Source organism: uncultured Oceanisphaera sp. (assembly GCF_947495715.1).
In the GTDB taxonomy this organism is placed as follows: Bacteria; Pseudomonadota; Gammaproteobacteria; order Enterobacterales; family Aeromonadaceae; genus Oceanimonas; species Oceanimonas sediminis.
In genome coordinates this window covers 166,937-212,500 of the sequence record NZ_CANLZU010000003.1, presented here as the reverse complement: position 1 = coordinate 212,500, position 45,564 = coordinate 166,937, and the positions used below count along the sequence as shown (strand labels likewise).

The 45,564-nt window shown below is 59.2% G+C and carries 44 protein-coding genes, 2 rRNA genes and 1 riboswitch (1 of these 47 running past the window's edge); of the genes, 28 read left to right on the top strand and 18 right to left on the bottom strand.

Annotated elements, in window-relative coordinates:
* Nucleotides 1-192: ribosomal RNA gene (locus Q0753_RS03435) — 23S ribosomal RNA — on the top strand; its annotated part reaches 1,117 nt to the left of the window's first position; the annotation flags it as partial.
* A gap of 107 nt (nt 193-299) precedes the next feature.
* Nucleotides 300-414, top strand: a 5S ribosomal RNA gene (gene rrf / locus Q0753_RS03430).
* Nucleotides 415-563: 149 nt separating this feature from the next.
* Here the strand turns inward: rrf and Q0753_RS03425 are convergent.
* Nucleotides 564-3,248 (bottom strand): bifunctional acetate--CoA ligase family protein/GNAT family N-acetyltransferase, encoded by a 2,685-nt coding sequence (locus tag Q0753_RS03425; RefSeq protein WP_298717251.1) that lies wholly within the window; start codon nt 3,246-3,248, stop codon nt 564-566.
* 140 nt (nt 3,249-3,388) lie between these two features.
* Between Q0753_RS03425 and Q0753_RS03420 the strand changes: the two genes are divergently transcribed.
* Both Q0753_RS03420 and cysM read left to right on the top strand, forming a co-directional pair.
* Complete coding sequence (locus tag Q0753_RS03420) at nt 3,389-4,006, top strand: LysE family translocator (RefSeq protein ID WP_298717248.1); 618 nt, start codon at nt 3,389-3,391, stop codon at nt 4,004-4,006.
* A gap of 90 nt (nt 4,007-4,096) precedes the next feature.
* The gene (cysM, locus tag Q0753_RS03415) at nt 4,097-4,996 is read left to right on the top strand and encodes a cysteine synthase CysM (RefSeq protein WP_298717245.1); all 900 of its coding nucleotides are present in this window, start codon (nt 4,097-4,099) and stop codon (nt 4,994-4,996) included.
* A 56-nt stretch (nt 4,997-5,052) separates the two neighbouring features.
* Here the strand turns inward: cysM and cysA are convergent, their stop codons facing one another.
* From cysA to Q0753_RS03390, 5 genes are all read right to left on the bottom strand, one after another.
* Nucleotides 5,053-6,144 carry a sulfate/thiosulfate ABC transporter ATP-binding protein CysA gene (gene cysA / locus Q0753_RS03410; protein ID WP_298717242.1) on the bottom strand — a complete coding sequence of 364 codons (1,092 nt, stop codon included), beginning with the start codon at nt 6,142-6,144 and terminating at the stop codon, nt 5,053-5,055.
* Between the two features lie 5 nt (nt 6,145-6,149).
* Nucleotides 6,150-6,989 (bottom strand): sulfate/thiosulfate ABC transporter permease CysW, encoded by an 840-nt coding sequence (gene cysW, locus Q0753_RS03405; protein WP_298717239.1) that lies wholly within the window; start codon nt 6,987-6,989, stop codon nt 6,150-6,152.
* Nucleotides 6,989-7,831, bottom strand: a complete 843-nt coding sequence (gene cysT, locus Q0753_RS03400; RefSeq protein WP_298717236.1) for a sulfate/thiosulfate ABC transporter permease CysT — start codon at nt 7,829-7,831, stop codon at nt 6,989-6,991. The genes cysW and cysT overlap by 1 nt, the downstream gene beginning before the upstream one ends.
* Before the next feature lie 3 nt (nt 7,832-7,834).
* Nucleotides 7,835-8,839, bottom strand: coding sequence for a thiosulfate ABC transporter substrate-binding protein CysP (cysP, locus tag Q0753_RS03395; protein ID WP_298717233.1), 1,005 nt, complete (start codon nt 8,837-8,839; stop codon nt 7,835-7,837).
* A 177-nt stretch (nt 8,840-9,016) separates the two neighbouring features.
* The gene (locus tag Q0753_RS03390) at nt 9,017-10,984 is read right to left on the bottom strand and encodes an exoribonuclease II (RefSeq protein WP_298717230.1); all 1,968 of its coding nucleotides are present in this window, start codon (nt 10,982-10,984) and stop codon (nt 9,017-9,019) included.
* A gap of 249 nt (nt 10,985-11,233) precedes the next feature.
* On the opposite strand from Q0753_RS03390, the gene menA reads away from it, so the two are divergent.
* From menA to Q0753_RS03335, 11 genes are all read left to right on the top strand, one after another.
* Complete coding sequence (gene menA / locus Q0753_RS03385; protein ID WP_298717227.1) at nt 11,234-12,115, top strand: 1,4-dihydroxy-2-naphthoate octaprenyltransferase; 882 nt, start codon at nt 11,234-11,236, stop codon at nt 12,113-12,115.
* A 108-nt stretch (nt 12,116-12,223) separates the two neighbouring features.
* Nucleotides 12,224-12,327: riboswitch (TPP riboswitch) on the top strand.
* A gap of 62 nt (nt 12,328-12,389) precedes the next feature.
* Nucleotides 12,390-14,348: a phosphomethylpyrimidine synthase ThiC gene (gene thiC / locus Q0753_RS03380; RefSeq protein WP_298717270.1), complete on the top strand. Its 1,959-nt coding sequence runs from the start codon at nt 12,390-12,392 to the stop codon at nt 14,346-14,348.
* Between the two features lie 5 nt (nt 14,349-14,353).
* Nucleotides 14,354-15,862, top strand: coding sequence for a thiamine phosphate synthase (thiE, locus tag Q0753_RS03375; protein ID WP_298717224.1), 1,509 nt, complete (start codon nt 14,354-14,356; stop codon nt 15,860-15,862).
* A 1-nt stretch (nt 15,863) separates the two neighbouring features.
* Nucleotides 15,864-16,631 (top strand): molybdopterin-synthase adenylyltransferase MoeB, encoded by a 768-nt coding sequence (locus Q0753_RS03370; protein ID WP_298717222.1) that lies wholly within the window; start codon nt 15,864-15,866, stop codon nt 16,629-16,631.
* Nucleotides 16,622-16,822 carry a sulfur carrier protein ThiS gene (thiS, locus tag Q0753_RS03365; RefSeq protein ID WP_298717219.1) on the top strand — a complete coding sequence of 67 codons (201 nt, stop codon included), beginning with the start codon at nt 16,622-16,624 and terminating at the stop codon, nt 16,820-16,822. The genes Q0753_RS03370 and thiS overlap by 10 nt, the downstream gene beginning before the upstream one ends.
* Nucleotide 16,823: 1 nt before the next feature.
* Nucleotides 16,824-17,594: a thiazole synthase gene (locus Q0753_RS03360; RefSeq protein ID WP_298717216.1), complete on the top strand. Its 771-nt coding sequence runs from the start codon at nt 16,824-16,826 to the stop codon at nt 17,592-17,594.
* A complete protein-coding gene (gene thiH / locus Q0753_RS03355) occupies nt 17,591-18,712 on the top strand; it encodes a 2-iminoacetate synthase ThiH (protein WP_298717213.1) in 1,122 nt (373 codons plus the stop codon). Before Q0753_RS03360 ends, thiH begins: the two co-directional genes overlap by 4 nt.
* Nucleotides 18,713-19,180: 468 nt before the next feature.
* Nucleotides 19,181-19,582: a TM2 domain-containing protein gene (locus Q0753_RS03350; protein WP_298717210.1), complete on the top strand. Its 402-nt coding sequence runs from the start codon at nt 19,181-19,183 to the stop codon at nt 19,580-19,582.
* A gap of 321 nt (nt 19,583-19,903) precedes the next feature.
* Entirely contained in the window at nt 19,904-20,710 is an 807-nt protein-coding gene (gene thiM, locus Q0753_RS03345; RefSeq protein ID WP_298717207.1) for a hydroxyethylthiazole kinase, read from the top strand.
* A gap of 712 nt (nt 20,711-21,422) precedes the next feature.
* Entirely contained in the window at nt 21,423-22,037 is a 615-nt protein-coding gene (gene thiE / locus Q0753_RS03340) for a thiamine phosphate synthase (RefSeq protein WP_298717204.1), read from the top strand.
* Between the two features lie 132 nt (nt 22,038-22,169).
* Nucleotides 22,170-23,585 (top strand): NAD(P)/FAD-dependent oxidoreductase, encoded by a 1,416-nt coding sequence (locus Q0753_RS03335; protein ID WP_298717201.1) that lies wholly within the window; start codon nt 22,170-22,172, stop codon nt 23,583-23,585.
* 127 nt (nt 23,586-23,712) lie between these two features.
* Here the strand turns inward: Q0753_RS03335 and Q0753_RS03330 are convergent, their stop codons facing one another.
* The 3 genes from Q0753_RS03330 to Q0753_RS03320 are packed head-to-tail and all read right to left on the bottom strand — an operon-like array spanning nt 23,713 to nt 26,099.
* Nucleotides 23,713-24,639: a biotin-dependent carboxyltransferase family protein gene (locus tag Q0753_RS03330; protein WP_298717199.1), complete on the bottom strand. Its 927-nt coding sequence runs from the start codon at nt 24,637-24,639 to the stop codon at nt 23,713-23,715.
* On the bottom strand, nt 24,640-25,350 hold the full coding sequence (gene pxpB / locus Q0753_RS03325) for a 5-oxoprolinase subunit PxpB (protein ID WP_298717196.1): 711 nt from the start codon (nt 25,348-25,350) through the stop codon (nt 24,640-24,642). It lies immediately after the preceding gene.
* 2 nt (nt 25,351-25,352) lie between these two features.
* Complete coding sequence (locus Q0753_RS03320; RefSeq protein WP_298717193.1) at nt 25,353-26,099, bottom strand: 5-oxoprolinase subunit PxpA; 747 nt, start codon at nt 26,097-26,099, stop codon at nt 25,353-25,355.
* A gap of 371 nt (nt 26,100-26,470) precedes the next feature.
* Here Q0753_RS03320 and Q0753_RS03315 point away from each other — a divergent pair, with 371 nt between their 5' ends.
* Complete coding sequence (locus Q0753_RS03315) at nt 26,471-28,009, top strand: TerC family protein (RefSeq protein WP_298717190.1); 1,539 nt, start codon at nt 26,471-26,473, stop codon at nt 28,007-28,009.
* 60 nt (nt 28,010-28,069) lie between these two features.
* On the opposite strand, the gene Q0753_RS03310 is transcribed toward Q0753_RS03315, so the two are convergent.
* Entirely contained in the window at nt 28,070-28,609 is a 540-nt protein-coding gene (locus tag Q0753_RS03310) for a glutathione peroxidase (RefSeq protein WP_298717187.1), read from the bottom strand.
* Between the two features lie 92 nt (nt 28,610-28,701).
* On the bottom strand, nt 28,702-29,667 hold the full coding sequence (zntB, locus tag Q0753_RS03305) for a zinc transporter ZntB (protein ID WP_298717182.1): 966 nt from the start codon (nt 29,665-29,667) through the stop codon (nt 28,702-28,704).
* 256 nt (nt 29,668-29,923) lie between these two features.
* Between zntB and Q0753_RS03300 the strand changes: the two genes are divergently transcribed.
* The 6 genes from Q0753_RS03300 (at nt 29,924) to Q0753_RS03275 (ending at nt 34,635) form a co-directional block, all read left to right on the top strand.
* Nucleotides 29,924-30,232: a hypothetical protein gene (locus Q0753_RS03300; RefSeq protein WP_298717179.1), complete on the top strand. Its 309-nt coding sequence runs from the start codon at nt 29,924-29,926 to the stop codon at nt 30,230-30,232.
* A gap of 152 nt (nt 30,233-30,384) precedes the next feature.
* Nucleotides 30,385-32,184: an ABC transporter ATP-binding protein/permease gene (locus Q0753_RS03295; protein WP_298717177.1), complete on the top strand. Its 1,800-nt coding sequence runs from the start codon at nt 30,385-30,387 to the stop codon at nt 32,182-32,184.
* Nucleotides 32,181-32,465: a DUF1294 domain-containing protein gene (locus Q0753_RS03290; RefSeq protein ID WP_298717174.1), complete on the top strand. Its 285-nt coding sequence runs from the start codon at nt 32,181-32,183 to the stop codon at nt 32,463-32,465. The genes Q0753_RS03295 and Q0753_RS03290 overlap by 4 nt, the downstream gene beginning before the upstream one ends.
* A 46-nt stretch (nt 32,466-32,511) precedes the next feature.
* Nucleotides 32,512-33,150, top strand: a complete 639-nt coding sequence (locus Q0753_RS03285) for a DUF3047 domain-containing protein (RefSeq protein ID WP_298717171.1) — start codon at nt 32,512-32,514, stop codon at nt 33,148-33,150.
* A gap of 30 nt (nt 33,151-33,180) precedes the next feature.
* On the top strand, nt 33,181-33,612 hold the full coding sequence (locus tag Q0753_RS03280; RefSeq protein ID WP_298717168.1) for a DUF3465 domain-containing protein: 432 nt from the start codon (nt 33,181-33,183) through the stop codon (nt 33,610-33,612).
* A gap of 450 nt (nt 33,613-34,062) precedes the next feature.
* Nucleotides 34,063-34,635: a DUF1415 domain-containing protein gene (locus Q0753_RS03275; RefSeq protein ID WP_298717165.1), complete on the top strand. Its 573-nt coding sequence runs from the start codon at nt 34,063-34,065 to the stop codon at nt 34,633-34,635.
* 86 nt (nt 34,636-34,721) lie between these two features.
* Here the strand turns inward: Q0753_RS03275 and Q0753_RS03270 are convergent, their stop codons facing one another.
* Nucleotides 34,722-35,138 carry a universal stress protein gene (locus Q0753_RS03270; RefSeq protein WP_298717162.1) on the bottom strand — a complete coding sequence of 139 codons (417 nt, stop codon included), beginning with the start codon at nt 35,136-35,138 and terminating at the stop codon, nt 34,722-34,724.
* A 283-nt stretch (nt 35,139-35,421) separates the two neighbouring features.
* Between Q0753_RS03270 and Q0753_RS03265 the strand changes: the two genes are divergently transcribed.
* The gene (locus Q0753_RS03265; RefSeq protein ID WP_298717160.1) at nt 35,422-35,931 is read left to right on the top strand and encodes a lipocalin family protein; all 510 of its coding nucleotides are present in this window, start codon (nt 35,422-35,424) and stop codon (nt 35,929-35,931) included.
* Nucleotides 35,932-36,046: 115 nt separating this feature from the next.
* A complete protein-coding gene (locus Q0753_RS03260) occupies nt 36,047-36,505 on the top strand; it encodes a cytochrome c (protein ID WP_298717158.1) in 459 nt (152 codons plus the stop codon).
* 62 nt (nt 36,506-36,567) lie between these two features.
* Here Q0753_RS03260 and Q0753_RS03255 read toward each other — a convergent pair whose 3' ends face one another.
* The 3 genes from Q0753_RS03255 to Q0753_RS03245 all read right to left on the bottom strand — a co-directional run bounded on the left by Q0753_RS03255 (nt 36,568) and on the right by Q0753_RS03245 (nt 38,517).
* A complete protein-coding gene (locus tag Q0753_RS03255; RefSeq protein ID WP_298717156.1) occupies nt 36,568-37,248 on the bottom strand; it encodes a cytochrome b/b6 domain-containing protein in 681 nt (226 codons plus the stop codon).
* 181 nt (nt 37,249-37,429) lie between these two features.
* Nucleotides 37,430-38,092, bottom strand: coding sequence for a hypothetical protein (locus Q0753_RS03250; RefSeq protein ID WP_298717154.1), 663 nt, complete (start codon nt 38,090-38,092; stop codon nt 37,430-37,432).
* Between the two features lie 131 nt (nt 38,093-38,223).
* A complete protein-coding gene (locus Q0753_RS03245) occupies nt 38,224-38,517 on the bottom strand; it encodes a DUF3634 family protein (protein ID WP_298717152.1) in 294 nt (97 codons plus the stop codon).
* A 73-nt stretch (nt 38,518-38,590) separates the two neighbouring features.
* On the opposite strand from Q0753_RS03245, the gene Q0753_RS03240 reads away from it, so the two are divergent.
* Nucleotides 38,591-39,709 carry an endonuclease/exonuclease/phosphatase family protein gene (locus tag Q0753_RS03240; protein ID WP_298717150.1) on the top strand — a complete coding sequence of 373 codons (1,119 nt, stop codon included), beginning with the start codon at nt 38,591-38,593 and terminating at the stop codon, nt 39,707-39,709.
* Nucleotides 39,710-39,875: 166 nt separating this feature from the next.
* Here the strand turns inward: Q0753_RS03240 and Q0753_RS03235 are convergent, their stop codons facing one another.
* The gene (locus Q0753_RS03235; protein ID WP_298717148.1) at nt 39,876-40,034 is read right to left on the bottom strand and encodes a hypothetical protein; all 159 of its coding nucleotides are present in this window, start codon (nt 40,032-40,034) and stop codon (nt 39,876-39,878) included.
* A 157-nt stretch (nt 40,035-40,191) separates the two neighbouring features.
* Between Q0753_RS03235 and Q0753_RS03230 the strand changes: the two genes are divergently transcribed.
* From Q0753_RS03230 to gltS, 3 genes are all read left to right on the top strand, one after another.
* The gene (locus Q0753_RS03230) at nt 40,192-40,914 is read left to right on the top strand and encodes an IclR family transcriptional regulator (RefSeq protein ID WP_298717146.1); all 723 of its coding nucleotides are present in this window, start codon (nt 40,192-40,194) and stop codon (nt 40,912-40,914) included.
* A 21-nt stretch (nt 40,915-40,935) separates the two neighbouring features.
* Entirely contained in the window at nt 40,936-41,886 is a 951-nt protein-coding gene (hutG, locus tag Q0753_RS03225; protein ID WP_298717143.1) for a formimidoylglutamase, read from the top strand.
* 78 nt (nt 41,887-41,964) lie between these two features.
* Nucleotides 41,965-43,173 carry a sodium/glutamate symporter gene (gltS, locus tag Q0753_RS03220; protein WP_298717140.1) on the top strand — a complete coding sequence of 403 codons (1,209 nt, stop codon included), beginning with the start codon at nt 41,965-41,967 and terminating at the stop codon, nt 43,171-43,173.
* A gap of 61 nt (nt 43,174-43,234) precedes the next feature.
* Here the strand turns inward: gltS and ftsZ are convergent, their stop codons facing one another.
* A complete protein-coding gene (ftsZ, locus tag Q0753_RS03215; protein ID WP_298717138.1) occupies nt 43,235-44,314 on the bottom strand; it encodes a cell division protein FtsZ in 1,080 nt (359 codons plus the stop codon).
* A gap of 68 nt (nt 44,315-44,382) precedes the next feature.
* Nucleotides 44,383-45,342: a YafY family protein gene (locus tag Q0753_RS03210; RefSeq protein ID WP_298717136.1), complete on the bottom strand. Its 960-nt coding sequence runs from the start codon at nt 45,340-45,342 to the stop codon at nt 44,383-44,385.
* Between the last annotated feature and the right edge of the window lie 222 nt (nt 45,343-45,564).

Sequence of the window (45,564 nt, the reverse complement as noted above, 5' to 3'; positions counted from 1 at the left end):
TGCCCGGTAGCTACGTTCGGAATCGATAACCGCTGAAAGCATCTAAGCGGGAAGCGAGCCTCGAGATGAGTCATCCCTAGAGCTTTACGCTCTCTAAAGGGCCGTTGGAGACCACAACGTTGATAGGCAGGGTGTGTAAGCGCAGCGATGTGTTGAGCTAACCTGTACTAATGACCCGTGCGGCTTAACCATACAACACCCAAGAAGTGTGAGACCTTGCGGTCAAGGCAACTACAGATTATTTCAGAACATCAGTTTTCCAGCGTTTGTTAGCAACAGCTGACAAACACCAGTTTATGCCTGGCGGCGATAGCGTTGTGGTCCCACCTGATCCCATGCCGAACTCAGAAGTGAAACGCACCCGCGCCGATGATAGTGTGGCAGCTGCCATGTGAAAGTAGGTCACTGCCAGGCACCCAATATGTAGGGTCGAATTTATTCGACCATCCAAAAAGCCCTTCACCGATGTGAAGGGCTTTTTTGCGTCTACGTTTTAACCGTGAGTGGTGAATGCAGCACGGATGCACGCGACTACATCCGTGCTGTATACGAATACGATGCCGTTAAAGGCTCGGAGTTATCTCTTCTTTTTCCAACTGCAACTTTAGTTCGGCAATGCCGTCTTCCAGTTGCACCTTGACCTTGAATCCCAGCTTGCGGGCCAGGGTGATCATGCCCCGGTTTGAGGGCATGGTGATACCGCTCAGACTATTCAGGCCGCGAACGCGAGCATAGCGGATAATCTTCTCCATCAAGAGCCGGCCCAGGCCCATGCCCTTGAGATCGGAGCGAACCAGCACCGCAAACTCCGCATCTTCGTTATCCGGATCCGAGATGGCTCGTACCACGGCCAGAATTTTTCCGTCTTCTGCCACGGCCACAAAGGCTATTTCCCGGTCGTAATCAATCTGCGTCATGTGGGCCAGTTCTTCATGCCCGATCACCACATCGGCGAAGAAGCGTTTGTAGCGGTCTTCATCGGATACATGGCTGACAAAGTCCTTATGGGCCGGCTCGTCTTCCGGTAATACCGGGCGAAGCAGGATACTGCTGCCATCCTTGAGCAGTGTTCTTTCTTCCCACTCCTTGGGATAAGGGCGTATCGCCAGGCGAGCCTGACCATCCCCTTCAAAGGGTTCTAGCTTCATGCTGACATCCAGGGCGATGAGCTCCTTGCCGGTGGCCAGCAGCGGGTGAATATCGAGCCGGGTGATCTCGGGATGATTGATGATGAGATGAGACACCTTGGTCAGCACGCGGCAGAGGGCTTCCATGTCCAGCGATTGCTGCGAGCGGTTGGCCCTGACCTTGCCGCTTTTAAGAGCATTAATGACCAGATAGCGGGCCAGGGTCATGTTCAGCGGTAGCAGGGCAACGGCGGCCTGCTCTTCGCCCTCCCAGTCGATGCCACCATCACCCAGCAGAATCACGGGGCCAAACACCGGGTCCGAACGCACGCCGATATGTAATTCCTGGGATCCTGCCCGGCGTGCCATGCGCTGCACGATAAGGCCGTGAATACGGGCACCGGGATAAGCCTGCCGTACTCGATCCATAATGGCATCGGCGGCCTGAGCCACCTCGGCGGCCGAGCGCAGGTTGAGTACTACGCCCGACACCTCGGACTTGTGCACTATGTCGGGAGATCGCAGCTTGATCGCCACCGGATAGCCGATTTGTTCGGCAATATGCGCGGCCTCGGTGCTGTCCGAGGCAATCCAGGTCGGCAGGGTCTGAATGCCGTAGGCCGCCATCAGGCGGCTGACTTCGTGGGTATCCAGCTGAACAATGCCTTGATCAAAAGCTTCTCTGATCAGCAACTTCACCGTCTCGCTGTCGCTGGGCATATCGGAGATGGACTCCGGGGTTTCCATCAGTTGCTTCTGGTTGCGGCGATACTCGACCAGGTGCATAAAGGCGCCGGCGGCACTTTCCGGCGTGCGGTAAGTGGGAATACCGGCCTCGGTAAAGCAGCGGCGCGCCTCGAACACGCTGGTTTCCCCCGACCAGTTGGTGAGGATGTTGAAACGCCGGGCACGCGGATGTTCCTTGATGATCCTGATGACTTCCCTGGCCACCAGGGTGCTGTTTACTGCGGCAGAGGGCGCATGCATGATCAGGATGGCGTCGCAGTCATCGCTGTCGAGCAGTACCTTCAAGCTATCGGTATAGCGTGCGACCGGCGCATCGCCGACGATATCGATGGGATTGGTTTTGGACCAGGCCGACGGTAATACCTGGTCCAGCGAAGCCCTGGTGCCCTCGCTCAGGCTGGCCAGCTTGCCGCCTCTGGCCAGCAGGGTGTCGATGGCCATGATGGCCGGGCCGCCGCCGTTGGTCAGGATCACCAGCCGCTCGCCACGCAGGCTCTGGGCATGGTTGAGGGTTTCTACTGCCGCAAACAAATCGTGGGTATCTCTTACCCGCAGCATGCCGGCCCGACGAATGGCGGCATCGTAGGCGGCGTCCATGCCTACCATGCCTACATTACCACCGGTGTGCAGGTGGCCAAGCTGGGCGCCGATGCGGGTTTTGCCGCTTTTGACCACCAGTACCGCCTTGTTGCGTGAAGCGGTTCGCGCCGCCGACATGAAGGCGCGAGCGTCCTGCACCGCATCCATATACAGCAGAATGGCACTGGTGTGCCGGTCTCGTGCCAGATAGTCCAGCAACTGGGCGAAGTCGATATCGCAGGCATCACCGAGCGAAATGAAGTGCGAGAAGCCGATGTCGTTGTGGCGGGCCCAGTCCAGAATGGTGGAGCACACCGCCGCCGATTGCGAAACAAAGGCAATTCGCCCCGCTTTGGCCGGAAAAGGCGCAAAACTCACATTAAGCCCCATATGTGGCAGTATCACCCCCATGCTGTTGGGGCCGAGCAGGCGCATGCGATGTTCGCGCGCGCTGGCTTTCATCTGCTCCAGCTGCTCGGAAGAGGTACCGGCGGCCAGAATAATGGCGGCTTTACAGCCTTTTCGGCCGAGTTGGTCGATAATGCCCGGATTCTTGCCGGCTGGCGTACAGATAATGGCCAGGTCGGGCACTCTGGGCAGGCTCTGAATGTCGGGGTAGGCCATCACGCCGGCCACCGCTTCGTACTTGGGGTTGACCGGCATGACGGGGCCGCTGAAGTTACCGGCCAGCAGGTTTTTCATTACCAGCTTGCCGGCGCCATGGTCCCGATGAGAGGCGCCGATCACGGCGATACTGGTGGGACGGAACAGGGCATCAAGTCCTTGCAGCGGCATACAGACTCCTTTATACAGATGGCATGACGATAGGCGACAGCGCCATATAGATGGTATGGCAGGACCTAAGGGTTGTAGCATATTATCAGGCCCCTGATCTTTTTTCGTGAACGAGGGCGCAAGCCTGAACGAGGTATAGAATGGAACTCTGGTTGTTGTTTATTCCTGCCTGTCTGGCCCTGAATTTAACACCGGGGCCGGATATCTTCTTTGTGCTGTCGCAAGCTCTGGGCGAGCGCCGTTTTGCCGGACTCTGGGCGGCAATGGGGCTGGGGGTTGCTTATCTGGGCCATACTCTGCTGGCGGTCGTGGGACTGTCGGCGCTGGTGATGCAATCGGCCACCGCTTTCATGGTGATCAAGTATCTGGGCGCCGCCTATCTGCTGTATCTGGGCTGGACCAGCCTGCGCAGTGCCTCGACCATGCATCTGCCCCAGGCGCAAAACAGCAGCAGTGTTGGCCGCATTTTTTATCGTGGCCTCATGGTCGGCCTGCTCAACCCCAAGGTGGCGCTGTTCTTTCTCGCCTTTCTGCCCCAGTTCATCAGCCAGGAACTCGGCTCGGTGCCGATGCAATTGCTGCAGCTGGGGTTGGTATTCACCCTGACCGCCACCTTTTGCAACGGTGCTTACGGTCTGCTCGGCCAGCGGCTGAAGCGGGGTCTGCAGGGCCGAGAGCGGGTCTCGGTTTACCTGAATCGACTCTCGGGTGGGCTCATGATGGCACTGGGTGCCCGCTTGGCGCTGGTGCAGCAATAATTTGCCCGGTAATAAGCGGTCGAGGCCACTGGCCGCATCGGGTAAAATGGCGTCAACGCCTTATTTTCACATAGCTTTCAAGGACTAATGATGCAGTTCCCGACCATAGAAGACTTTGTCGGCAATACCCCCCTGGTACGCCTGCAGCGGCTGGCCAGCCATACCGGCAGTCAGGTGCTGGTGAAGCTGGAGGGTAATAACCCGGCGGGTTCGGTAAAGGACAGACCGGCGCTGAACATGATTCGCCAGGCCGAGGCCCGGGGGGATATCAAGCCCGGCGACACCCTGATCGAAGCCACCAGTGGCAACACCGGCATCGCCCTGGCGATGGCGGCGGCGATCAAGGGCTATCGCATGGTGTTGATCATGCCCGACAACGCCACCGAAGAGCGCAAGGCCTCGATGCTGGCTTATGGTGCCGAGCTGATCCTGGTCAGCAAGGAAGAAGGTATGGAAGGCGCCCGGGATCTGGCCGACCGAATGGCCGCCGAAGGCAAGGGCGTGATCCTCGACCAGTTCAACAATCCGGATAACCCCGAAGCGCATCTGCTGACCACGGGGCCCGAGATCTGGCAGCAAACCGAAGGTCGGATCACCCATTTCGTGTCCAGCATGGGCACTACCGGCACCATAATGGGGGTGTCGCAATACCTCAAGCAGCAGAATGAAGCGGTGCAAATCGTCGGCCTGCAGCCCTGCGAAGGTAGCAATATTCCGGGCATCCGCCGCTGGCCCGAGGCCTATTTGCCGGGTATTTTCGAACAGAGCCGGGTGGATCAGGTGCTGGATATCGGTGAAGAAGAAGCGGTGGCTACCATGCTGCGGCTGGCAAAAGAAGAAGGCATCTTCTGTGGTGTCAGCTCCGGCGGTGCCGTGGCCGGCGCGCTCAAGCTGGCCGAGCAGGTCGATAACGCCATCATCGTCGCCATCATCTGCGACCGGGGCGATCGCTACCTGTCATCGGGGGTGTTTAATAAACGTGAGGGGTAAAGCGTGAGGGGTGAGGAGAATTATATATCCCCTCACTTTTTACCCCTCACGTTGTTTCAAGCTGTTAAAGCAAGGCTCGCGTCGGTGATCTGCTGATCGCCAACATAGAGGCGGCCGCCCTGGCTGCCCAGATAAAGGGTCTGACCGCGGCGGGCCTGCTCCAGCTGCCGGCGAGGTAGCTCGGCTTCCAGCAATTGGCCCGGCCAGTCCTGAGGCTCCAGCTCCAGTCGCAGCAGGGCGCCGCGCGGATTGACGTCGGTTACCACGACCGGCAGCGGATGATGGGCATCGGCTGCGGTGGTTAAGCTGATTTCGTACGGGCGCAGATACCAGCTGGCCTTGCCCTGCCGATGGCTGGCCACCGGCAGTTGCAGCGGATAATGCCCCACCTTGAAGCGGCTGCCGTGCAGCTCGCCATCAATTTGATTCACCTCACCGAGAAACTCCAGTACGAAGCGACTGGCCGGTTGCTGCCAGATATCATCCGGGCTGCCGATCTGCTCCACCTTGCCCTGGCTCATCACCACCACCTGATCCGACACATCCAGCGCCTCTTCCTGATCATGGGTTACGAAGATGCTGGTGAAATGCAGTTCGTCATGCAGCCGGCGCAGCCAGCGGCGCAGTTCCTTGCGCACCTGGGCGTCGAGGGCGCCAAAAGGTTCGTCCAGCAGCAGCACGCGCGGCTCTACCGCCAAAGAGCGGGCCAGGGCCACGCGCTGACGCTGACCGCCGGACAACTGGGCCGGAAAACGGTCGGCCACATGCGATAGCTGAATCATCTCCAGCAAATCACCCACGCGGCGTTTGATGTCGGATTTGGACGGGCGTTCCGCCTTCGGCATGATAGTCAGCCCGAAGGCGATGTTGTCGAACACCGTCATGTGGCGGAACAGCGCATAATTCTGAAACACGAAGCCGACCTTGCGATCCCGGGCGTGCAAGTCGGTCACATCGCTACCGTTGAAGCGAATGCGGCCGCCGTTGGCGTGCTCCAGCCCGGCGATGATGCGCAGCAGCGTGGTCTTGCCCGAGCCGGAAGGACCCAGCAGCCCCACCAGCTGGCCGCTGGGCAGGTCGAGGTTGATGTCGTGCAGCACCCGGGTGTTGCCGAAGGACTTGTGAACCCCTTCAATCTGAATACTCATGCCGGTTACTCCTGTGCTTCGGCGCCGTGCAGGCGCCACTCGAGATAGGATTTGAACAACAAGGTGATCACCGCCATCAGTGTCAGCAGGGCGGCGGCGGTAAAGGCGCCGACCGCGTTATAGTCCTGATGCAGCAGCTCGACGTGCAGCGACAGGGTATTGGTTTCGCCGCGAATACCGCCGGACACCACCGACACGGCGCCAAATTCGCCCACGGCGCGGGCGTTGGTGAGGATCACCCCGTACAGCAGCGCCCAGCGAATATTGGGCAGAGTGATTTTGCGAAACAGTTGCCAGCCGCTGGCCCCCAGCAGCACGGCGGCTTCTTCCGAATCGGTGCCCTGACTGCTCATCAGCGGCACCAGCTCACGCACCATGAAGGGACAGGTGACGAATACGGTGACCATCACAATGCCGGGCCAGGCAAACATCAGTTGCATGTCGACCCCGTCGAGCCAGCCGCCCACCGGGCCGTTGACCCCGTACATCAGCAGATAGAGCAAACCGGCTACCACCGGCGATACCGCGAAGGGTACATCCATCAGGGTCAGCAGCAACTGACGACCGCGAAACTGAAAGCGGGTGACCAGCCAGGCCAGCAGGGTGCCGAATACCAGGTTGATGGGCACGGTGAGCGCCGCCACCAGCAGGGTCAGGCCGATGGCATGCAGCATGTCCGGCTCGTTCAGGTTGTCCAGCACGCCACCCACACCGGCGGCAAAGGCACCGGCAATAATGGCCAGCAGCGGCACCACCAGCAACAGCAGGGTCAGCACCACGCCGGTGCCAATCAGCAACCAGCGACCCCAGGGACGAGCGGCTTTCAGTGTCAGAGACTGTTCCATCAGCTGTTACCTCGTACCCGGCGCATAAAGCGGCTTTGAATGCCGTTGATCAGAAACAGCAGCACGAAGGATGCCAGTAAGATGATGCTGGCAATGGCACTGGCGGCGGCATAATCGAATTCCTGCAGCTTGATGAAAATCATCAGCGAGGTAATTTCGGTTTGCCAGGGCATGTTGCCGGCAATAAAGATAACGGCACCAAATTCACCCAGACTGCGGGTGAACGACAGGGCGGTGCCGGTGATCAGTGCCGGCTTCAGCTCGGGCAATACCACCCGGCTGAATGCCTGCCAGGGGCTGGCCCCCAGGGTGGCGGCCGCTTCTTCGTATTCCGGGCCCAGATCTTCCAGCACCGGCTGCACGGTACGCACCACGAAGGGCACGCTGGTAAATACCATGGCGATGACGATGCCCACCCAGGTGTAAGACACCTTGATGCCCAGCTCGGCCAGCCACTCGCCGTACCAGCCGTTGGTGGCAAACAGCGAGGCCAGGGTCAGGCCGGCCACCGCGGTAGGCAGGGCAAAGGGCAGGTCCATCAGGCCGTCGAGCAGGGCCCTTCCCGGAAAGCGATAGCGGGTTAGAATCCAGGCCATCAAGAGGCCAAACACCATGTTGAACAGGCTGGCGGCGGCGGCGGCGCTGAGGGTGACCTTGTAGGTAGCCACCACCCTGGGGTCACTGATTACATTCCAGTACTGTGCCCAGCCCATCTGGCTGGTATTCAGTATCAGCCCGGTGAGCGGCAGCAGGATAATCAAGCTTACGAACAGCAGGCTGGTGCCCAGACTCAGGGTAAAACCCGGTAGTACCCGTTTGGATGAACCCAACAGCGCCGCCATGGTTTAGCGTCCCTGAGCCTGCAGTTGATCCAGGCTGCCACCGTTGGCGAAGTGGGCGGCCATGGCCTGCTCCCAGCTGCCGAAGATGTCTTCTACCTTGAACAGCGAGGTGGCGGGGAATTTGTCTGCCACTTCGGCGGCGACCGTTTCGTTATGCACCCGATAGTAGTAACCGGCCAGAATGCGCTGGGCTTGGGGGCTGTACAAAAATTCCAGATAGGCCTTGGCCTGTTCGGCGGTGCCGTTACGCTCCACGTTGCGATCAATCCAGGTCACCGGAAATTCGGCCAGCACGTCTACCGGCGGTACCACCACCCGATAACCCGCTTCCGGGTTCAGCGCGCGGATGTTGTTCACTTCCGATTCGAAGGTGATCAGTACATCACCGATACCCCGTTCCACAAAGGTGGTGGTGGCGCCACGGCCGCCGGTATCGAATACCGCCACCTGCTTGATCAGTTTGCCCATGTGCTCGCGAATCTTGTCTTCATCGCCGTCAAACTGCTGGTGGGCGGCGCCCCAGGCGGCCAGATAGGTATAACGGCCGTTACCGGAGGTCTTGGGGTTGGGGAACACCAGTTGTACGTCGTCCCGGGTCAGGTCGTCCCAGCCTTGAATATTCTTGGGGTTACCTTCACGTACCAGAAACGCCATGGTGGAGAAATAGGGCGAGCTGTCGTTGGGCAGACGAGCTTTCCAGTCGGCGGGGATCAGCTTGCCTTTCTGGTGCAGCACATCCACATCGGTCACCTGGTTGTAGGTAACCACATCGGCACGCAGGCCCTGCAGAATGGCCTGTGCCTGGCGGGAAGAGCCGGCGTGAGACTGTTTGATCTCCAGCTTTTCACCGGTTTTCTGCTCCCAGTGTTCGGCGAACACCGGGTTGATGTCGGCAAACAGCTCGCGGGCGATGTCGTAGCTGCTGTTGAGCAGTTCTTTTGCCTGAAGGGGGACGGCGGTGCTTAACCCGGCAGCAAACAGCAGGGTAGCCAGAAGAGATTTACGCATGATGAACTCCAGGGACTCAAAGATGATGTACCCGAGTTTAATATGCTTATAGAGTATTTAAACTAAGTTTTTTATTCTTTTAAGGTATATGAAAGCAAGGGTGGATCTATCGAAACGGTCTAACAAAAAGGGCCTGCATCTGCAGGCCCTTTTTACGTCAGCGGTTTACCGAGCCGCTTATTGCGGGGCGACCGGTGAAATCGGCTGTGCCGGCTTGGCGATCAAGGAGCGGGTGTCTTCAATCGCTTCGGTGATGATCACCTGTACCGCCTGGCCCAGCTCGTACAGCGGGGCCTTGTCCAGGTAAACGCGGCCATCGTCCCAGCTGCATTCCAGTCGATCCCGGTTGGCCAGGATCAGGGAGGAAGGCATGAACACCACGGCACCGTTTTCCTGCAGGCGCAGCTTGACGCCACCGCGACCGATATCGACCACTTCGGCATCGAACACCTTGCCTTCGGCCACGGCTGGCTGCAGATAACGCACATACAGCCAGTCGGCGATATCGCGCTCGGCCCGGCGGTGCATGCGGCGCTGCTCGGACAGATGCACGGCCAGTTCGTCACTGGGTGCATGCACGCCATGTTCCTGCTCGGCAAGAATGGCCTTGATCAGACGGTGGTTGACGATGTCGCCGTATTTACGAATCGGCGAGGTCCAGGTGGCGTAGGCGGTCAGGCCCAGGCCAAAGTGTTCGCCCGGGCTGGCGCTCATGGCGGCAAACGACTGGTAACGACGGGTGCGACTGTCCAGATAGCTGGTGTCGCGGGCATCCAGCCAGCGGCGCAGGGCACAGAAGCCTTCCAGGCTCGACAGGGTGTCCGGCTCGAAGGGGGCTTCGTGGGTCTGCAGCAGTTCGACCAGGCCTTCCATTTTTTCACTGTCAAAACCGGCGTGCACGTTGAAGATACCGGTGCCGGCATGTTCGGTCAGCCAGTTGCCGCAAGACAGGTTGGCGGCGATCATCGCCTCTTCTACCATCTGGTTGGCGATGCGACGGTGATCGACCAGAATGGCGGTGACGTTGCTGTCTTCGTCGAGCGCAAAGCGGTAATCGGGTCTGTCCTTGAACACGATGGCGTGCTTGCTGCGCCAGGCGCTGCGGGCATGGGTCAGGGCGGTCAGTTCACGCAGCTGCTCGGCAATGACCTCGCTGGCGGGCTGCCAGTCGCCGATTTGCTCGACCCAGTCGGAGACCTGATCGTAGCTTAAGCGGGCCTGGGAGCGAATGTGGGCGGCGAAGAAGTCGGCCTTGTCGGACACCTTGCCGTCAAAGTCGATCTGCAGGCGGGCACACAGGGCCGGACGCTCTACCCCTTCCTGCAGCGAACAGAGTTCGTCGGCCAGGGTGCGGGGCAGCATGGGAATGTTGCGGCCGGGCAGATAAACGGTAAAGGCGCGCTCGGCGGCGACGCGGTCCATTTCGCTGTCGTGGGCAACATAGGCGGTGGGGTCGGCGATGGCAACGGTCAGTTCCCAGGCGTTATCCAGCTTTTTCACGCTCAGGGCATCATCCATATCCAGGGTGGATTCGCCATCGATGGTGAAGAAGGGCACATCGGTAAGATCCTGACGCGGCAGGGTTTCTTCCAGCGTTTGCCACTCGGCCCTGTCTTCCGGCGCCTGGTTGGCCAGCTTGTTGCGGGCCAGCACCACCCACCAGGGAGCGATGGGGTCTTCTACGCCGGCAATTACTTCCACCACGCTGGCGAAAAAACCCTTGTTGTCTTTCAGGGCGTGGCGGGTCATTTCGCCCAGTACCCAGTCGCCTTCTTTCAGGCTCTTTTCGTCCAACCCCTTGATGGCGCGTGCCTTGATGGCATCTTTCATCAACGGATGATCGGGCACGATATTGAGCCGGTCACGGAACCACTTCACCCGGGCCACAAAGCGGGTAACACCGGCTTCGATCAGGGTCTCGGGCTCAACCAGCTCGCGCTCGTTTTCGGTACGCACCACGGCGGTAATGTGATCGCCATGCATCACTTTTTTCATCTGTGGTGGTGGAATAAAGAAGCTTTCTTTTTCGCTTACTTCAAGAAAACCAAAACCTTTGGAGGTGCCTTTCACGATACCTTCTTTAATGGGAAGGGTTTCGCGAATCTGTTGCTTGAGCTGGGCCAGCAGGGGGTTGTTTTGAAACATAAGTAAAGACCTGTCGAAATATGCGCCTGACTATACGGATTTACCCCCGATATGCCAAGGAAACCTTGACGCTAGCCGTGGCGTTGGATAAGGCTGAGTCTGGACATGTCGGGGTGACCGCCCTCATCCACGCCCTGATTCAGCGACTAGTAACCGCAGTTGTCGAGATAGCGCCATTTTTTAACCGGGACGGGGCCGTCGAGCTTGGGTATCATAATCGTTTGAATCCGACTGGTAAGCGAAACTCACATGTCACCACAATCCTGGCTGCTGGCGATTCGGCCCAGAACCCTGCCCCTGGCGGTAGCCTCCATGCTGTTGGGGGCGGGCACCGCCGCTCAGGCCGGCGCCTTTAACGGCGGCGTGCTGGCGCTGGCGCTGTTGACCGCGCTGTTGCTGCAGATCCTGTCCAACCTGGCCAACGACTATGGCGACGGCGTGCGCGGTACCGACTCGATGAACCGCACCGGCCCGACCCGGGTGCTGGCCTCCGGCCTGGCGAGCCCCGCGCAGCTGCGTAATGCCATGATGTTGACCGCCGCACTGGCAACGGGGTCGGGCCTGTTACTGCTGTGGGTGGCGCTGGGGCCCGATGTCGGTGCCTGGCTGGGATTTATGGCGTTGGGGTCTTGTGCCTTGCTGGCGGCGCTGGGTTACACCCTGGGCCGGCGGCCCTATGGCTATCTGGGCCTCGGCGATGTGGCGGTATTCGTGTTTTTCGGCCCGGTGGCGGTGCTGGGCTGCAGTTACCTGATGCAGCACCGGCTGAGCGAGGCCGCCGGCTGGGCATCACTCACCGTCGGCCTGCTGGCGGTGGCGGTGCTCAATATCAACAACATTCGCGACATGGACACCGACCGGCAGGCCGGCAAGCACACTCTGGCGCTGCGGCTGGGGTTGCGGCGGGCGCGGGCCTATCAGTTGTTGCTGCTGGGGGGCGCCGTGCTGGCCGGCACCCGCATCATGACCGAGCCGGGCTTTGTAAGTTTGCTGGCGCTCTGGCCGCTGGCGCGGGCCACTCATTTGGTGCTGACCGGCCAGGGCACCGAGCTCAACCGGGCGCTGGCTCAGACCGCGCAGGGTACGCTTGCCTTCACCGGCCTGCTGGCGCTGGGGCTGGTGGTCGGATAAAAACCGGCCGGAGTCCAATGCCGAAATGTTTCATGGCGGTTAATTTTTTATAATCGGATTGGTCGGTAATGACTTTGCTTTTGTGAGCGGGGTCTGTTTATACTGGCCGCCATCTTGTCGGAGTGCTCTATATGGGCTGAGACCGCGAAAGCGGGATCCGTTGAACCTGATCAGGCTAATACCTGCGTAAGGGAAACAAGCGAGAATTTGGCGCCACACCTCTTCTGCCGAGTTCTTTCTCAACACTCCTGACAAGCATTTTCACCCTCAATGGATTCGAAGTGAGATTGCTATGTCAAAAATAAACCGTCGTGAAGTTCGCAGCCAGGCTCAGGCATTTATCGATAACCTGAAAGGCGAACATTTCCCCAATTCCCGCCGCATCTACATCGAAGGCTCGCGCCCGGACATCAAGGTCGGCATGCGTGAGATTCATCTGGCCGACAGCTTCAAGGGCGGCACCGAAGAAAACCCCATTCTAGAGCCCAATGCGCCGGTACCGATTTACGACACCGCCGGCCCTTACGGCGATCCCGATGCCGATCTGGATGTACGCCGGGGTCTGCCCCAGATGCGTCGTCAGTGGATTCTGGAGCGTAACGACACCGAGGAGCTGGAGGGCGTTACCTCCGAGTTTACCCAGCAGCGCATGGCCGACGACGGCCTGGATCACCTGCGTTTCGAGCAGATGCCCAAGCCGCGCAAGGCCAAAGTCGGCGCCTGTGTCACCCAGCTGCACTATGCCCGCAAAGGCATCATCACCCCCGAGATGGAATACATCGCCATTCGCGAGAACATGGGCCGCGAGCGGGTGAGGGACGAAATGCTGCTGCAACAGCACCCGGGCCAGAACTTCGGCGCCAACCTGCCGGACGCCATCACGCCCGAATTCGTGCGCAAGGAAGTCGCCGAAGGTCGCGCCATCATTCCGGCCAACATCAATCACGCCGAGTCCGAGCCGATGATCATCGGCCGCAACTTCCTGGTGAAAATCAACGCCAACATCGGTAACTCGGCGGTGACCTCCAGCATCGAAGAAGAAGTGGAAAAGCTGGTGTGGTCCACCCGCTGGGGTGCCGACAACGTGATGGATCTGTCTACCGGTCGTTACATTCACGAAACCCGCGAATGGATACTGCGCAACAGCCCGGTGCCCATCGGTACCGTCCCCATCTACCAGGCGCTGGAAAAAGTGAACGGCGTGGCCGAAGACCTGACCTGGGAAGTGTTCCGTGACACCCTGATTGAACAGGCCGAGCAGGGCGTGGATTACTTCACCATTCACGCCGGCGTGCTGTTGCGCTTCGTGCCCATGACCGCCAAGCGCGTGACCGGTATCGTGTCGCGCGGTGGTTCCATCATGGCCAAGTGGTGCCTGTCCCATCACAAGGAAAGCTTCCTTTACGAGCATTTCCGCGAAATTTGCGAAATCTGTGCCGCCTACGATGTGTCGCTGTCGCTGGGTGACGGCATGCGTCCCGGCTCCATTGCCGACGCCAACGACGAAGCCCAGTTTGCCGAGCTGCACACCCTGGGCGAGCTGACCAAGGTCGCCTGGGAATACGACGTACAGGTGATGATCGAAGGCCCCGGCCACGTGCCGATGCACATGATCAAACGCAACATGGAAGAGCAGCTGGAGCATTGCCACGAGGCACCCTTTTATACCCTGGGCCCGCTGACCACCGATATCGCCCCCGGCTACGACCACTTCACCTCCGGCATCGGTGCCGCCATGATCGGCTGGTTCGGTTGTGCCATGCTGTGCTACGTCACCCCGAAAGAGCACCTGGGGTTGCCGAACAAGGAAGACGTCAAACAGGGGCTGATCACCTACAAGATTGCCGCCCACGCCGCCGATCTGGCCAAGGGCCATCCGGGTGCGCAAATCCGCGACAACGCCATGTCCAAGGCGCGCTTCGAGTTCCGTTGGGAAGATCAGTTCAACCTGGCGCTGGATCCGCAGACCGCCCGTGCCTATCACGACGAAACCCTGCCGCAGGAATCCGGCAAGGTGGCGCACTTCTGCTCCATGTGCGGACCCAAGTTCTGCTCGATGAAGATCACTCAGGAAGTGCGCGAGTATGCGGCCGCCCAGGAAGCCATTGCGGTGCAACTGGTCGATATGGACGGCAACAGCGAAACCGTGGTCGCCGGCATGGCGCAGATGTCACAAGAATTCAAGAAACGCGGCGGTGAGCTGTATCACCAGGCCGACAAACTGGAGCAATAATTTCTATGACAAGACCCATCGTCTGGACCATCGCCGGCTCCGATTCGGGCGGCGGTGCCGGTATTCAGGCCGATTTGCACACCATTCAGGGACTGGGCGGCCACGGCTGCTCGGTTATCTCCGCCATTACCGCCCAGAACTCGGTGGCGGTATCCATGGTCGAGCCGGTATTGATGCAGGCCTTTACCAGCCAGCTGGTGTCACTGGCCACCGACATGCCGGCCCGGGCCATCAAGATTGGTCTGCTGCCCGGCGGCCTGCGGGCCGAGGTGCTGGCGCGCACGCTGCGTGAATATCGCCGCCAGTGGCAGCCCTTTGTGGTGCTGGACCCGGTGGCCATTGCCAGCACCGGCCAGAGCATGGCCGAAACCAACCTGATCCCGGCGTTGCAGCAGCATTTGCTGCCCGAGGTGGATCTGGTTACCCCCAATGCGCTGGAACTGAAAGTATTGTCGGGCATCGCGCCCGACTCTCCGGCACAGCTGCGCGCCGGGGCCGCCGCCCTGCTGGAACTGGGCGTACGCGCCGTATTGGTGAAGGGCGGTCACCTGGACTGGTCCGGCGACCAGGCCATCGACTATTACACCGACGGCCGGCGTGAAATCTGGCTGGCCAGCCCCCGAGTGCAAACCCGTCACGGTCACGGCACCGGTTGTACCCTGTCGTCGGCCATCGCCACCGCCGTGGCGCTGGACTACCCGATTGAAGATGCGCTGGTGCTGGCCAAGGCCTACGTCAATCAGGGCCTGAAGGGCGCCGAGGCCATCGGCGCCGGTGCCGGTCCGGTGGCTCATCTGGGCTGGCCGACGGATTTGAACGACTTTCCCACCGTGGTGATGCCGGGCTCGGCCCTGGCCGAACAGCTGGGCATCACCGGCACCAGCCCGCAAGGGGATTTTGCCGCCATGGATACCCTCAAGTTGGGGCTGTATCCGGTGGTGACCTCGGTGGCCTGGCTGGAACGTTTGCTGGAGCAGGGGGTGCGTACCCTGCAGTTGCGCATCAAGGACAAGGCCGACGCCGAGGTGGAAGCCGACATCAAGGCCGCGGTCGAGCTGGGCCAACGCTACAACGCCCGCCTGTTCATCAACGACTACTGGCGGCTGGCCATCGAGCATGGCGCCTACGGCGTGCACCTGGGCCAGGAAGACATCGAAGTGGCGGATCTGGAGGCCATTCGCGCCGCCGGTCTCAAGCTGGGCCTGTCCACCCACGGTTATTACGAAATGCTGCGCGCCCGCGAGCTCAAGCCGTCCTATCTGGCGCTGGGTCATATCTTCCCCACCAAAACCAAGGACATGCCGTCCCGCCCCCAGGGGCTGGAGCGGCTGCACCGCTATGTGGCGCTGATGGAGGCGGAATTTCCGCTGGTGGCCATCGGTGGCATCAGTCGGGATCGGGTACCGCTGGTGGCCGAAACCGGGGTGGGCAGCATCGCTCTGGTGACCGCCATTACCGAAGCGGCCGATCCGGATGCGGCCATCCGCGATCTGCTGGAAATGGTGGAGGGATAAGATGCTCAGCGACAGCGAATTCATGCGTTACAGCCGGCACCTGTTGCTGGAAGAAGTGGGCGAGCAGGGTCAGCTGAAGCTGAAACAGGCCTCGGTGCTGGTGGTGGGTCTGGGCGGCCTGGGCTCGCCCGCCGTGCAGTATCTGGCGGCGGCCGGGGTGGGTACCCTGTGGCTGGCCGATTTCGATCACATCGAGGTCAGCAACCTGCAGCGCCAGACCCTGTATGACATGGACAGCCTGCAACACAGCAAGGCGGAAACGGCGCGCGAAAAACTGTTGGCGCTGAATCCCGACATTGAAGTGATTGCCATCAATCAAAAGCTGGACCGGCAGAGCCTGGGCGATTTTGTCGCAGAGGTGGATCTGGTACTGGACTGCACCGACAACATCTCGATTCGCCAGGACATCAACGCCGCCTGTTACGCCTGGGGCAAACCCTTGCTGGTGGGGGCGGCGATTCGCTTCGAAGGTCAGTTGCTGGCGCTGGATCCGGCCGCCGATCATGGTTGCTATCGCTGTCTTTATGGCCCCGACATCGGCGAACGGCTCAACTGCAGCAACTCCGGGGTGATCGGCCCCGTGGTCGGCACCATAGGCCTGTTGCAGGCGCTGGAAGCCATCAAGTTTTTTACCGGTACCGGCAGCGTGCCTTGGGGCGAACTCAAGCTGTTCGATGCCAAGGCGCATCGCTGGCACAGCCTCAAGGTGCCGAAGGATCCGGCCTGTCCGGTGTGTGGACCCAAGGGGGAAGAACAACAATGCGAATAGTACTGAACGACGAAGCGCTGGATCTGGCCGAGGGCACCACCCTCGGCCAGTTGCTGGTCGAACTGGAGCAAGACAAACCCGGTGTGGCGGTGGCCCTGAATCAACAGGTGGTGGCCCGCAGCCAGTGGGGCGTGCAGCCGCTGACCCCCAACGACAACATTACCCTGTTCCACGCCATAGCCGGAGGCTGACATGAGCCTGATTATTGCCGATAAAACCTTTAATTCCCGCCTGTTCACCGGCACCGGCAAGTTTGCCAGTGGCCGCCAGATGAAAGACGCCTTCGTTGCCAGCGGCACTGATCTGGTGACCATGGCGCTGAAGCGGGTGGATCTGAAAAACCACAGCGACGACATACTGCCGCCGCTGCTGGAACTGGGCGTGAATCTGCTGCCCAACACCTCGGGTGCCAAAAATGCCGAAGAAGCGCTGTTTGCCGCCCGGCTGGCGCGCGAGGCCCTGGGCACCAACTGGCTGAAACTGGAAATTCATCCGGATCCCAAGTATCTGCTGCCCGATCCCATCGAAACCCTCAAGGCCGCCGAGCTGCTGGTGAAAGACGGCTTCATCGTGCTGCCCTACTGTGGTGCCGATCCTGTGCTGTGCAAGCGGCTGGAAGAAGCGGGTTGTGCCGCCGTGATGCCGCTGGGTGCGCCCATCGGCTCCAACAAGGGGCTGGTGACGCATGACTTCCTCGAGATCATCATAGAGCAGGCCACTGTGCCGGTAGTGGTGGACGCAGGCATCGGCGCCCCCAGCCACGCCGCCTACGCCATGGAGCTGGGCGCCGATGCGGTGCTGGTGAACACCGCCATTGCGGTGGCCGGTGATCCGGTGGCCATGGCCGAGGCCTTCAAGCTGGCGGTGATTTCCGGCCGTATGGCCTATGAAGCCGGTCTGGCCGGCCAGAGCCGGCAGGCCCAGGCGTCCAGCCCGCTCACCGCCTTCCTGGAGACCTTATGAGTTTCTTCGACGTCTGGTCATCCATGGACTGGGATGACGTCAAGATGAGTATCTACGGCAAGCAGGCCCGGGATGTGGAACGCGCCCTGGCCAAGCCGAAGCGGGATCTGCAGGACTTCATGGCGTTGATCTCGCCCGCCGCCGAGCCCTATCTGGAGCAGATGGCCCAGCAGTCTTATCAGCTGACCCGCAAGCGTTTCGGCAACACGGTCGGCTTTTATATTCCGCTGTATCTGTCCAACCTGTGTGCCAACGACTGCACCTACTGCGGCTTTTCGATGAGCAACCGCATCAAGCGCAAGACCCTGAGCGCCGAGGAAATCGAGCAGGAATGTCTGGCCATCAAGGCGATGGGCTTCGATACCGTGCTGCTGGTGACCGGCGAGCACGAAGGCAAGGTGGGGCAGGACTACTTCAAGCAGATGCTGCCGATCATCAAGCGCCATTTCAGCTATGTGATGATGGAAGTGCAGCCGCTGTCGGAAGAAGAATATGCCGAGCTACGCGAATACGGGCTCGACAGCGTCATGGTGTATCAGGAAACCTATCAGCACCTGACCTACGACGAGCACCATATTCGCGGCAAGAAGAAGGATTTTCGCTGGCGGCTGGAAACCCCGGACCGGCTGGGCAAGGCCGGCATCGACAAGATTGGTCTGGGTGCCCTGTTCGGGCTGGAAGACTGGCGGGCCGACAGCTTCTATGTGGCGGCGCACCTGCGCTATCTGCAAAAGCAGTACTGGCAGACCCGTTATTCGGTGTCGTTCCCGCGCCTGCGCCCCTGTGAAGGCGGTCTGGTGCCCAAGTCGGTGATGACCGATCGACAGCTGGTGCAGTTGATTTGTGCCTATCGCCTGCTCGACGGCGAGCTGGAACTGAGCCTGTCGACCCGCGAAGCGCAGGAGTTTCGCGACAAGGTGATACCGCTTGGCGTTACCAGCATCAGCGCCGGCTCCAAGACCCAGCCCGGCGGCTATGTGGAGAACGTCAAGGAAGAGCTGGAGCAGTTCGAAATTGACGACGACCGCAGCCCGGCCGAGGTGGCCAAAGCCATTACCGCCACCGGCCTGCAACCGGTATGGAAAGACTGGGACAACAGCTACTCCGCCAGCCGGTAACTGATAGCTTTAAGCCGTAAGCTGTCAGCCATAAGCCGCCAAAGAGGGCGTAACGCGAAGCATCACGGTTGCGCTCCGCCGACACGCTTCAAGTACTTCCCTGTAGCGCTCGAAAATGCCATCCATGGCATTTTATGGTCGGCTACGGCAATCCCCACTGCTGCTTCGAGCAACATGGGTGTTGTCTGCATGCTACTAGTCAGCGCCAAGCGAGCTGAGGAGGGTAAAGCGTGTCTGCTTCGCCGTGCCCGTTGCGCCATGGATGGCGCAACGGAGCCCCCATGGACGGGTTTACGGCGTGCCGGAGAAGCAGTGCGCTTTGACCGACGGGAATGCACTGGGCTACAAACAAGACGTAAGTGCCATGCTGCTCGAACGACGAACCGGGTCGCCGTTCTGCCCACAGGCATGGCAGTTGCACACTGCAACGACTAGAATGGTCGTTTTTATCATCCGTCCCGAGGCAGAATGAACAACACACACAGCAAGGTGATCGGTTACATACTGTGGATTTTCGGATTCATGGGTGCGCACCGCTTTTATTACGGTCGGCCGGTCAGCGGCACCCTCTACTTCTTTACCCTGGGTCTGTTCTTCATCGGCTGGATAGTGGATTTATTCCTGATTCCGTCCATGGATCGGGATGCAGACATGCGCTACGCCAGCGGCCCCAAGGACTACAGCCTGACCTGGATTCTGATGACCTTTCTCGGCATCTTCGGCATTCACCGCCTGTACATGGGCAAGTGGGTCACGGCCATCATCTGGTTCTTCACCGGCGGCCTCTTTTTACTCGGTTACCTCTACGACTTCTGCACCCTGAATACTCAAATCGACGAAGTTAACCGAAAATCACGCCGCTTCGGCTGATATTTACCTCCGCTGGTTCGTTAGAACAAAAGGCCCCTTGGTGCGTAACACCATTCAGTTAACGGGAGCGATTGGCTTTCAAACCGACCTTCTGCGTCAGGGATGGCGCAGCAGAGCCCCAGGGAGGGGTTACGGCGTGTCGGTGGGAAGTCAATGGATCCCGTTTTACGCTTAACTGACAGGTGTTCCCTCTTTCCTGCATCGGCGTTGCCTGCTGCAAGCCCGAATTCATGCGGACAAAGACGATTGCTCTGAACATGAATGTTTCGGGTACTATCGAATAAACTCGGGCATCGGGTATCAACATCTGCAAGGAACAGCATGAACACACAAACCATCATCACCGCCCTGAACGCGGTTCGCGCGCAGAAGCCGCTGGTATTGAATATCACCAATTATGTGGTGATGAACAACACCGCCAACGGTTTACTGGCGGTGGGGGCTTCGCCGATCATGGCCCATTCTCGCGACGAACTGGCGGAGATGATGGCCTTTTCCGGTGCCCTGGTGATCAACATCGGCACCCTGGACAGCGTCTGGATTGAGCGGATGATGTTTGCGGTGGAACAGGCCAATCGTCATCACAAGCCGGTGGTACTGGATCCGGTAGGCTGCGGGGCCAGCAGCCTGCGTACCGAAACATCCCGGCGCATCGCCGAGGCGGCGGAACAACTGATTCTTCGTGGTAACGCCTCGGAAATTATCGCGCTCGCCGGAGCAGGCGCCAATGCACAAGCCAAGAGCAAGGGCGTGGATGCGCTGGATGCCAGCGAGGCGGCGGTAGGGGCGGCGCGGTATCTGGTGCGGCATTACGGCTGTAGTGTGGTTATCTCCGGTGAAACCGACTTTATCGTTACGGATAATGGCGAAATCCGACTGAACAATGGCCACGCCATGATGCCGTTTGTCACCGGCATGGGCTGTACCCTGTCGGCACTGACCGGCGCCTTTGCCGCCGTGGGTGAAACCACCGGTCTGGCGGCGGCGGCGGTGCTGGGGGTGGCCGGTGAAATCGCGGCGGAGCAGTCGGCCGGGCCGGGCAGCCTGCAGCTGAACCTGCTGGATGCCCTGTATTGTCTGGATGCAGAAACCCTGATGCAACGTTTGAAGCTAACCTCATCAAGTTAAGCAGGTGGGTTATTAACTGCCACTGGCTCATCGGCCAAAGGGCCAGCTCCGCCGACACGCTGTGGATACATCCGTGTACGCTCTCTGTTTCATCCCTGAAACAGAAGGTTGGCTGAGCAGATCCCTTTGTCCTCCTTCAGCTCCGGCGTGGCCTGTTTGTATCGCCAGCAGGCCCGGCTGGCGTTATGAAGAGGTAACCTTGCTGCCGATTAAAGCCAATCTAAGTAAAAATGTGATCTATTTTAAAGCTGGAGACGAGAGGAAACAGAGTCACCTCCCACGAAACGCCACTGGGCTAGCCATCTTTGCTGGGGAATGGCTGCGAATATTCACTGGATATTTGGTCCATTACCCAACAAAGATATTCGGCAGCAAGCTGCCCCATGGGGGTTCGGGAAATGCCTTCCCTGGGTCGCGGGAGCCGATCTCTGCTGCCTCTCCTTAAGCACCGAGTTGTCTGCCGGTCGCCCCCACAGGCGACGCCGAAGCAGAGGGGCGGGTGAAGGGCTCTACTCCAGCGACCATCACATGACAGGACGTCATGTGCTGAGCGTCGCAGGGATGCGGTTCAGCGTGTCGGTGGAGTGAACCCTTCGTTCGACCTTTACCGTGAAGCCAAGTAGATCAATTAGCTTTCCAGATTGGTATAACCACAACTCCCAAATATTGAATAGTCAGCATCACTATCCCTTAACAACAAGCCGGAGCAATCATGAATCCCTATCGTTTATATCTGGTCACCGATGATCGGCAGCCTATTGATGTGCTTGAAACCGTGGTGGCCGAGGCGGTTGCAGGCGGCGTAACCATGGTGCAGGTGCGCGAAAAGCACGGCGATGTGCGGGCCTTTATCGAACGGGCGCAAACCATCAAGACGGTGCTGCAAGGCACCGGGGTACCGCTGATCATCAACGACCGGGTCGATGTGGCGCTGGCGGTAGATGCGGATGGAGTGCACCTGGGTCAGTCGGACATGCCGGCGACGCTGGCCCGTCGGCTTATCGGCCCGCACAAGCTGCTGGGCCTATCGGTCGAAACCGAGCGGCAGTTGTTCGAGGCCGAATCGTTGCCGGTGGATTATCTGGGGCTGAGCGCCATTTTTGCCACCCCCACCAAGACCGATCTGAAAAAGGAATGGGGCCTCGACGGGCTGGCCGGCGCGGTGGCACGGAGTTCGCTGCCATTGGTAGCCATTGGCGGTATTAACGCCGCCAATTTGCGGGAGATAGCGGACACCGGCGTACATGGGGTGGCGCTGGTATCCGCTATCTGTCAGGCGCCATGTCCACGCACGGCGGCGCAGGATCTGATGCGACTGATGGGCTGAGCGGGTGCGCAGAATGAAGTATTCATGCAGGTCTTTAACATAAGCATTTAGTACTCGATTATTTCGTGTGTAGCGCTATTTTGGGGGCTTTTTTTCGTATTTACCTGTAAACAAACGGCTAATTCCTTTAGGATGGCAAGGTTTTTGCAATCGAAGGAGACAGTTTTGAGCAAGCAAAAAATAGCAATTTTAGGCGCAGGTCCTAGCGGTTTGGCGCAGTTAAGGGCTTTTGAGGCGGCTCGCCGGGCAGGGGTTCAAGACCTGCCGGAAATCGTCTGTTATGAAAAACAAAGTGATATCGGCGGCATGTGGAATTACACCTGGCGCACGGGTTTAGATAAAAATGGCGAGCCAGTTCATGGCAGCATGTATCGGTATTTGTGGTCCAATGGCCCGAAGGAATGTCTGGAGTTTGCCGACTACTCCTTCGACGAACACTTCGGACGGGCCATTCCCTCCTATCCGCCGCGTGCCGTGCTTAAAGACTACATCATGGGTCGAATAGACAAGCAGGCCATTTTTAAATACATCCGGTTCGAATGCCCGGTACGTTGGGTGACCTACGATGAAGGCACCGAAAAGTTCACCGTCACCGTGATGAATCACCAGACCGGCGAGCAGGAAACCAACGAGTTTGATCACGTCGTCGTAGCCACCGGTCACTTCTCCACCCCCAACATGCCGTACTTCGAGGGTGTAGAGCAGTTCCCGGGCCGGGTATTGCACGCCCACGACTTCCGCGATGCGCTGGAATTCAAGGATCAGAATGTGCTGCTGATCGGCGCCAGCTATTCGGCGGAAGACATCGGCTCCCAGTGCCACAAGTACGGTGCCAAGTCGGTCACCATCAGCTATCGCAGCAACCCCATCGGGTTCGATTGGCCACAAGGCATGGAAGAGCGTCCGCTGCTGGCGCATTTTGAGGGTAATACCGGCTATTTTGCCGACGGCTCAAGCAAACAGTTTGATGCCATCATCATGTGCACCGGTTATCTGTTCCACTTCCCGTTCCTGCCCGATGAGCTGCGGTTGCAGACCCACAACTGCCTGTATCCGGACAATCTGTATAAAGGCGTCTTCTTCCAGAACAATCCCAAGCTGATTTACCTGGGCATGCAGGATCAGTACTTCACCTTCAACATGTTCGACGCCCAGGCCTGGTATGCGCGGGACGTGATGCTGGGCAAGATAGCGCTGCCCGAAGCCGATGAACGCCGGCAGCACATGCAGCAGTGGCTGAGCCGTCATGAAGCACTGGCCGGCTGCCATGCGGCCATTGATTTTCAGGCCAGCTATATTCGCGACCTGAACAATGAGACCGACTACCCCGAGTTTGCGGTAGAAAAGCAGGCGGATCTGCTCAAGGAATGGCTGCAGCACAAGCAGGAGAACATCATGGGCTTTCGGGAAAATGCCTATCGTTCTACCGTGACCGGCACCATGGCCTCCAAACTGCCGGCTCGCTGGCTGGACATCAAGGATGACTCGCTGGAAAGCTTCATGTCTCTCGACTTTGTCGAGAACAAGAGCTTCGACAAGGTCGACTGATATTTTTGTTTAGCGCGCCATTCTGACGAAAGCCGGCATCTTTGTGTAGAAAGGTACCGGGTCCGTCATACCGATATGACAAGTGCACAAAAAGCCCGCCTCAGTAAGGCGGGCTTTTTTTGTTGTTTCAAAACTGCGCCCGAAACGCTCTGTATTCCTGCTGGGCTTCGCTGGCGGTGCTGGTGGTCAGCCACAGTGGCTGCCCCGGTCGGCATTGGGCCAGGCGGGCACAGGCCAGTGGGGTCAGGGTGCCGAGACGCGGATAGCCGCCAATCGTTTGACGGTCGTTCAGCAGCACTATGGGCTGGCCATCGGGCGGCACCTGTACCGCACCCAGTGCTATTCCTTCCGAAATCATCGAGTCCATGCTGCAGTGCAACAGGGATCCTTGCAGCCGGATCCCCATACGATCCGATCGAGGATCCAGCCGCCAGGGCTGGCGAAAGGCGTGGATCAGGCTGTGATCATCAAAAAAACGAAACTGGGCGCCGGGGATCAATGCCAGCCGCGGTTCGGCGTTGTAATCGGGAATGACGCCGGTGGGCAGGTGCCGGTCCGGAATGGTTTGCGTAGTGGGCGCAAACGCCAGGCGATCGCCCGCCGCCAGTGCGCTGCCATCACCCTGGTGGCCGCCGAGACCGTCGCGTACCACGCAACTGGTACTGCCCAGCACCTTTTCTGCGATAAAACCACCCACCACCGCCAGATAGGCCCGTACCCCGAGGCGCGCCATGCTCAGGGTCAGGGTGTCGCCGGCATTCAGCTCAAAGGCTCGCCAGTTGGGCAGCGGCTGCTCGTTGCGGCGGGCCTGCATGTCGGCGCCGCACAGGGCCAGGGTGCAAGGCTGCTCGGCGCTTAGCGTGAGCCCGCCCAGGGTGATCTCCAGCGCCGGGCTGCCCCAGGGGTTGCCCAGCAGCCAGTTGGCCCAGGCCCAGGCGTGCAGGTCGGCCGGGCCGCCCTGGGTCACCCCCAGCCGACGCACCCCGAAACGACCTCCATCCTGCAGGGTGCTGAGCGGGCCGGGCTGTTGAATGGTCAGATATCCGTGGTGCATTCAAGACTCCTTCATGGGCGTGCTGTCGCCGCCCAGTCGTTCGAATTCGGTTTTGCTCACCGGCACAAAGCGTACCCGGTCGCCCACCTGCAGCAGGCTCAGGCCCTTACTATGAGGATCGAACAATCGGGCCGGAGTACGGCCCAGCAGGTTCCAGCCGCCGGGAGAGGCCTTGGGATAGGCGGCGGTCTGCCTGCCGGCAATGGCCACGCTGCCGGCGGGTACCCGTGGCCGCGGAGTGTCGAGGCGGGGCAGTTCCAGTTGTTCCGGCAGAGTACCCATAAAGGCGAAGCCGGGGGCAAACCCCAGGGCAAACACCCGGTAGCAGTGACCGCTGTGCAGTTCGATGAGTCGGTCGGTGCTTAGCCCGGTGTGTTGCTCCAGCCGGGCCATGTCCGGGCCCACGCTGGGGTGATACCACACCGGCAGCTCCTTTACCGGCGCCGTCTCGTCGTCGGCATCGGGGGTGAGCTCGGCCAGCAGTTGTTGCAGCAATCGGCGCGCCTCAACGTTGTCCAGCTGCAAGGGGTCGAACTGCACCAGTACCGTGGTGTAAGAGGGCACCACATCGATAAGCCATTCACCAAAGGCCCGTTCGCAATCGCGCACCAGGGCGGTAATCCAGCCCATGTTGCGTTCGTCTATGGTGTCGAACAATCGTACCAGCCAGGCATCCATGCCGGCATTTTCCAGCCGGGGTTGGGGGATCATGCTCATTGCAGCGTGGCCAACATTTGGCGAATGGCCTTCACCGCGGCAATGGACTCGGGATTGTCGCCATGCACGCACAGGGTGTCTGCCTGCAATCGCAGTTCGCTGCCATCATTGGCGACAAGCGGTTCGCCGGTGGCGATACGCCGGGCCTGCTCGACGATTATCGCCGGATCCTGATGCACGGCGCCGGGCAGAGTGCGGGACACCAGGAAACCGGCGGCGTCGTAGGCGCGATCGGCAAAGGCCTCGAACCACAGGACAATGCCGTGCCGGGTGGCCAGCGCCCGGGCCGGGGCAGGATTGGCCGTGGCCATCAGCATTAACGGCAAGCGGGCATCGAAGGCGGCCACCGCCTTCATTACCGCCGCCAGCTTGTGCTCATCCCGCATCATGTCGTTGTAGAGGGCGCCGTGGGGTTTGATGTAACTCACCCGAGTGCCCTCGGCCCGGCACAGGGCGTCGAGCGCGCCCAGTTGATACAGCACCATGTTTTCTATCTCGGCGGGTGTGCAGGCCAGGGTGCGGCGACCAAACCCCACCAGATCCGGATAGGCCGGATGCGCGCCGATGTTTACCCCGTGCCGTTGTGCCAGTTGCACGGTGCGGCGCATGGTGTCCGGGTCGGCCGCATGAAAACCGCAGGCCACATTGGCCAGGTCCACAAAGGGCATCACGGCGTCGTCCTGTCCCATGGTCCAGGAGCCAAAGCTTTCTCCCATATCGGCGTTCAGCAGTAGTCTGGGCATGATGTCGGCTCCTCTATAATCAGTGGTCTTTATCTTACCTTTACCAGGCCTGCCCCGCTCGAGGATCGGCCGGCCGGTTAATGTGGTCGTCGGCTTTGCAAAGAAATAATCTTGCCAGCCCGCTTTTTGCCATTATGATATGCGTTCATTTTAACCAAGAGGTCCGGTCAATCGCCGGTGTACCATATGGATTGCTCGCGAAGTTGCTTGCAACAGAGTTCTGAATTATCACTTCCCCCCTGTTTTTTGCCGTCCCCGGCACTCGCCACCCCATCCGGATTTGTCTGCTGCCCCGGCTATACTGATTTTGCCGGCCTGGCCTGCGTTATTCGCTGATCTGCATTCATCTACATTCTCTCAAGAGGTAAATCATGGAATTCCTGATGGATCCGTCTATGTGGGCGGGCTTGCTGACACTGATTATTCTGGAAATCGTGCTGGGTATCGACAACCTGGTGTTTATTGCCATTTTGGTCAAGAAGCTGCCGCCGCATCAGCGCGACAAGGCCCGGCTTATCGGCCTGTCGCTGGCGCTGTTGATGCGTCTGGCACTGCTGAGTGTGGTGTCCTGGCTGGTCACCCTGACCACGCCGCTGATCACCCTGGGTGAGTTGAGCTTTTCGGGACGTGATTTGATCCTGATAGCCGGTGGTATTTTTCTGCTGTTCAAGGCCACCACCGAGCTGCACGAGCGGCTGGAAGGCAATATGCACGAAGAGGAAACCAGCACCGTTTATGCCGGTTTTGGCGTGGTGATTGCGCAGATTCTGGTGCTGGATGCGGTGTTCTCGCTCGACTCCATTATTACCGCCGTGGGTATGGTCGACAGCCTGCCGGTGATGATGACCGCGGTGGTACTGGCGATGCTGGTGATGGTGGCTGCTTCCAAGTCGCTGACCGATTTCGTCAACGCTCACCCCACCGTAGTGGTGCTGTGTTTGAGCTTCCTGCTGATGATCGGTTTCAGTCTGGTGGCGGAAGGTTTCGGCTTCCATATTCCCAAGGGCTATTTGTACGCCGCCATCGGTTTCTCGATTCTGATTGAATTCCTGAACCAGCTGGCTCAGCGCAACTCCGCCAGGGAAGAGGCTCGCCAGCCGCTGCGTGAACGTACCACCGCCGCCATTTTTCGCCTGATGGGTGGCAAAGAGCATGATCAGGAGCAGGAGCAGCCGGCACAGACCCCGGCACAGGCTCAGGAGCAGGGTTTTGCCGAAGAAGAGCGCAACATGATCAGCGGCGTGCTGTCACTGGCCGAGCGCTCCATTCGCACCGTGATGACGCCCCGGGCCGACATTGTCTGGCTGGACGTGTCCGACAGCCGGGAAGAGGTGATCGCCGAGCTGATGGCCTCTTCACACAGCCAGTTTCCGGTATGTGATGGCGAGCTGGACGACCTGCTGGGTGTGGTACGCGCCAAGGATCTGATGGTGGGCCTGAAAGAAGGCAAGACCCTGGCCGAACTGGCCGAGGGCAATGACCCCATCATAGTGCCGGACAGCATCAGCGTGATCCGCCTGCTCAACATACTGCGCGATGCCCGCGGCAACATGGTGCTGGTGAACGACGAGTTCGGTACCGTGCAGGGGCTGGTGACGCCGCACGATTTGCTGGAGGCCATCGTCGGCGAGTTTCTGGACGAAGACGAATCTCCCGAAGTGGTCATCGAAGGGAGTGGCTGGCTGGTGAAGGGCAGTACCGATCTGCATTACCTGGAGCAGGTACTGTCGCGCCGGGGGCTGGTGGATCCGGCTGACGAATACGCCACCCTGGCCGGCATGCTGCTGGCCTGGAGCGGCCAGCTGCCCGAGGCGGGCGCGGTATTCGAGCGTGAAGATCTGCGCTTCGAGGTCACGGAGGTAGAAGACTTCCGTATCGCTCAGGTACGGATCACGCCGCTTGCTGCTTAACCATAACGCGGTAATATGTAGAAACGGCGCCCACTGGGCGCCGTTTTTGTTGGTGGCGGCTTACAACACCGCCGCGATGGCATCCTGCAGTTTCTGGTCATTTGGCTTGGTCATGCTGGAAAACACCGCCGTCACCTGGCCGTTGCGATCGATCACATATTTATAGAAATTCCAGCGTGGCGGCTTGCCGCTCTGACGGGTAATTTCCCGAAAGATGGGATGAGCATCGTCGCCCCGCACCTTGATGGGGTTGACCATATCGAAGGTCACACCGTAGTTCACGTAACACACCTCGGCCGCCTCGGCTTCGTTTTTGGCCTCCTGCCGAAAATCGTTGGAGGGGAAGCCTATCACTTTCAGACCCTGTTCCCGGTAGCGTTGATGTAATGCCTCCAGCCCCTCGAACTGACCGGTAAAGCCGCAAAAACTGGCGGTATTAATCACCAGCATCGGCTGGCCGGCAAACTGGCGCATGTCGACTACCTCGCCGGAATGTAGCCGAGGCAACTGATGCTCGAACAGGGCGGCGGTATCGGGCTCAGTCGCCATTAGCGGCGGACATAACAGCAGCGCACACAGGCTGCCAAGCAATGGTTTCATGAGGGTCACTCCCTGATGGACGATAAACCGAATGTGTAAAGCAGACCCTCATGGCGACTGAATAATTACAGCGAAGCGAGATTCGCCCCGTGTTACCACCAGCGGCGCAGCTTCAGCCAGAGGCCGAGTCCCACTGCCAGCCCGGTGAGAATAAGGCAGAAGGTCCAGAAGGCAACGGGACTGTTGGCGCCGGGCATGCCGCCCAGGTTGATGCCGAACAGGCCGGTGAGAAAGCTGGCAGGCAAAAACAGCAGCGCCATAATCGACATCTGATAGGCACGGCGGTTGGTGGCCTCGGCCATGATGTTGTTGACTTCATCTGCCAGTACGGCGGTACGGGCTACGCCGGCGTCCAGATCGTCCAGCCAGCGCCGCAGCCGGTCGGCAATGTCCTGCAGGCGGCGGCGATCGTCGTCGTTGAGCCAGCCGATTTTCTCGCTGGCCAGCCGGGCCACCAGATCCCGCTGGGGCGAAAGGTAACGGCGAATCATGATCAGCTGTTTGCGAATGCGGCCCAGCTGGCCGGTGGCGGGCATTTCGTTTTCCAGCACCGCTTCTTCCAGTTCCAGAATCTGATCGTGCAGCGTTTCCACAAATTCGCCGGCCCGGTCGGTGAGGGCATCGCAGATGTCCACCAGCCAGTCGCCGGGGTTGAGCGGACCGTCTCCGGTGGCGAGTTGCTCATAGACGTCCTTTTCCGACAGCAGCGGGCGGCGCCGACTGCTTAGGATTAGCTGGGGGCTGATGAAGATGCGCAACGCCACCATTTCTTCCGGTCGGTCCTGTTGATTGTGGTTGATACCCCGCAGGATCAGCAGCAGGTTGTCGCCCTGGCGCACCAGCTTGGGCCGGCTGCTCTGGCCGAGCAAGGCCTCGCGGGCGGCTTCGTTCAGCAGGCCGGTCTGTTGCAGCCACAGCTCAGTCTGTGGTTTACCGTAGTCCAGGTGCACCCAGGCCGGGGTTGACGTCGGTAGTGGTGTTCCCGCCGGCAGCGGCTGCATGCCACCGCTGCCATTCAGCTGCAGGCTGTAGATGCTGTTATCTGGCACCCGTTCCATGATGGGCCTCCCTGTAATGGTGATGGCCCAGCTTACACTAAAGCGGTTTCAGCTGAAGCGGATGGATGCGGTATTAATATTCAGATGGCGGCGTGTTTTCTCTACTCCATTAGGTTTTCGTTTGGAGCGCGCCCTGTTGTGGCTGTTAAAAATAGATCTTAATCACACCATTAAATGTTTAGAGATGTAAGTGATGGTATGCGCATGTAGAGTCGCGTTCCCAATAGTTATAAATAAAAATAAATAGGTCTATAAAATGAAAAAAGCATTATTTGCCGGCAGTGTACTACTGGTGTTGAGCGGTTGTCAGTTGACCGGTGATATGGGTAATAACAACCTTGCTTCTAACGATTTTTCTGCCATGTCCTGCGATGAAATCAAAGCGACTTTCGATAACCATAACGCACGGATGGAAAGCCTGAACACCGGTAATACCCTGCTGTCTTCTATGGGCGTGAACACCGGCGCCGGATCCGCGCAAGCCGCTGTGGACAAGGCCTACCTGCAGGCAAAGGAAGTAGCCCAGCCTATCGCGATTGCCAAAGGTTGTACCTATACCCTGTAATGGCATAAGCGTACCTATGCATACTTAAAGCCACGGTCTCATGCGTGGCTTTTTTTGGTTTGCATACTCCTTTTCCGTAGTAATGGGGCCGTTATCTGCCAGCGTACGGGGTATCATAAAGTTATCTCTGTTCCCCTGTATCAGGCTGACTCATGCGACGCGGCTCTTATCATCCCGAGGTGGAAAACGCCTCCTTCAACTGGCAGACGCTGCGCACCCTGCTGCCGTATCTGCTTGAATATCGCGGCCGTATCGTGCTGGCACTGGGGTGTCTGGTGGCGGCCAAGGTGGCCAGCGTGGGCCTGCCCTTCATTCTCAAGCATATCGTCGATGCCATGGACACCGGCGAGAACAGGGTACTGGCGTTGCCGTTGGGGCTGCTGCTGGCCTATGGCGTCGTGCGTTTTGCCAACGTGCTGTTCGGCGAAATTCGCGATGCGCTGTTTGGCCGGGTAACCGAGCGGGCCATGCGCCGCATCGGGTTGTCGGTATTCAACCATCTGCATCGGCTGGAGCTGGGCTTTCATCTCAACCGCAGTACCGGCGGCCTGTCGCGAGACATAGAGCGGGGCGTGTCGGGAGTCAGTTTTCTGCTGCGTTTCATGGTGTTCAACATAGTGCCGACCCTGTTCGAAATCGCCCTGGTGGTGGGGGTGCTACTGGCCAACTATTCGGTGTGGTTTGCGCTCACCACTCTGGTGGCGGTGGTGCTGTATGTGGCCTGGTCGGTGGTGGCCACCGACTGGCGCACCGGCTATGTGCGGGCCGCCAATCAGGCCGACTCCCAGAGCAATTCCCGGGCGGTAGACAGCCTGCTCAATTTCGAAACGGTAAAATACTTCACCAACGAGCAATACGAGGCCGACCGGTACGACACCGATCTGGCCGACTGGGAACAGGCCCGGCGCAAGAATCGGTTGACGCTGTTTGCATTGAACGGCGGCCAGGCGCTGATCATTGCCCTGGCGATGACGGTGATGATGGTACTGGCCGGGCGCAACGTGGTGGCCGGCACCATGACCCTGGGTGACTTCGTGCTGATTAACGCCTTCATGATGCAGTTGTTCTTGCCGCTGAATTTTCTCGGTTTCGTGTACCGGGAAATGAAAGGCTCCATGGCCAATGTCGAGCGCATGTTCACGCTGTTGCGCCGGGCACCGGCCATCAATGACGCCCCCGCTGCATCCGAACTGGTGATCAGCCGGGGCGAGATTGAATTTCGCGAGGTGAGCTTCGGTTATGGGCCGGACCGGCCCATTCTGGAGCGGGTCAGCTTCCATGTGCGGCCCCGGCAAAAAGTGGCGGTGGTGGGCGCCAGTGGCGGCGGCAAGTCGACCCTGGTCAAGCTGCTGTTCCGTTTTTACGACGTGACCGGCGGGACTATTCTGATCGACGGTCAGGACATTCGCCAGGTTAGCCAGAGCTCGTTACGCCGGGCCATCGGCATAGTGCCGCAGGATACGGTGCTGTTTAACGCCTCCATCTACGACAACATTCGTTATGGCCGCATCGACGCCAGTGAAGAAGAGGTGCAGCAGGCCATTCGGATGGCACATCTGGAGGACTTTATTGCCCGGCTGCCGGATGGCCATCATACCCTGGTGGGGGAGCGCGGGCTCAAGCTCAGCGGCGGCGAAAAGCAGCGGGTGGCCATCGCCCGTACCATTCTCAAGCGGCCGCCGATACTGGTGTTTGACGAGGCTACCTCGTCCCTCGACAGCCGTTCGGAGCAAAGCATACTGCAGGCCATTCGCGAGGTGTCTCGCGGTCAGACCAGCCTGGTGATCGCTCACCGGCTGTCGACCATAGTGGATGCGGACCATATTCTGGTGATGGATCAGGGCCGTATCGTCGAGCAGGGCAGCCACCAGCAACTGCTGGCCACCCAGGGCCGTTATGCCCGGCTGTGGCAGTTGCAGCAACAACAACGGGAGCAAGAGCAAAAAACATGATTCGAATCTATGCCGGGCTGGCGCTCTGGTATCTGGTGCTCAGCCTGATCACCTTTGGTGTGTACTGGTGGGACAAACGAGCCGCGATTCACGGCCAGTGGCGGGTGCGCGAACGCACCCTGCATCTGCTTGCGTTGCTGGGGGGCTGGCCTGGCGGTTGGCTGGCCCGGCATCTGCTTCGGCATAAGTCGCGCAAGCCGTCGTTCCGGCTGATGTTCTGGCTGACGGTGCTGGCCAATCTGGTGTTGCCGGCCGCCCTGTGGTGGGGACGATGGGGCTAGCCTGCTGCATCTATACTGGCTGAAGATACCACCACCGGGAACCATGATGTCATCTCGTCTGCTCGCGATTGTGTTACTGGGTGTCTGGCTGGCCGCCGGGCCGGCCAGGGCGCTCACCTTTACCCCCGCCGACATGCTCGGCTGGGAGCCCAAAAGCTTTGCCGGAGAGACCGAGTACCGACTGGTGTTCGACCCGCAATTGCAGCAACCGGTGGTGCGGGCCAGCAGCCGAGGGGCGGCGTCCGGCCTTTTCTACGAACAACGTATCGATCTGGATGCCACGCCCTGGCTTAGCTGGCGCTGGCGGGTGGAGCGGTTTCCGGCGGTGACCGACGAGCGCATCAAACGAGGAGACGACTTTGCGGTGCGGGTTTATGTGGTGGTGCGCGACGGCTGGACCCGGCTGAGCAGCAAGGCCATCAGTTACGTCTGGGCGCAACAGGCCGGAGTGGGGCAGCGCTGGGCCAATCCCTTCGCCGGCGACAAGGCGATGATGCTGGCGCTGCGTAATCGGCAGGACGGCGGCGGCTGGGTAAGTGAAAAGCGTAATCTCAAGGCGGATCTGCGGCGGCTGTTCGGCAAGGACTTTCGTTATCTCGAGGCGGTGGCCATCATGACCGACGCCGATAACGGCAAGGGCAGCGCCATCGGCTATTATGCGGATCTGGTGTTTACCCGCGAATAACATGACCCCCATGACGAGGTGGCAATACCAATGAAAAAACTCCTGCTTATCCTGCTGCTTGGCCTCGGTCTGGCCGGCGCCTTGACTCAGAGTCCGCCGTTTTTTTCTTTTTTGTCGACGGAGCAGGCCGCCTCCGATCCGCTGGCGCTGGCCTATCAGAACCGGCAGAGCGATGTGCAGGTGGAGGGCAGCGGCCGGGTGTCTCGCCTGCTGGCGGATGACAACAAGGGCTCCCGCCATCAGCGTTTTCTGCTGACATTGCCGAGCGGCCAGACGCTGCTGATCGCCCATAACATCGATCTGGCACCACGCATCGACGGCCTGCAAGTGGGCGATACGGTGGCGTTTTACGGCGAGTATGAATGGAATAAAAAGGGCGGCGTGGTGCACTGGACCCATCACGACCCCAAAGGCCGTCACCCGGGCGGCTGGCTGAAGCATAATGGCCGGATTTATCAGTAATACTCCCCGATCCGAAGATGGCTTATACCAATCCCAGTAATGATCTGGTCATATTAAGGCCTCAGATCAGAGGCAACACAGCCGCCTCCCTCGACACGCCATGAACCCATCCATGGGGGCTCGGAAATGCCGTCCCTGGCATTTTACGGTCGAGGTAGCCGATCTCTGTTGCCTCTTCTCGAGCATCGAGTTGCCTGTAGACGGCGCCTGCAGGCCACGCCGGAGCTTCAAGGAGGACGAAGGGATCTGCTTCGCCGACCATCACATGACAGGGATGTCATGTGCTGAGCGTCACAGGGAGGTGCTTGAGCGAGTCGGTGAAGCGGGCCCTTTGTCCGAGATTGATATCGCAGTCAAAAAGATCGAATGTTTAATGTGATGGGTATAATTATGGTCGCGGGCGGATGAATTTTCCGGCCGGATGAGTCGAAACAGAAAGAGAAATGAGTCATGTCAGAACAGTCAGAACACACGCAATCAGAACAGGCGCAGTACATAGAGCACACCGCCAACTGGGTGAAACAGGTGATCATGAAGTACAACCTCTGCCCCTTTGCCCGGCGGGAAGTGGAGCGAGCCAGCATTCGTTATGTGGCGGTGGAAGAGCACAAACCCAAGGCGGTGCTGCAGGCGCTGCTGGCCGAATGCGTGTTGCTGGACGAGCAGCCGGAGGTGGAAACCACCCTGGTGATCCTGCCGCGTGGTTTCGAGGGTTTTTACGCCTACCTGGATCTGGTCGACATGGCCAACGACGCGCTGTTCGAGCAGGACTTCGAGGGAAAATACCAGCTGGCCAGTTTTCATCCCGACTATTGCTTCGCCGGCGAACCCCAGGATGATGCGGCCAACTACACCAACCGCTCGCCTTATCCCACTCTGCACCTGATCCGCGAAGCCAGCATGGAGCAGGCGCTGGCCAGCTATGACGATCCCGAGTCCATTCCCGAGCGCAATATCCAGTTTGCCCGCCGCAAGGGCAGCGACTTTTTCGTCAAGCTACTGGCGCAGTGCACCAAGCCGTAATATACCAGTCAGGAAGAAAATCATGGGTCATCAGGTGACCAGATGCTGTTGGGGTGGCGAAATTCTATATAGTGATGGGGTGCCCTCTAGCGTACCACCAGTACGGAGGCATCGGAATGGGAAGCAAAATAGCCGGCATTGGAGGCGAAAAGGTGCTCGAGAAGGCCGGGTACATGGGAGGCCATCACCACCAAATCGGCGCCATTATCTTTAGCCGCCTGCAGCAGGGTCTTGTTCAGATCTACTGCCGGGTCAGGGCTGATACAGGCGCTACTGCTGACGTTTTTCAGGCCGTACTTCTCTGCCTGATCCTTGGCAAACTTCTGCATTTTGGCGTTGAATTCGGCGGGGTTATGCGCCACGGCACTAGGGGCGCTGGCCGACACCCCGATATAACAGACCGGTATGTTATAAAGTTTGGCCAGGTCAGCGCCGGTTTGCAGGGCTTTTTCGAGCCGCTCAACATGAGCCAGATCGACAGGGATCATGAGTTGTTTGTACATCCTGGTAGTTCCTTATCGGTGGAAGATAATGTTTTCTTACGGGAATATTGTTGCTTCTGACAGTATTGCAGATGATTGCCGAGTTTGTGGTCAGCTGCCGAATGATACGAATCTAAATAAAAATATGATCTATTTCAAAGCTGCACACGAGAGGAAACAGAGTCACCTCCCACGACACGCCACTGGGCTTCGGCGTCTTTCTGCCTAGGCTGTTGCGAGGTTTGTGAATTGCAGAAACACGTCTTCGAGCCGATCTGCGGTGACGACGTCAAGGAGAAAAAGGATGCGAATACTGAGCTGGTTTCTGGTTGGGCTGCTGTCCGGCTGCATGGGCATGCCGGACGGGGTAACGCCGGTCAACAATTTCGACTCCGAGCGTTATCTGGGCACCTGGTATGAGGTGGCCCGGCTGGATCACTCCTTTGAGCGAGGGCTGGAGCGAGTGAGTGCCGAATATCAGCCACGTGAAGATGGCGGTATTCGCGTGATCAACCGGGGGGTCGATGCACAAAGCGGAGAGCCGAAGGCGGCGGAAGGCAAAGCCTATTTTGTGAATGATGAGCAGGAGGCTTATCTGAAGGTGTCTTTTTTCGGTCCCTTCTACGGCTCTTACGTGGTGTTTGAGCTGGATGATGACTACCGGCATGCCTTTGTGTCCGGCTATAACCACGATTATCTGTGGCTGCTGGCGCGCGACCCGATAGTCAGCCCGGAATTGAAGGCCCGTTTTGTGGCTCAGGCTCAAGAGCGGGGCTTTGCTACCGATGGCCTCATCTGGGTTAATCAGGAGTAGCGTCGCAACTTCACTTTTTGCTGGTGGCGTTGCCTGATTCGATGGTTTACCGTAAACCGCTAATTGCTGTGAAGCTGTTTATGAGTACTGAAAAATAACGAAAAAGGAGCAAAAAATGCTGAAAAAAGTCGTGCTGCTGGCCATGGGGGGCGTGTTCGCCACCAGTGTTGCCGCCCAGTCTGAGTTGTTCAAGGCGGATGATCTGGTCAAGTATCGTCAGTCCATCTATCAGGTGATGGGCGCGCAGGCCAAGGTGATGGGCGCCATGGTGAAAGGCGAAATCGACTTCGATGGTGAGGCACTGCATCAGCGGGCGCTGAACATGGGCAATGTCGGCAAGCTGCTGGGTGAAACCTATGTACCGGCCACCGAGGGCGTTGCCGACAGCAACATGCTGCCCGCCGCCTGGGAAGACATGGACGGTTTCAGTGCCAAGGGCAAGGCCTTTGGCAGTGCGCTGCAAGAGCTGATTGCGGTGTCTGGCGAGCCGGGCTTCGATGAAGCCCAGGCCCGTGCTGCCGTGGGCAAGGTGATGAAAGGCTGTAAAGCCTGCCACGACGACTATCGCGATTAAGCGGTATGTTAGAATACAAAAAAGGAGCCGTAAGGCTCCTTTTTTGTATTCGATAGCGGAAATCAGACGGCGTTGAACAGCGCCCAGATGGTGCCGGCCGCCAGCGCGGCAGACAGCATGCAGCGCAGCCAGGGAAAGGCCTGCGGATGGCGCTCCAGCCGATCGGCCACGCGATTGATCGGGGCCTCTTTATGACCGGTGAGCATGGGCTTGACCAGGTTTTCTCCGCGCAGTCGATACAGGGCGATGGCCAGCACGTGCAGCCCGATAATCAGCAGCAAGCCGTCATAAAACCAGGACTTGTGCCAGTCGGTCATCCAGCTGACGGTGGCGCCCGATACGTAGCGATACAGGGGCCCTTCATAAAAGATGTCGTCGGTGGCGAACAGGCCGGTACCGGCCTGAAACAGCAGGGTAGCCAGCATCACCAGTACCATGATGCCGCCGAGCGGATTATGGCTGAGATACACCGGCTTGTGCGGCGTGAGGCTGGCGCGCAGGTAGCCGATGATCCGGCCCGGATGGTAGATAAAATGGCTGAAACGGGCATAAGGGGTGCCTATAAAGCCCCAGATAATGCGATACAGCAGCAACCCCAGCAGCAGCTGGGCGAACAGCATGTGCTGATCCATATCCTCGCCGGCCGAGCGCCACAGCAAAAACAGCAGTAGCGGCAGACTCCAGTGAAAAAGGCGGATGGACCAGTCCCAGACGTGAACCGGATGATGGGACGACGCGTTCATTAAGGTGATCTCCTGTGATCCTGGTAGGTAATTCAACGAGTTCGCGGTGCAAGGCGGAGTGTAAATCGACGAGGGTCGATGGTGACGCCGCCTTTCGCAATGAGCGATAGATTATCAGGGTCACAAAATAAAACATCCCGGTAAAGACCGGGATGTGAGTGAAAGCGGTAAAGAGGCGGTGTTACTGGGCCGGGGCTTCGCGTAACTTGGTCAGCGCCTGTTCCAGTCCCTGGCGGAACTGGCCGCGGGTCAGGGCGTCGATTTCCTGCCATCTTTCACGAGGGGCGAAGTCGACTTTGGTCTCGGTGACCACGTCTTTACCCTGCAGGGCAATCCAGCGCGGATCGTAGCTGCGGCTCTGTTCGCTGTCCCATTCCAGCACCTGGCTGACGATGCCTTGCAGTCGTTGGGGGTTGCTCATGGAATAAGGGGCAATACGAACACCAAAGCGTTGATTAAGCTGATTAACGGCGGTGTGGGCGGTGTCGTCGCCGGATTTGTTGGCGTCGCTGCGCGCCCGCAGCTGGGCGGCGTAATACCAGAAGGTGGCCTGATCCTGATAGTCGTTGTCGAACATGATGGCCGACATCAGATACAGCACCGGTGGCGCGTATTCGTTGGGCGTTTTCAGTATCTCGTTGATGGTATCGGCATTACCGCTGGTAATGGCGTCCATCGCCTGCTGGGAGCGGCTGACATCAATCTGGGCAAATTCTCCCTTGGGAGTAATTTCCTGGGGAGACTGGCTGCTGGTGGCGGGGGTCGGCTTCTCGGCCTGTTCGACCTCAGGCTGACTCGAACAGGCGGCCAGCAGACCACAGAGTAACAGGGGATATAATTTCATCGTTAAACCTCATCAAGAGTAATATCACCAGCAAAGCGGGAAATCGGGTTCAGGTCAAGAGTGCCGGGGCAAATTTGAGGCCGATTTCGGGCTGTGATTGATCATTATGGCAGCTCGATATGATTGGCTGTTCAAGACTGCTGCTGCCAGAACAGGTGAATGTCCTGGCGGTAGGAAGCGGGAATGCTGCGCGAGCAACTGAGCACTACGCCGTCACCTTTCCTGAAGCCGCGAATGGTACCCTTGAGGGTGCGGGCATCCTGCATCAGCTGTTGGCAATGGCGGATCAGCGTCTGGGGTGGTTGTCCCCGTTTCACATTGAGGTGGACACCCTCTATGGTGATCAAAAAGCTTTCCTGGCGGCGGCGCAGCGCATACAGCAGGCCAAATAGCGCCAGCGAAATCAGACTTATGGTGCCGAACATCGTTTTCATCCTTGAAAAACAGCGATTAATACAAGAATGATGACAGTTTGAACAATAAAGGCAAGCCAGCTACATGATGTCGTTTTCAAAAGTGAGAGTTGCCACCTTTAATGTGGCGCTGGATCGCGCCCGGCCGGGACAATTGGCGGCCGATCTGGCGGCGGGCCACCGCCAGCCGCGGAATATCGCCCGTATTGTGCAGCATATCCGGCCCGATGTGTTGCTGCTGAACGAGTTTGATCACGACGGCGAAAGCCGTGACGACCATCACCTGCGGCGGTTTTGTGCCGACTACCTGGCCGTCGGCGAGCGGGGCATCGAGTACCCCTATCGCTATCTGGTGCCCACCAATACCGGTTTGCTGGCCCCGGTGGCGTTACATGGCGCGGGCATCCCGACGCTGCCCGGTGACGGCCTGGGCTTTGGCGCCTTTCACGGTCAGTACGGCTTTGCGGTGTTGTCGCGTTTTCCGTTGTTATTCGATCGAATGCGCAGTTTTCAAAGTTTTTTATGGCGGAACATGCCCGGTGCCCGCCTGCCGATGACCGAGTCCGGCAGCTATTACGGCGCCGAGGCGTTGGCGGTGTTGCCGCTGTCGTCCAAGAATCATCTCGACCTGCCGGTGCGCCTGCCCAATGGCCGGGTGCTGCATCTGCTGGCCTGCCATCCGGCGCCGCCCATCGACGAAGGCCCGGAGCGACGAAACAGCTGCCGCAATCACGACGAGCTGCGCCTGTGGCATGACTATGTGAGCCCCGGACGTGGTGACTATCTGGTGGATGACGCGGGTAACCGGGGCGGGCTGGATCCCGGGTCGGACTTCGTGATCCTCGGGGATCTGAATGCGGATCCGCAGGATGGCGATGGTTTTCGTGCGGGCATTCAGGCCTTGCTGGCCGACACGGCGCTTAATCGCAGTGTGGCCCTTGGCCGGCTGCGACCCGCCTCACGCGGCGGCTTTGCGCTGCGAGGCATGTCATCGCGGCGGGGATCGCCGCGTTTCTGGACCCACAGTCAGGGGTTGCGGCTCGATTATGTGTTGCCGGGGCGCAGCCTGCAGGCACTGGCCAGTGGCGTTTACTGGCAAGCCCCTGGCGAAACGGACGGCGAACTGTTCTGGAACCGGCGGGGTTGGCCGGAGCGCAAGGACAGCTCGGATCACCGGCTGGTATGGGTGGATATCGCCCTGTAGCGATGTGAGAGTGCTCACGCTTTCATTCGGCAATAATGCAATAACGCGAGCGATATCAAACATTGGTTAATCAATGCTGGGTTTTTAAGGTTTTCGGGGATTTAATATTACTCGAGACCCTAGATTGCTTTCGAAGTACAGTTATCCAGGTTGGTGACCCGGATAATCAACTGGTATTCTTCATGACGGGCAGGCCGATTGGCTTGCCCTTTTTCTTGCCTGCTTTTCCCTCTTTATCGCCTCCGTACTCCACTGCTTCACTCACGAACCAGACACGACTGGTACCTTTTATGTTCGACATCATGCCGAGGATGACCTCGCTCATTCGGCTACGGATTGGCGAGCATGAATGTTAAATCATGGTAAATCATGCGGTTTTTCATTAGAAACTTAGCACTATATTTACATGATATTCTCGCATATTGAGAATCCAAGTTTACATCGTCGTTTTTTCAGGCAATGTGCGCCGTGAGGACAGCATCATGACCATTAAAATCAGCTCTCAGGACAAGGCGTTTACGCTGTTGTCATCCCTGGTGACGGCCCCGGAGGCCATGACCGCCCGCGAACTCGCCGACCTGACCGGTCTGCCACTGTCCAGCACCTATCGTTATCTGGCGGTGCTGTGCCGTTGGTCACTGGTGCAGGAACGCCAAAGCGGCAGATATGCTCCCGGCCCCATGGCCGTTCAGCTGGCCGCCGGTTTCGAGCATCAAAACAGCGTGCTGACCTGGGCCCGGCCCTTGCTGGCCGAATTGGCGGAACGATCCGGAGAAAGTGCCGCCCTGATGATGATTTCCGGCAACCGGGCGCTGTGTGTCGAGATGATCGACAGCTCTCAGGCCCTGCGCTGCTGTTATCAGAAAGGGTATTCCCAACCGTTGCGCCATGGCGCCAGCGCCAGAGCCTTGCTGGCGTTTATGGACGAGGCGCTGCGCGAACAGATACTGGCGGAGCTGCCTGCGGCAGAGCGCACCCTGATGATGCAGGCACTGGCACAGGTGCGGGAGCAGGGGTACGCGGTGTCACAGGGCGAAATAGACAAGGGAGTCTGGGGCGTCAGCGCTCCGGTCATGGGCAGCCGGGAACATTTGCTCGGCGCCATCAGCCTGATGGCACCCGCCGAGCGGGTTGGCGGCAGCCAGAGTCAGTGGATTCGCTGGGCTTGCGATGCCGCCGCGCGGCTGGGTGCCATGAGCTATTAGTCAATTTTGTGAGGAGTCGTAATGGAACACACCGGATATAGCACCGCCGACATGTCTTTGTGGCAGGGGCGGGTAGATCATGAAGAAGGTGAGCTGGCCCGGCGCTGGCACCAGCAGGTGCAGGCGATCGCGGGTGATCAGGCTGCCGGTCTGGTACTGCTGGGGTTTTGTTCCGATGCCGGCGTGGTCCGTAATCAGGGCCAGGCGGGCGCGGCCGCCGGCCCCGGCGCGCTGCGTTCGGCCACCGCCAACCTGGCCTGGCATCTGGATATGCCCCTCTACGACGGTGGCGATGTGCATTGTCACGACGATGAGCTGGAAATCGCTCAGGCGCTGTATGCCGACAAGGTGGCCGCCTTTATGGATGCGGGGCATAGGGTGATTGGCCTGGGTGGCGGGCACGAGATTGCCTATGCCAGTTTCAGCGGTCTGGTCGATCATCTGTGCCGCCGGCAGGACGCTCCTCGCATCGGCATCATCAACTTCGATGCGCATCTGGACTTGCGCCGTTCGGCACGGGCCAGCTCCGGTACCCCGTTCAACCAGTGTGCCGCGCTTTGTGAAGCGCGGGGTCTGCCGTTTCATTACACCTGTATCGGCGTCAGCCGCTACCACAATACCGACGCCCTGTTTGAGCGCGCCAGCCAGCTGAATACCCGTATCGTGCGGGATGAAGAGCTGAACAACTGGGATATAGCGCCGCTGAATGCGGCGCTGGATCAGGCGATCGATGAGGTTGACCTGCTCTATGTCACCGTTTGTCTCGATGTGCTGCCGGCCAGTCTGGCGCCGGGTGTCAGTGCGCCGGCCGCACGCGGCATGGATCTGGGCTTGCTGGAATATGCGCTGGAGCGCATCAAGGCCAGCAACAAGATAAAGATGGCCGATATCGCCGAGCTGAACCCGGCTCGGGATCGGCACTCGAATACGGCCCGTGTGGCCGCCCGTCTGTTGGCCCGGCTTGCCGGCTGACACCCTTTGTCGGCCCTGACCGCGTCACTCGCCGGTCTTGGTTGATGTTGTAATTAGTTGTAGATATAGGGAAATAAGATGAATCTCATTACTCTCGATGTGATGAACACCACGGCGCTGGCCGCCCTGTTGCTGATGCTGGGACTGGTCTTGCAGCGCAAGGTACCCCTGTTGCACCAGTTGTGTGTACCGGCGCCGGTGATCGGCGGCTTCGGTTTCGCGCTGGTGGTGTGGGCCGCCCGCCACTGGGGAGGCGTCGAGTTCAAGTTCGACACCGCCCTGCAAACCCCGTTGATGATTGCCTTTTTTGCCACCGTCGGTCTGGGTGGCAGCCTGGCGCTGCTGAAAAAAGGCGGCAAGGTGCTGGGCATTTATCTGGTGGCCTGCTGGTTGCTGGCGTTATTGCAGAACGGGCTGGGCATCGGTATTGCCTCCCTGTTGGGTGAACACCCGCTGCTGGGTCTGATGGCCGGTGCGGTGTCGCTGGAAGGCGGCTTTGGGGCGGCCGCGGCCTTTGGCCCCGAAGCCGAAGCGCTGGGCGTGACCGGTGCTACCACCGCCGCCCTGGCGGCAGCCACCTTCGGCATGGTCGCCGGTGGTCTGCTCGGTGCCCCGGTGGCCCGCTTGCTGATCAGTCGGCACAAGATCGAAATTCATGCGGAACAGGTACATGACCTGAAGGCACTGGAAGCCTCGGAGCGTTCGGTACCGGCCACCATTACCGGCACCCTGTTGCTGAAAATTCTGGCGGTGGTGCTGTGCACCATGATTGCCGGCTTGTGGCTGAGTGGTCACCTGCGTGCAGACTTCGACATTATTCTGCCTTCTTATGTCGGTGCCATGTTCATTGCCATCGTGCTGCGCAACCTGAACGAGAAGTTTGCTCTGCTGACGCTGCCCGATAACGCCATCAATGTGGTCAGCGATTTTTGCCTGGGCATTTTTCTGACCATGGCGATGATGTCGCTGCAATTGTGGCAGCTGGCGGATCTGGGCTGGTCGCTGCTGATCATCCTGGTGGTGCAGACCCTGGCCATCATACTGCTGGCGGTATTCCTGATGTTCCGGCTGATGGGGGGCAACTATGATGCGGCGGTACTGTGTGCCGGTTTTGTCGGACACGGGCTGGGCGCAACCCCCAACGCCGTGGCCAACATGGGCGCGGTGTGCGATCGCTACAAGGTGTTTTCGCACAAGGCCTTTATTGTGGCGCCGCTGTGTGGTGCCGTGCTTATCGACATAGTGGCAATTCCTGCCATTACCTGGTGCCTGAACGTCTTTGGTTAAGGTGAGCCGGTCGTAACAACGGTGAAGTAAAAAGGCCGGTGCATTGCACCGGCCTTTTTCGTTATTGCTGTCGCTGGCGCAGAAAGGCGGGAATATCCAGCCCTTCCGGTGTGGGCTCCGAGGGCGCGGCTTGCGGCTGATGCTGCGGTTGGGACGGCGCTATGGTTTCCTGCGGCAGCTGTATGCCGGTGGCGATCATGGTCACCTGTATGCTGTCGACCAGATTGGGGTCCAGGCTGATGCCGGACACCACGGTAGCGTATTCGCCCACGCACTCGGCGACCTGATCGCCGATTTTCTGGAAATCATCGAGGCCGATGTCCATCGAGGCGACCACGTTCAGCAGCACACCCCGGGCGCGCTCCAGCTCTACCTTCTCAAGCAGCGGATTATTCAGCGCCTGCAGGGTGGCGTCGGCCACCTTGTTTTCGCCATTGCCGAGGCCGATGCCCATCACCGCCTTGCCCTGCTGGCTCATGATGGTGCGCACATCGGCAAAGTCGATATTGATAAGGCCGGTCTGGCCGATGATGTCAGCCAGACCCTTGACCGCGTTCTGAATGACCTTGCTGCTTTCGGTAAAGGCTTGCAGCAGCGGTGTTTTGGCGCCCAGTACCTTGAGCAGGTAGTCGTTGGGCAGCACCAGCAGGGCATCGGTGTGTTCGGCCAGGGTCTTGAGCCCTTCGTCGGCGGCTTTGGCGCGTTGCTTGCCTTCAAAGCCGAACGGACGGGTGACGATGGCCACCGTCATCACTCCCAGTTCACGCGCCACCCTGGCGACGATGGGGGCGGCGCCGGTACCGGTACCGCCGCCCATGCCGGCGGTAATAAAGCACAAATCCGCGCCATTCAACTGGGCGCGGATCTCGTCCAGGCTTTCTTCGGCAGCCTGTCGGCCAATTTCGGCCTGGGCGCCGGCGCCCAGGCCCCGGGTCAGTATCTTGCCCAGTTGCAGGGTGTTGACCTGGCTCTGCTGCAGCGCCTTGGCGTCGGTATTCATGGCCACGATATGAACGTGCTCGGGCAGGGCGCCGTCGGCCAGCAGGTTGACGGTGTTGCCACCGCAACCGCCGACGCCGATGACGCCGATATTAATGGCATCACAATCCGGTTCGGCCGGTTCAAAATAGAGGTCGCGCATCCGGTACTCCGTGAAAAAACAAAGGGGCCGAATCAGTCAGCCCCCGAGATCGGTAATGTTATGTTAACTCAGCTTTTTTTCAGCGATTCTGGCGCCAGTATCTCGACTTTACCCGCCATATCGGTCAACCAGCGACGAAATTCGGGCGAATCCTTGACGTCGGTTTCCACCATCATGCTCTGCTTGTCGTAGCGGGTCAACCTGGGGTTATTGCCTGGAATGGCGTCTTCCATAATGGCCCGGTTCGGGTGGGTGATTCGGCCGACAAAATGGATGGTATCGGCTTCTTCATGGTAACCCTTCTCGCGGATCAGCTTGTTGACGCTGAACTCTCGTGGCTGTGTCACCGGACGGCTGGTCAGCTCTACATCCTTGATGTGCTCGAAGGGAATGCCGTAAATCTTGGGATCCATGTCCGATACGGTACACAGCAGCATGGTGCTTTCTTTACGACTGACGATGCCGAGCGGATTTACCTGTTCGTAGCGCAGCCAGACGGTACGGCCCTTGATGACCCTTTTGATCTCGGCGCTGAATTTGCGGCCGCGCCACAGGGCGTCACGAATGGTGGTGGCGCGACGAATGTCCGGGCTGCCGGCGAATGGCTTGGGCAGGCGTACCACGTTTTCCATCCAGCGACCGGCCAGCTCGCTCTGGCTGTCGTTGATGACCTGGGTGGCCTTGTCGATAATCGGGTTCAATTCACTCAGCACGCTGGCCGGCAGCAGGTCGGCGGCCTGGTCGTTCCAGGTTTTCAGTGCCATGGCCAGGCTGAGCGGCATGAAGTTGGCGAAGTCATTCAAGCCATTGCGTTCAAAGCACCAGCCATGAGGCTTGCTGCGATCATCGGAGGTGAGATCGAACAGTCCCATGCCGGACATTTCTTCCAGATCCCGCTGCACGGTGCGCAGGCTGACCTGAATGCCTTCTTCTTCCAGTTTTTCTTGCAGCTGGCGTGCGGTCAGCTTGTACGGACGATAGGGAACACAGCGCGCCAGGGTCAATTGTCTTAATAGCTTCTTACTCATGGTGATGCCCTCTTGCTTGGTATGATTCTATCCTAGGCTCGGGGTGTGACAAGTTTTGTCGCAACCTTTTCGGGGCAGACTGTCGCCATTTTTCTACAAATGCTTATTGATGGTCTGATTCTGACGCTGGTCATCGTTGTCTTTTTTTTGTGCTTGTGTGTATAAGTAATTGAAATAAAACCATCTTGCTGGAGTCGACATGAGGGTTTCAGTGGTTTTTCT

Bases quoted from the DNA above. Each gene is read 5' to 3' on its own strand.
- Q0753_RS03230 (WP_298717146.1), top strand. From the start codon at position 40,192: ATGACCATTAAAATCAGCTCTCAGGACAAGGCGTTTACGCTGTTGTCA.
- thiE (WP_298717204.1), top strand. From the start codon at position 21,423: ATGAATCCCTATCGTTTATATCTGGTCACCGATGATCGGCAGCCTATT.
- thiM (WP_298717207.1), top strand. From the start codon at position 19,904: ATGAACACACAAACCATCATCACCGCCCTGAACGCGGTTCGCGCGCAG.
- Q0753_RS03330 (WP_298717199.1), bottom strand. From the start codon at position 24,639: ATGCACCACGGATATCTGACCATTCAACAGCCCGGCCCGCTCAGCACC.
- gltS (WP_298717140.1), top strand. From the start codon at position 41,965: ATGAATCTCATTACTCTCGATGTGATGAACACCACGGCGCTGGCCGCC.
- Q0753_RS03335 (WP_298717201.1), top strand. From the start codon at position 22,170: ATGGCAAGGTTTTTGCAATCGAAGGAGACAGTTTTGAGCAAGCAAAAA.
- Q0753_RS03360 (WP_298717216.1), top strand. From the start codon at position 16,824: ATGAGCCTGATTATTGCCGATAAAACCTTTAATTCCCGCCTGTTCACC.
- Q0753_RS03260 (WP_298717158.1), top strand. From the start codon at position 36,047: ATGCTGAAAAAAGTCGTGCTGCTGGCCATGGGGGGCGTGTTCGCCACC.
- Q0753_RS03320 (WP_298717193.1), bottom strand. From the start codon at position 26,099: ATGCCCAGACTACTGCTGAACGCCGATATGGGAGAAAGCTTTGGCTCC.
- cysA (WP_298717242.1), bottom strand. From the start codon at position 6,144: ATGAGTATTCAGATTGAAGGGGTTCACAAGTCCTTCGGCAACACCCGG.
- Q0753_RS03290 (WP_298717174.1), top strand. From the start codon at position 32,181: ATGATTCGAATCTATGCCGGGCTGGCGCTCTGGTATCTGGTGCTCAGC.
- Q0753_RS03250 (WP_298717154.1), bottom strand. From the start codon at position 38,092: ATGAAATTATATCCCCTGTTACTCTGTGGTCTGCTGGCCGCCTGTTCG.
- cysM (WP_298717245.1), top strand. From the start codon at position 4,097: ATGCAGTTCCCGACCATAGAAGACTTTGTCGGCAATACCCCCCTGGTA.
- cysP (WP_298717233.1), bottom strand. From the start codon at position 8,839: ATGCGTAAATCTCTTCTGGCTACCCTGCTGTTTGCTGCCGGGTTAAGC.
- thiH (WP_298717213.1), top strand. From the start codon at position 17,591: ATGAGTTTCTTCGACGTCTGGTCATCCATGGACTGGGATGACGTCAAG.
- Q0753_RS03210 (WP_298717136.1), bottom strand. From the start codon at position 45,342: ATGAGTAAGAAGCTATTAAGACAATTGACCCTGGCGCGCTGTGTTCCC.
- Q0753_RS03300 (WP_298717179.1), top strand. From the start codon at position 29,924: ATGAAAAAAGCATTATTTGCCGGCAGTGTACTACTGGTGTTGAGCGGT.
- Q0753_RS03235 (WP_298717148.1), bottom strand. From the start codon at position 40,034: ATGAGCGAGGTCATCCTCGGCATGATGTCGAACATAAAAGGTACCAGT.
- cysT (WP_298717236.1), bottom strand. From the start codon at position 7,831: ATGGCGGCGCTGTTGGGTTCATCCAAACGGGTACTACCGGGTTTTACC.
- Q0753_RS03270 (WP_298717162.1), bottom strand. From the start codon at position 35,138: ATGTACAAACAACTCATGATCCCTGTCGATCTGGCTCATGTTGAGCGG.
- Q0753_RS03315 (WP_298717190.1), top strand. From the start codon at position 26,471: ATGGAATTCCTGATGGATCCGTCTATGTGGGCGGGCTTGCTGACACTG.
- Q0753_RS03255 (WP_298717156.1), bottom strand. From the start codon at position 37,248: ATGAACGCGTCGTCCCATCATCCGGTTCACGTCTGGGACTGGTCCATC.
- Q0753_RS03425 (WP_298717251.1), bottom strand. From the start codon at position 3,248: ATGCCGCTGCAAGGACTTGATGCCCTGTTCCGTCCCACCAGTATCGCC.
- zntB (WP_298717182.1), bottom strand. From the start codon at position 29,667: ATGGAACGGGTGCCAGATAACAGCATCTACAGCCTGCAGCTGAATGGC.
- Q0753_RS03245 (WP_298717152.1), bottom strand. From the start codon at position 38,517: ATGTTCGGCACCATAAGTCTGATTTCGCTGGCGCTATTTGGCCTGCTG.
- Q0753_RS03240 (WP_298717150.1), top strand. From the start codon at position 38,591: ATGATGTCGTTTTCAAAAGTGAGAGTTGCCACCTTTAATGTGGCGCTG.
- pxpB (WP_298717196.1), bottom strand. From the start codon at position 25,350: ATGATCCCCCAACCCCGGCTGGAAAATGCCGGCATGGATGCCTGGCTG.
- Q0753_RS03350 (WP_298717210.1), top strand. From the start codon at position 19,181: ATGAACAACACACACAGCAAGGTGATCGGTTACATACTGTGGATTTTC.
- menA (WP_298717227.1), top strand. From the start codon at position 11,234: ATGTCACCACAATCCTGGCTGCTGGCGATTCGGCCCAGAACCCTGCCC.
- Q0753_RS03285 (WP_298717171.1), top strand. From the start codon at position 32,512: ATGTCATCTCGTCTGCTCGCGATTGTGTTACTGGGTGTCTGGCTGGCC.
- hutG (WP_298717143.1), top strand. From the start codon at position 40,936: ATGGAACACACCGGATATAGCACCGCCGACATGTCTTTGTGGCAGGGG.
- ftsZ (WP_298717138.1), bottom strand. From the start codon at position 44,314: ATGCGCGACCTCTATTTTGAACCGGCCGAACCGGATTGTGATGCCATT.
- Q0753_RS03295 (WP_298717177.1), top strand. From the start codon at position 30,385: ATGCGACGCGGCTCTTATCATCCCGAGGTGGAAAACGCCTCCTTCAAC.
- thiS (WP_298717219.1), top strand. From the start codon at position 16,622: ATGCGAATAGTACTGAACGACGAAGCGCTGGATCTGGCCGAGGGCACC.
- Q0753_RS03420 (WP_298717248.1), top strand. From the start codon at position 3,389: ATGGAACTCTGGTTGTTGTTTATTCCTGCCTGTCTGGCCCTGAATTTA.
- Q0753_RS03275 (WP_298717165.1), top strand. From the start codon at position 34,063: ATGTCAGAACAGTCAGAACACACGCAATCAGAACAGGCGCAGTACATA.
- Q0753_RS03390 (WP_298717230.1), bottom strand. From the start codon at position 10,984: ATGTTTCAAAACAACCCCCTGCTGGCCCAGCTCAAGCAACAGATTCGC.
- cysW (WP_298717239.1), bottom strand. From the start codon at position 6,989: ATGGAACAGTCTCTGACACTGAAAGCCGCTCGTCCCTGGGGTCGCTGG.
- Q0753_RS03265 (WP_298717160.1), top strand. From the start codon at position 35,422: ATGCGAATACTGAGCTGGTTTCTGGTTGGGCTGCTGTCCGGCTGCATG.
- Q0753_RS03280 (WP_298717168.1), top strand. From the start codon at position 33,181: ATGAAAAAACTCCTGCTTATCCTGCTGCTTGGCCTCGGTCTGGCCGGC.
- Q0753_RS03370 (WP_298717222.1), top strand. From the start codon at position 15,864: ATGCTCAGCGACAGCGAATTCATGCGTTACAGCCGGCACCTGTTGCTG.
- thiE (WP_298717224.1), top strand. From the start codon at position 14,354: ATGACAAGACCCATCGTCTGGACCATCGCCGGCTCCGATTCGGGCGGC.
- Q0753_RS03310 (WP_298717187.1), bottom strand. From the start codon at position 28,609: ATGAAACCATTGCTTGGCAGCCTGTGTGCGCTGCTGTTATGTCCGCCG.